We start from the raw sequence: 57,671 nt of genomic DNA, 5'->3' as shown, positions 1-57,671 counted from the left end.
GCGAAAGCGTTTACCGACGACGTACGTGCCTACTGGATGGAGCAGCACGGCGTCTCGCTGCTCCTCTCGGCGAAGATCGTGCACGCCATCGAAGCCCTCGATGCAGGTTGGCTTGAAGTGCGCTTCATTCCTGGACGAACGCGCCTGCATGCGAAGATTTACGTGGGCGACGCGGCAGCCACCGTGGGCTCCAGCAACTTCACGCATGCAGGCCTCAGCTCACAGTTCGAAGCCAACGTGCGGTACGAGCGGACAACTGACCGGGACGGTTACGAACGCGCCCGCCTGGCGGCCGAGAACTTCTGGGCCGTGGGCGACAACTGGGCCGACGAGCTCCGAGCGTTGCTGCGGGACATGCTCCAGTTCGTGTCTTGGCAAGAGGCACTCGCTCGAGCGTGCGCGGACCTGCTCGAGGGTCAGTGGGCCGCCGGCTACCTGGGCTCCACATCGGGCATCTCCCGGTTGTGGCCCAGCCAGGTCGCCGGAATCGCTGAGGCGTTGTGGGTGGTCGACAACGTGGGCAGCGTCCTGGTCGCGGACGCGACAGGGTCAGGTAAGACGCGAATGGGCGCCCACCTCGCCAGAGCCGTACGGGACCGGCTGTGGAGCACCGGGCGGGTCCGCGGGGATCTGACCGTCCTGGTGTGCCCTCCGGCAGTCGAAGAGCAATGGCGGCGCGAGGCGGTGTCCTGCGGTTTGACTGTTAACACGGTGTCGCATGGCCTGCTGAGCCGCGGGTCCAAACAGGGACCGCGTGTCGAAGAAGACGCGGTCGCCGCCGCTCAGATCCTCGCGATCGACGAAGCGCACAACTTCTTAGCCCTTGGTTCCAACCGCACTCATCACGTGCGGGGATCTTCGGCCGATCACGTCCTGATGTTCACAGCAACCCCGATAAACCGCAGCGCGCAAGACCTGCTGTCCCTTGTGGACCAGCTTGGAGCCGACAACTTCGCCGACGAAACCCTGACCATTCTGGATCGGCTGCATCGGTCCGCGACGGACTGGAGCCTCACGGAGGAGGAACGTTCCCAGCTCCGTGCCGAGATTCAGCGCTTCACCGTGCGTCGCACCAAGAGCATGCTCAACCACCTCGTCGACGCTGAACCCCAGGCGTACAGGCACCAGGCCACAGGGAGAATATGCCGCTACCCAGAGCATGTCAGCGCCTCCTATGCCACCGGCGAGGGCGAGGATGAATGCGCTTTCGCTGAGCAGATCAGCGAGGTGGCCGCCAGCCTCACCGGCGTTGCACGCATCGGTAGGATGATCAGCCTGCCGGACGGGCTGCGCAGGACATACACCGAAACGCAGTGGCTCGATAGCCGGGTCGGAGCGGCTCGAGGGCTGGCTGCGTACCAGGTACGCGCGGCGATGCGCTCATCCCAAGCAGCCCTCCTAGAGCACATCGTCGGGACTGAGCAGGCTGTCACGCGCCTGAGGATCGTCGGGCTGGTCAAGCCACAACCCACGGGCAACATGCTCGCCAAAGTGATGACAGCCATGGACGCCGGGCCGCCCTCGATCGAGCTCAGTTGCCCCATCCCGGACTGGCTCACCGACCTTCAGGCGTGGCGGGCAGCCTGCAAGGAAGAGCTTGAGCGCTACCGCGAGCTCGAACGACTCGCCCAGGAGCTCGGCAGCCGACGGGAGAAGGCGAAGGCCGACTTCGTGGCGGACCTCGCAGACCGCCACGAAAGAGTTCTCGCATTCGACCACCACCCGATCACGCTGGCCGTGATCCGGGAACACATCGGAGACGTCGAGGCACAGGTCGTCGTCGCCACGGGTGGCGCTACCGGCGAACGCAACGCGGTCCGACGCATCTTCGCCGCCGACTCCACGGCGCGCGGAATCGCCTTGTGCTCCGACGCGATGAACGAGGGCATCAACCTTCAGGGCGGGTCCGCTGTCGTGCAGTTCGACATGCCAACGACCCTGCGAGTAGCAGAGCAGCGGGTCGGCCGCGTCGACCGCATGGACAGCCCCCACGACCGCATCGAGGTGTTTTGGCCTGCAGACTCGCCCGCGTTCGCCACGCGCGCTGATGACCTCCTAGCGGCGCGCAACCAAGAGAGCGCCTCCCTCCTGGGTTCGAACTTGCCCATCCCCGCAGCACCGGGAGCGCTCGTCAGCCCCATGGACTTCGCCGCCATGGCGGAAGCCAACCGCGATCGATGGGATGGGCTTCAAGATGCGCTCGAGCCCGTGCGGGCACTGGTGACGGGTCCAACGGCGCTCATCGACGATCGCACCTACGCGGCGCACCGGGACACTCGCGAGCGGGTGCTCGCGCGGATCAGTCCGGTACGCACACGCACCGCATGGACGTTCCTCGCAATCCGCGGGGGATCCACCGGCGCCCCGAAATGGCTGCTCCTTGAAGACGGACGCTCAGAGCCCGTCGTGGGGCTGAACCGCGTCTCGGACCGCCTTAGGGAACTCCTAGCCGACAACCCACGTGGTGCCGAATTCGACGACCGCTGCGAGGACCTGCTTAGCCGCCTTCTCGCACGAGCCGAGCGAGCGGAGGTGGGACTCCTCCCTCGCAGGCACCAACGCGCTCTCAACCAGATGGACCGGATGACTCGACTCTGGGCTGGGCTCGCGCGTGCGCAAGGCCAAGCCGACGAAGCAGAACGCTGGGAGCATCTGGCGACGCTGGCTGCGGGCGAATCTGAGGCAGGTCGTGTGGATCTTCACCAGGCCGCCGACCTGTGGCTGAACTTCGTCAAGCCCTTCATCATGGCAACGAGGAATTCTCGCAGACGCAGCCCGTATAGCCGCCTGAAGGACATCGAACCAGCACTCGAACGCGCGCCTCTGCAGTTAGCCGTCGTCGAAGATGGCATGACGCGCCTGTCCGTCGTCGAGCCGCTGGCCCAGCGAGTGGCCGCCTGCATCCTCGGCGTACCTAAATAGCAGCAGCAGACCGACCTGACCTGCCCCCTTCTCACTAGCCTCCACAAACGGATGCGCGGCGGAAGGACGCACCTTCGTCGATGCGGCTGCCCCATGAAGGCAGGGCCCAACTAGGCGACACCATCTGCGTCACTGCCTTCCCTGCAGCGTGGTCTTGACGCACGTCGGGTCCCGCTCGGGTGCCATCCACAGTCGGCGCCATGTGCTTGGCCTAATGTGTACGCGCAACCAGCAGCACCTGACGTTCGGGGCCATCTAGGACACGCCCTCCCGGATCGTCGTGAAGCAGTGGAGCGAGATGATCTCTGCGGCCGAGCACCGGATGAAGGCCGTTCAGAACTCGCTCCAGCACGAGACAACCCACGACTCTGGCCTCGCGTCCCTTTGCAAGAAGTACGCGCGAATCCTGCCGAAGAAGCCCTGGAGACCGCTGATCCTGACCTTGCCTGAGTGACCCGATCCAGTCGAGTCAGCACGCGACTGTAGGGCTTCAAGTTGTTCCTGCGGTGTACCAGGGGGCCTTGACGAGCCGTCATGCAGTGGTGCATGCTCGTCCTCGGTACACCACGGGAACAACGAGTCGAGGTCGTCATGAAGTTCTACACCGCGAGCAAGAGCCGTAATCAGGGCAGGGAGTCCTGGTCGGTCATCTTCCGTCACCCGGCGCGCATGGACTTGGCCACTGGCAAGACTGGGCGCCGCGTCCGGCGGGGGTTGGGGACCAGTGATGAGGCAGAGGCCTCGTTGCTCGTCGACCAGCTCAACCAAGTGCTGAGTGCCCCGGAGTTGTGGGAAGTCACAGCGAAGCCGGCGGCGGTGGGCCGTTTCGACTCGCGGATCGTCGAGATCTTCTACGACGGCATGGAGGTCAGCGAGGTCGACTTCGCCAATCTCAGGGAGGAGGTTCTGCCGCTCCCGAGTGAGGACGACTACCGGATGGTTCTTCTTCTCGGGACGACGGGTGCCGGCAAGACGACCGTCGTGCGCCAGATCCTCGGCACCGATCCCGACACTGAGCGCTTCCCGTCAACCTCGACCGCGAAGACCACTGTGGCGGACACCGAGCTGATCACTACCGGGGACGGCACCTACCGGGCTGTGGTGACGTTCGTGCCGAGGGATGAGGTGATCGACTACCTCACCGAGAACGTCTCAGAGGCGGCACTCGCTGCTCTCCGTGGTCGCTCCGACGACGAGATCCGGCGGAAGCTCCTGGACCACGTCAACCAGCGGTTCCGCTTCAGCTACGTGCTGGGAAGAGGCGTGGAGCAGCCCGACGACCTGGATCTTGCGGATGACGACGACGAGGAGTTCGACGACATCGATCCCGACGACTATGGCGTGGCTGATCTCGCGGCGACCAATGCCACCGTCGCCCAGGCGGTCGAAGCCGTAAAGACAGTGGTCGACCGGCATGCCAAGGAGATCTCTGAGGCGCTCAGTGACGACGACGAAGACGACGAGCGGGTCCTAGAGGAACTTATCGAGGAAAACCTCGACAGCGAACTGCGTCAGTCCGACGAGTTCCATGAGATCGTGGACTCGATCGTCGACGAGATCGAGAAGCGCTTCGGCACACTGGACGCGGGTGACTTGCGACGCAACCGCCAGGGATGGCCCACGACGTGGTCGTGGGAATCGGACGACCGTGCCGCCTTCATCAAGGTCGTGACGCGCTTTTCGAGCAACTTCTCTCCGCTCTTCGGGCGCCTCCTGACTCCGCTCGTCAATGGCATTCGGGTCAGTGGCCCGTTCCAGCCCGTCTGGGCATCCGAGCCAGTGCGCCTGGTGCTTGTCGATGGCGAGGGTCTTGGTCACACACCGAAGTCCGTCGCCACCCTATCGACTCACGTCGCCACCCAGCTGCAGCACGTTGACGCTGTGCTGCTCGTTGACAACGCGGCTCAGCCAATGCAGGCGGCGCCGGTGGCCGCTCTAAAGGGAATCGCAGTGAGCGGAAACGCCAGCAAGCTCCACGTGGTCTTCACCCACTTCGACCAAGTCAAGGGAGACAACCTGCCGACCTTCGGCGACCGCGAGCAGCACGTTCTGGCCTCAGTCGAGAACGTACTGAAGGCAATCGGCGACGAGCTCGGTCCGGCTGCTGAGCGTGTGCTCCGACGACGGATCGATGTAGCTCGATTCTTTGTGGGCGGGATTCACGAGCCGCTCAACTCGAAGAAGCGCACTGGTGCTCGCGCCATCGAGCAGCTGGAGGCCCTCCTGGACCTGCTCGCGCATCCTGAGCGCGCTGCCGATACCGGACCCAGCCGTCCGGTCTTCAACCGCATGAACCTGTCGCTGGCTGTCATGGAGGCCGCGAAGACCTTCCACACCAAGTGGCGCGGCTTGCTCGGACTCGACTACAACCCTGATGCCCCCAAGGAGCACTGGACCCGTGTGAAGGCACTCAGTCGTCGACTTGCCGAGGGCTGGAGCGACGAGTACGACAACCTCAAGCCGGTCGCAGACATGCGTTACCAGCTGCAGCTGCAGGTTTACCTGATGCTGCAGCGGCCGGAGCGATGGTCAGGCGGTGAGCCGAGCGACGACGAAAAGCTTGCCACCCTTGACGCTCTCTCCAACGCGGTCACCAACCGTCTGGTCGAGCTGACCAAGCGTCGCCTTCGTGATGAAGTGCGTGCGGGCTGGCAGGAGGCATATCTGCAGAAGGGCAAGGGTTCGACGTTCGACCGCGCGAAGATTATCGCGAACGAGGTCTATGACCGCGGCGCTCCTATCCCGACCGTCACCGCGTCACCCGACCAGAACCGCTTTATGAGGGATGTTGCCGGTGCGGTCGACGAGGTAGTCAGCGAGTTCGGCGGCGCTCTGGAATAGCCACATAGCCCCGCCCGCTTCCGAATGCTGCCATTCGGTTCCTGCCCATGCTGGAATGTCCTGGCATGTAGGGAGTCAGTCGTGGCTCAGAAGGTCCAGATCATATTGAAGGACGACCCCGATGGAGGCGAAGCGACGGAAACAGTTGACCTTCGGGCCGGGCGGCGGCACTTACCAGATCGACCTCAACGACAAGATCGCCGCGAATCTCGAGTAGTCGGTGGCGCAGGTCACCGAGGCGGGGCGAAAGGTCGGGAAGCGGGCCGTTGCTCGAGGGAAGAAGTCCTCGGGTGGCCCGAGCGCGGTCGAGGTGCGTGAGTGAGCCTTCGCCAAAGGACACGACCTACCGGCGCGCGGCAGCATCCCCGCTGGTCTGCGAAGCCTCGACGCAGTGCACGAAAGGCTGTGCAGGCAGGAGTGCCGGAGCGAACAACCAGGTTTTGGAAGGCGTCAGCGGGGATTCCCGGTGAGATTCATCCAGTTGGAGGGGCGCCATGCGCAGAGTCACCTACGGCAATCGAGGTCGTCCAAGGAGTGTCGCTCTCGACCTTGAGGAGCTAGTTCTGATCTTGCAGGGCGCCATCGAGTCTGTTGACGCCGAGCGGTTCGTCCTGGAACGCGACCAACGGGAAGCCCCACAGGAACTCAGCGAGTACGCGCGCGCGGGGAGTTACGAAGTTTCCGTCGTCGGTCGATTCCACACCCTTGCGCAGCGCTGGTTGGAGCGGCAAAAGTTGGCTGCGGTTTGGGAGCGCCCGGTGGCAAAGCGGACTAGCGGTTCAGGCAGGCACCCGACCATCGACATCTCACTCTTCGGCGAGGTCGCACCGGTCAACGACGGGGATCCGCCGACGAAGCGCGAAGTGCGACTGGAGTTTGGCTTCTTCGAGATCGCTAGTCCGAAGCGACCCTCGACCCGGCGCGTAGACCCATCTAAGCTTCGGGGCGACGCCGAGAAACTGTTCGACCTGCGCGCGGCGACATCGCCAGTGGCTGGGCCGATCGAAATCGAGAACTACATACTGCTATGGCGTATCGCCAACGAGAAGAACACTGGCGACAACCTCAAGTGGCATCATCGAGCGCTCACCACCTCCGCCAACGTAGCAACGACGGACTCGACCTTCCACGGTATTCAGATCGAGCACTTGTTGACGTCCTCCGTAGACCTGATCGCTGCCCGTACCAACGAGCATCGCGTGGCGTACGTCGGCGTGTTTAGTGTCGTAGGGCAACCTGCGCCTACCGCCGCGATGCCTTGAGAACACCGCCTTGGCGGGTCCACTCCTTGGCACTTGACCATAACGGCGCGGGTACGTGTCGACATTGACTTCTGATCCCTTGCGTCAGCGACACCCGCATCTGTCGGTGGCTGCATGCAGACTGCGAGGACCACCGATCTATAAGGGGGCAGCACAGTGGGCGCGCCGTACGTCTCGATCAAGCGTCTGGCCGACAACTCGCTCTCAGCGATGCTGTCGGCAGTGGAGGTCTACAACAAGCCGCAGATGACCTACCGCGACGAGGTCACCGTCATGCTCGTTGTAAACGCGTGGGAGTTGGCGCTCAAGGCGACGCTGCGCCAGAAGAACCGTTCGATCTTCTACCCGAAGCAGCGAGGCGAGCGCTACCGGTCGATCGGCATCGACGACGCGCTCGGGAGAGTCAGCGCCAACGGTCTTTGGCCGGCCGACATCGACGGTCCCGCAGCCACCGCGAACATCAAGGCGCTCACCGAGTACCGTGACCGTGCGATTCACCTGTACAACGCCCAAGGGCTTGGGGCGGTCATCTATCCGTTCCTACAGCAGAACGTCTTGAACTACCGCGACTTCATGTTGGCCAGGTTCAAGAAGGACCTGGCGGACTCCATGACGTGGCAGTTGCTCCCGCTTGGAGCGACGGCACCGGCGGACGCAGTGCAGTTCATGAAGGTTGATCGCAACGCGACGATGGTCGCTGAGGTTGAAGAGTTCATCAACGAACTGCGCCAACTCATGGACGTGGCGCAGGATTCCGGTGGCGATATGGCCAGAGTCGCCACGATGTACGACATCAACATGCAGTCGGTGAAGAAGATGTCGAGCGCGGACCTGGTGGTGGCAGTCTCCCCGACGGCCGACGGGCAGGTCGCCGTCCGCAAGACCGATCCGAACCAGACGCACCCGTACAGCGCCACGGAGCTGCTCCAGAAGGTCAATGTGAAGCGGAAGGGCCGGAAGCTGACCAGCTACGACGTCCAGGCCATTTGTTGGAAGGAGTCGCTGCGAGACAACGCCAAATACGCCTGGAAGCACAGCAACGGCGCATCGCACGTCTGGTCCGGCGACGCGCTCTCGTACTTGGCGTCACTCTCAGACGAGCGCTACGACACTCTTCGGTCCGAGTACGGCGCTCACCGTCGAACGATGGGGAATAAGTAGGGGAGGGCCGCCTGGATCGGCTACTCCTCGACCTCCAACCCAAGCCGTTCTCGCACCGCTTCGACGCGGCCGAACAGTCCGATTGCTTCCCAGGTCGACGCCATTAGTGGGTTGGGCCGTACGCCGGCGAGGTCGCTTCTCAGTCGCAGCTCGTTGCCGTCGAATACGTGCTCGTCGTCCAGAACGGTGTCACTCAGCTCATCCGCGCTAGCGTCACCAGCGATTCGAGCCCTCCGACCGCCATGACAGCAATCGGTAGCTCCCGCCGCGGGAGACGCTCGGCAACGATCCAGTTCTGATCCGCGTAGAAGGGCTCGAGAGTGACGACGATTCCAACCCGTGGCTTCGTCAGATGGATCGTCGGCTCGCGGTTAGCGATGGCTTGGATATCACGATGCGACCGATTGAGTTGCCTCGCCCTCCGCGAGCGTGATGGTCGCTGGGGCTTCCGTACGGCAACCGCGGTGCGATGCCGCCGTGGCAGTTCAGTTCACAGGTCTGCAGTGCAGACCACGTCGGCCGTCAGTTTCTGCCGCACGGTGGGTGGGAGTGCTCGCGCGGCCTGCGTGGCGGCTGCTTGGGCTTCCCAGAGGGCGCTTGGAAGGTCCGGAACGTCGCAGATCGTGGCGGTGACCATGCGTCCGGCGAGGGTGGCGGTCAGGCGTCGGGCGTCCGCGTTCGCGTGTCGCGCGTGGACGAAGAGAGCGTTGGAGTCGAGTAAACGGCTGGCCCATGGTGTGGCGGTGGGTGTCACACTCGCCAGGACGCTCGCGCCGCGCAGCAGAGATTGGTACGTGGCTTCGGCGTCTGGAGAGGCTTGATGAACCGGCCCGGTGATGGACGCCAGGCTCGAGTAGAGGTGACGTGACGCGTCGACGTAGTCGTGCGACGGTGGCGCGCCTGTGGTGGTCTGCGACCATGCGTCGGCCGCACCTTGGAGGGCCAGCGCTGACTGCCGGAGGCGTTCACGAACGTCTGACGTGGCAAAGGTCGGCGTCGTCGCCCTCAGGACGGCGTCCAGCGCGGCGTAGAGATGCACGCCCTGACTATTGACGTCTCTGAGTACTTCGACGCTCGGGACGCGAGCACGGAGCTCCGCGCGGATAGCCTGCGCCCACTGGTGGATCGCGAGATCGAGCCCCTGCGCGTCGGTGAGGAGCTCGCGGGCGTGGGAGGGGGCCGCGACGTTCTGCAGCCCACTCAAGGGTGCGCTGTTCGGCAGACGCTGGACCAGTGGCGACGCGTACCGCGCGATAGCCAGGGGCCGGTCGGCGATGGCAGGGTCGCACATGCTCAGGACTTGGGTTGCAGCAGCGCCGGCGACATCGAGGCACTCCTTCGCGATCGTCGCGGCTGACGCCGCCTGCAGCTCAGGAACGGCGGGGTCCATCCTGTTGAGGACGAGGAGGTCGGTGAGGGCGCCGACCGTACACGCGAGTCGCGCGAGTGGGTGGTCGTCGTCGCTCGGTGAGGGGTGGATGGGCCCGTTGAGCGTGAGCTCGCTTCTAGGGATGCGGTAGCCGGTGTCCGTGGGGGCTGCCAGCAGTGCGCCGGCCCGGATGCTCTTCCTCGCGGCGGCTTCGCTGATCCCCAGGAACCGCGCGGCCTCGCGCGGCGTGTAGTCGGGTTGGTCGCCTACGGGCTGGAGCGGCTGGGGATAGTCGCGGAACGCCCGGTGCAGCGCGACGGCGTGGGCGTCGGCGGGTGACCATCCGACGCGTGCGCTCACGAGCTCGTGCAGCAGCCTGTAGATGCTCTGGTCGAACGATTCCCACTGCTGTATGGACACTGGCTGACGGGATCGTTCGAGGTCGGCGAGTGTGAGACGGGATGTGCCGAGCAGGTCAGTGGCAGTCGTCGTCATCAGTGACGCGCCTTGTCGGTGCGGTGCGGTCGCGCGTCGAGGTCTCGTGCGTTCTCCGCGAGGTCGAGGACGTGGGCGCGCCAGAACGCGAGGTCGCTGGGCGACTCTTCGGCAGTCAGCCGGTCAAGCGCCTCGCATGCTGACGTCAGGTGGGCGTGCAGGTCCTTCACGGGAACGTTCGCAGTCGGTGGCATGGAGTCGAGGCCGGACGCGATGAGGCGGATCGTCCCGGCCATGGCTGACCACGGGTCGAGCGGATTCCCCTGAGCGCGGTCCGCGGCGAGGTCGGAGGCCGCTTGCAGCTCGGCGGCGGCGGTCTCGAGGAGTGTCATGGATGGCATGCGGTTCGACGCTCCCGGTTCAGATCAGGGATGGGGTGACGGGGATAAATGGCGTAGCCCGAACGGCTGTTGGCGGCCGGCGCATCGCGTCCTCGAGGGCTTTGGCGTAGGCGTCGCGCGGGTTCCAGCCGTGGCGGGTCATCTCTGACGTCGAGTCGCGCAGGAGCTGAGCGCGCTCGGTCGGTGGCAGCTGAGCAGCGAGCGCAGCGATCGTGTCCACGGCATCCCGGATGGGGTCGTCGACGCGATCGAGTAGCAGCTGGATCAGCTGTCGCCCAGGGACGACCGTGTGGGGGACTTCCGGATCGTGCGCGTTGCTGGGGCGTGCGAAGAGGTCGCCCAGTCCGTTCGGGCCTCGGGCGGCCAGCCAGTCGGCAGGATCGGCCCCAGACGGGAGTCGGCTGACCAGCACGGGGGCGCGCCGCTCGATGCAGGCGGCGTCGAGCCAACGAGTCGTGCCGTGCTGCCCGGCCGGGTCTCCGTCGAAGGCGATCCTCGGCGGCCTGTGGGTCATCGCCAGGACCTGGTCCACCTGGGTGGGCGACACCGCGACTCCGTTGGTGGAGCAGACCGCGACGCGCGACGAGGCCTCGACGGCCGCGGCAGCGGCGGCCACGGCGAGGGCGTCGAGCGCTCCTTCGACGACGAGCACCTGGGCGTCGGGGGAAAGGGCGTGCCGGGTCGGGCGGTAGAGGACCTGGGACTTGTCGAACACGGGCGTGTGCGTCGGGTTGCGGTACTTGGGGGCGGCGGGGTGGCCGCTGATGTCCCGTCCGATGAAGCCGCGGATCTGGTTGCGGTCGTTCGTGATCGGGATGATGAGTCGGTTGCGATAGGTGTCGATGAGGCGCGAGCCGCGGGTGCGCATGGCGAGGTCCATGCCGAGCAGCTCGTCGTCGTCGACGCCCTGTGAACGAAGGTGATCCGTCAGTGATGACCAGCCGTGCGTGGCGTGGCCGACGAAGATCTGTCCCCCGAAGGCGCGGGTGAGCGGTTCAAGGTCGATGCCGCGGCGGTGCTGCAGGTAGTGCGTGGCGAAGCCGGCGCCCACGGGCGTGGCGAAGTGTTCCCAGGCCAGCTGGTTGATCTCGAAAGCGCGGCTAGTGGCGATGTCGGCAATGGCCGACTGGGGGACGGCGCGCAGGTGGTGTCGAGGTCGGAGTACGGACAGCGACCGCTCCCGGTACCGGTCCCCGTCGAGCTCAGCCACAGCTTCGAGGAAGCCCAGGTTGCGGGTGCGGCAGACGAAGTCGATGACGTCGCCGCTGGCGCCGCACCCGAAGCAGTGGAACCGGTCTGGGACGCCGTCCACCGAGAACGATGGCGTCGCGTCGTCGTGGAAGGGGCAGCATCCGACGTAGCCGTGCCCGCGTTGGTGCAGCTCGATCCCGGCTGCCGCGACCACGTCCGCGAGTGGGTGCCGGGCGCGGACCTCCTCGACGTCGACGGAGCGTCGTTGGACGCTCACAGCTGCGCCTCGACGACGTGAACGGTGTCCCGGTCGGCGGAGTCGAGCGCGGCGCTGTAGCTTGCGACGAGCTGGGCGAAGGACTCGATGGACATGTGGATGTCGGTGTCCGTGGCGTGCGCGAAGGCGCGGTCGACGGCGGCGCGGGAGGCGCTCGGGGAGAGGACGGCATACTCCTGCCACGTCGGGTCGTAGGCGTAGAGCAGGCCGTGGCTGGCCGTGTCGCCGTCGAGCCGCAAGGAGATCCGCTGGTTGCTGCGCTGCCCCCAGCGCATGCCGTAGTCGCGGTCGACGCCGCGGATGTTGCGGTGCTGGGAGTCGAACGCCTTCGGCCCCGTCCATTCGATGGCCGGCTTCGGGGGTGACGCCGCAACCCCGTGGGCGTATGCCGCCGCGCGAAGGTCCGTGATCTCGCTGGTGCCGGCGTCGAGTGCGGTCGTGATGCGTTCGGCGATGGCGAACGGGTCGTGCCCGGCGACCGGGGCGAGTAGTTGCCCGACGGCGTGGGCGTAGGCGTTGCGCTGACCGAGGCGGTACCAGTAGTCGATCGGGTCGTGCTCCTCGACGTTGCGGCTCGCGTTGCGAGCCAGGGCCAGGAGCTGGTCGACGTCGGCGTCCGACGTGGGCTCGATCCTTGGCGTGGGGTGCGCGTTGGCTGACATGGCGGCCCTCCCGTGCGCGGGGCCTTCCCGCGCGTCTGGAGGGAGGACAGTCCGCGGGGGACACCATGTGTCCGGTCAATCGGACTGCGGCGCAGACGGTTTCCGCGCGGGCCATGGTGCGATGAGATCGTCGCGGTGGCCGGCGACGGAGCACTGGGTCTTGGCTACGTGCTCGGCCAGGATGATCTGCGCGTCGTGGAGGGCGCGGACGAAGTCCATGGCGGCGGTGGGGGAGGCGGTGTCGGCGTAGTCGGCGCGCTCGTGGTCGCGGAGCGCGGAGAGGATCTCGACGAGGGCGCCGTGCTGCGCCCAGCACGGAGGGATGATGCGAGGCTCGACAGCGAAGCGGCGCACGAGGTTTCGCACCCACTCGTCGAGGTCCTGCATCCGGTCGTGGGTTTCGTCCTCGGTGAGGGAGGGCCAGTGCACGGGTCCGCGGAGCTGGCCGAAGGTCCGCTGGAACGGATCCTCACCGAAGTCCAGCGCTTCGTCGGTCGTCACGGAGCGGGACTGTGCCGGTGAGGGGGGTTGTCGTCGGCGCGGGCGGCCAGGGCTTGCCGCAGGGCGGCGATGATCGCGGCCGTTGCCGTCCTGCGGTCTGAGCGCCTCCAGGTCGGGTGCGCGTCGATGAGGGCGTGCAGCCTCTGGTGGTCCCGACGGCACAGGGGCACCAGGTCCTCGACGGGCTCGATGCCCAGACGCGCGTAGGTGGCGTGGTGCAGGTGCCCGGCTTTCACGGTCCAGCGTCGCCCGCACACCAGGCACGAAGGCTCCACGCCGGCGACGGTTAGCCAAGCGGCATACCACTGCTTGCGCTTGTCGCTCCACGCGCGGGAGTTGAGGTACGCGTCGTAGGCAGCTCGACGGACCCGCCGGGTCTGGCGGGTCCGTCGGGCGTTGGGGTCAGGGACGGACGAGGCTCGCATCGCGAATCCTCTGCTCGAGGTCCTTGCGCGCAGCAGTGAGGCTCTTGGCATCGTTGCGCTTGGTCCACGGGCTCATGATCAGCGCGATCGGGCGCGCCGAGCGCATGAGCAGCACAGCCGACCCGAAGGGCAGAGTCCGCAGCTCGGCCGGCGTCAGGATCGGCACCTCGCTCGTGGAGGTCGACGTCGAGTGGCGGCCGTCATGACCGGTGCTGCGGCTCGTGACGTCCTTGGGTCGGGTGCCGATGAGCTTGGACAGGTCGTCGAGGTCGCGGGCGTTGGACCCGCCGCCGAGGATGAGCTTGACGATGGCGGCGTCCCAGATGGCCGACGCGGCGTGCTCGCCCCACACCGCTCGGGCTTGCGCAAGGGACTGGAGGACGACGGTCGTGGCGATGCCGGAGCCGCCGCCGTCGGACATGAGCGAGGCCAGCGAGGGGAGGGGGTAGTTGGCGGCCTCGTCGAGGATCATCGACAGGGGAGGGTCGAGGCGTGAGCCGGGGGAGCCGGCGGCCTTGCACCGGGCGACCTCGAGGACGTCCTCGAGGAACGCGCCGACCAGGCCCGATGTAGCGGCGGCGCCGGTCGAGGTGCCGAGCAGGTAGACGGTGCCGTTGTTGGCCAGGACGTTTGCTGGGTCGAGCTGCTCGCCCTCGGCGGGGGAGACGGCCTCAAGGACGCGAGGGTCGGCGAGCGCGGCGAAGGCGATCGAGACCATCGCCCAGACGGAGTCGCGCTGCCTCGGGTCGGCGCTGATGATGGAGTCGAGGCCTTGGTGCCACGCCGGCGCCGCTTTTGGGCTCGTGCTGAGGATCATGACCGCCTCGCGGGCGTGGACGGCGGACAGGGACCACCGGTAGAGGTCGGCCGCGTCGCACTCGCCAAGCGCTGCCGCGTGAAGAAGTGCGCGCACGGCCTGCTCGGCGGAGGACTGCCAGAAGTTCGCGTCTGTGGTGCCGGAAGCGGCGCCTTTGGTGAGCGCCTTGGCGCGGATCATCGCGACGTGCGGGTCCTCACAGCCGCGGATCGGTGACCATCGAGCTGTCGAAGGAATCCCGGGTGCGAGGCCTTGCGGATCGAACACGGCCACTGGGCCAGCAGATTGCCGGGCGCGCAGTGTCGCTGTGATGTTGTCGGGACGGGTGCTCGTCGTCACCACTGCCCCGGGTGCGTCGAGGATGGCCGGGATGACAAGATGCAGCCCCTTGCCGGAGCGAGGCGGCCCCAACACGACGGTGGAGTCCTCGACCGTGACAAAGCACGTGATGCCGCTGCTGAGCCCGACCGCATGCGCGACGTCATGGACGGATGCCGCGGCGGTCGTTGGCCGCAGTGTCTGGATGCGACCTTTGAGCCGACCTGCTCCCGCGGCACGAGCGATGTCCGAGCGCGTCGCCATACCGGTGCGGTGGTGCCACGCCACGCGCTGAGTTCGTGCCCGGCAGCCGCGATGGATGGCGTAGGCCGCGCCTCCAGCAGACAAACCGAGTCCGACCGCCAGGCACCAGAACTCAGGCGTGGAACCACCGCTATGACCCCACGCGGCGGCTGGTTGATCAGGGTGCAGCAGAACAGATATGACTCGACCGCCGGAGAACTTCGGAGCCGGGCTGCTGTGGATCCACGCTTGGAAGGTGGCGGCCAGCCACAGCAGCCCGCTCACACCAAGAGCCGTCGCCAGGGCGCCGAGCGCAGCGGAGTCGCTCGCCGGCAAGGGCCGTGATGCGTCGGTCATGAATCGCATATAGGCCACCGGGGGCACGATCGAAGGTGCGCCCTCGGCAGACGTCGTCGGCGAGCCGCTAGGCGCGGTCACACGCCTGTTGTCAGCCCGGGCGACTGACACCATCGCTGTCACGGATAGGACTTGGAAGGGCGACCTGTTGGCGTCACACGAATTGCGGCCGGGCGCCGGGCGGCATGGGGCAGGCTGGATGACATGCCTGGCGTGTCGCTGCGTTCACCAGTGGCGTTGGCCCGCCCCATAGATGACCTCACACCGCAGGGGGCTCAGAATCTGGTGTGGGAACCGAAGTGGGACGGCTATCGCGCGCTGGTAGGGGCAGGTCGCATCTATAGCCGCAACGGCACCAACCTCACGCCCCTGTTCCCGGACCTCGCGCCAGTCCTGGCCGCGCGACTGCCCCAGGACCTGGTCCTGGACGGAGAGGTGATCGCGTGGGACCCGGCTGCCGGTCGCCTGGACTTCGAGGGGCTCCAGGCTCGGATCACAGCCGGTCGGCGGATCCGCGCCGTCGCTGCCCGTCGGCCGGCCCAGCTGGTTGTCTTCGACGTCCTCGCTGCCGGCGGAGAGGACCTGCGCGGCCGTCCGTTGCAGGAGCGGCGTGCTGTGCTCGAACATGCGCTAGGCGCCATTGCCTCGCCCATCGTGCTGTGCCAGCAGACAGACGACCTGCTCCTGGCACGTGAATGGTTCGGCACACTGACCGCTGGTGGCATTGAAGGTCTCGTCATCAAGGACGTCCTCAGCACCTACCCGACCACGGCGGGTCAACGAGTCTGGTGGAAGGTCAAGGCCAGGCGGACGCTTGACATGCTCGCGATTGGGTTCACTGGCGAGGCGGCGTCACCCACGGCATTGGTACTGGCCTTCCCTGGCGTCGTCGACGACGAGGGCCAACCAGCCACGGCCGGGTCGACGACCACGCTGTCCAAAACCGTGGGCAGAGCCCTCATACCCTTGTTGCACCCCACTGGGGAGACGTTCCAGCGCACCTTCGCTTGGGGCTCAGCCGGACCCACAACAGTGACGATCGTCGAGCCATTCGTCGTCGAGGTAGAGGCCGACGTGTCCGCCGCCGCGGGCGTGCTCCGGCACGCGGTGCGACTCCACCGAGCTAGACCAGACGTTGATCCCGCAGAAGCGCTGTGACCAGGTAGGGTCTGCTGCACGGATAGGTGACAGTTTCGGTTAAGCCGCCTGGGTGGCGGTTGTCGTCATGATCAACTCGTATTCGACCGGGGTCAACCGCCCGAGGCGGGCTTGTCTCCGGCGGCGGTGGTAGGTGCGTTCGATCCAGGTGACGATCGCGATCCGCAGCTCCTCGCGGGTGGCCCACGCGCGACGGTTCAGGACGTTCTTCTGCAGCAGCGCGAAGAACGACTCCATGGCCGCGTTGTCGCCGGCCGCGCCGACGCGGCCCATCGACCCGACCATGCCGTGACGGTGGAGCTGGTGGACCAGCTTCCTGGACCGGAACTGCGACCCGCGGTCGGTGTGCAGGACGCAGCCGGCCACATCTGCGCCGTCAGCGTGGCGCCGGGCGACGGCGTTGTTTAGGGCCGCGACGGCGAGCGAGGACTTCATCCGTGAGTCGATGGAGTAGCCCACGATCCGGTTGGAGTACAGGTCCTTGACCGCGCACAGGTAGAGCTTGCCCTCGCCGGTCCAGTGCTCGGTGATGTCGGACAGCCACAGTCGGTTCGGGGCGGGCGCGGTGAAGTCGCGCTCGACCAGGTCGTCGTGGACCGGAGGGCCCGGCGTCTTGCCGTTGCGCCCGCGCTTCTTGCCGAAGGCGGACCACCACCCCAGCTGCGAGCAGATCTTCCACGCGGTCCGTTCCGCCATCGCCTCGCCGGCTTCGCGGGCCTCGTCGACCAGGAACCGGTACCCGAACTCCGGGTCGTCGCGGTGGGCGTCGAACAACGCGTTCGCCCGATAGGCCACAGTCAGCTCGGCAGCCGTGACCGGCCGGGCGAGCCAGCGGTAATAGGGCTGGCGGGCGATCTTCAGCACCCGGCACGTCACCGTGACGGGGATCCCGTCGCCGGCCAGCTCGCGGACGAGCGGGTACATCATTTTCCCGGCAGGTGCGCCTGCGAGAGGTACGCAGCCGCGCGACGCAGGACCTCGTTCTCCTGCTCGAGCAGCTTGATCCGCTTGTTCGCCTCCCGAAGCGCATCGGACTCGCTGGAGGCCCGGGCCGGGCTCGCCGCGCTGGCAGAGCGTCGCTCATCGATCGTCAGCCACCGCTTCAGACACGACGGCGAGATGCCGAAGTCCTTCGCGACCTGGGCTACGGAGGCATCCGACTCTTTAAAGACCCGGATCACGTCCTCACGGAACTCGTTGGGAAACGCCTTGGGCATGGTGCACATCCTTCCAGCGCCGACACACATCGGCGCAGATCAGATGTCACCTATCCGTGCAGCAGACCCGTAAGCAACGCAAACTTCATGAGCCGGCTCCCTGGGGCGGCCAGGTGTTCGCCCTAAACGCGCCAGGAAGGGGCGAGCGTATGCGCCTTCAATGCGGCAAATCCGGTAAACCTCCGGCACCCGCGTTTCTGTGACGCGAGGTGCCGGAGGTTCAGTTCTCCGTCACTTGGCCACGATGGTGGCTCGGTCGTCGGTGGTCGCCTTGATGGTGTCGTCGGTGGACAGGAGCACCTGCAGTTGGCCGTTGGCCGTTGGCCGTTCGGCTGGCGCTGATCGCGTGGGCAGGAGTGTCTAGTCGTGCCGCGCCGGTGTTCCAGGTCCGGCCCGTGTCTGTGCTGACCGCGACCGTGCCGTCGATGGTGATGCCGGCTGCGGTGGCCTCGTCCGCCCAGGCGAGCATGGTTAGCAGCGGGGCGCCCGGCGCCTTCGTCCAGGTCGTGCCGTGGGTGGAGGTAAAGACGCCCTTGCGGTGTGGCCGCCAGCACCGTGGACCCGTCCGGCGCCGCAGCGAGGCTGGCCACGTCGCCGGGCGTGGTGCCCTCGGTCCAGGAGGTGCCGTCCCTGCTGACGCGCACAGCGCCGTCGAAGCCGACGACCCCGGCGGGGGCTGCCGTCAGCGCGTGGAAGTCCGACTCGCCGCCACGGGACAGCACCTTCCAGCTGCGGCCGCCGTCGCGAGTCTCGATCAGCCCCACCGGCTGGGGCAGGTCCACTCCGTTGCCGGGGTGGCCCGAGGCGTAGTAGTGACGGGGCCCAGCCGCGGTGAACCCCATCCGGTCGATCTCGAGGCTGACCCGCGTCGACGTACCGCCCACGTAGCGGTAGAGGCCGGTGTGCGTGGCCAGGTAGATCTTCCCGGCGCTGGGCTCGCGGTAATGTCGTGCACTTGCAGCATGCCGGGCGCCGCACTCTGCTCGGAGCCGTGGCGTCGGTCAGGGCGGGCCTGCCCCGCTGGGTGCTGCAGGCCGAGACTACGGTCACGGCGAGCAGTAGCAGCAGTGCTGCGCGTGACCGTGCCCGGGCGGCACGTGGACGGCTCACTTCAAGGCTGACTTCAGGAGGGCCCGCATGGTGGCGATCTCCTTGGTACGGGCGTCGATGATCGCCTGGGCGAGCTGCTTGGCCTCGCCGTTGGACCCCTGCGACAGCTCGGTGCGGGCCACCGCGACCGCGCGTTCGTGGTGCTTGATCATCATCTGCATCCACATCCGGTCGAAGCTCGCACCGGTGGCGGTCACGAGCTGGGTCATCTCCTCCATGCTCATCAAGGACAGGCCATCGAACATCGACACACATCCGGGCCGACTCCCCCCGTCCACATTGTCATGAGGAATGTGGACACCCGTGAGGGCCCAGAGGGCCTCAAGTTGTTAGGCTCCGACCGGAAGCACGTACAGGGAGGCTACAAAGTGACGGAAACGTACGGTCAAGACAGTGAACCAGCGACAGACTCCGTTGCGTCCCTAGCCGCTCAGCTCGCTGACCCGACCCTGCGACGAGTTTTCGTAGAGGCACTCGCCATTCACTCCCTGCTCTCCGAGTGTGTGATCGACCGGTCATACACGATCCCAGACACCTTGGCAGCACCAGCACGGCTATCGCCATTCGGCAGAACCATGTTCGACGAAATTCGCGCGAAGAACCAACGCCTTAAGCCGAATGACGTCAAGTTTTCCATATTCATGGGTTTTGGATGCCCAGAAGGCATCCTGATCGACCCCTCCACCGACCTGGCTGCACTTCGGTCAGGTATCACGACCGAAATATCCAAGCAGCGTGTCTTGTTTCCCTACATTTTTGGTCGCGAATTACATGACCGCACAGCGGCACGGTTTCCCGAAAAACGCGAACTCAGTGCGAGCCAAACAATTGACCTGCTAAAGGAATTACCAGTCGGCGTTTTCCAAGCGGGCTACACCACGGTTGGACCTTTCGGGTGCATAGAGTCTCTGCAGGCTCGCACCCTAGAAGCGACACTCTCTGTCCCAGGGTATTACTGCTCTGATGAGACTTGTGAAGAGGTCCATCGCATCAAGCTAAACACGTCAGATACTCCACCGAGGCTTGCACCTGCAAATAAGACCGGAGACTATGTCACTGCGTACCTTGCAGATAAGTATGGGGGCTCCGAAGACCCGCACGCTCGCCTTATAAGCGAGGCGTTCCTCGCCGAGTACCAAGTGTACAATCTAGAGGCTTCTGAAGCGATTATTGAGACTGTCGTCGACGGTTTGAACCTCGACGAACTACGAGCCGTGGCAGAGGTCGCGCTGAAGGAGGGGCTAAAAGCTCACGGCGCGAAGTCCCTCTCTTTGCGGCTTGGCTCCGTTGTGAACAACCCAGCCGCCTTCGTAGCTGGACTCTCCACGCCTCACCTGATCCAGCTGCTCTTAATTTTCCCAGACGCCTTCATCATCCATGCTGTAGACGCCTGCGTAAGCGATGGCACAATCGCGATATCTGAGCATGAGGTTCGTGTCCGACGAATCGACAGATTCGGCGGCAATACCGCATGGGCGGAGATTGGTCGCCGCGGTATCCGCGTCACAGGTAAAGGGGACTTTGTAGCAAACCGACTCATGGAGATGCTCAGGTCAATCTACTATGACAAATCTTCAGCATCCTTGACACCGGAGGATTTGGCTTACCTTGTCGGCCCTTCGGCGTCCAATGTGGAGGAAGACTACATTCTTGACTATGCCGTTAGGGGTGGATCTCCCGAAGAGCTGCTCCGGAACCTGGTACTGGGAAGCCGGGCGGCCGTGCACAAAGCGGGTGACTACCTGCACGTCTCCCTTGAGGGGATGGAAAAGGACGAGATGCTAGAAACTCTTCTGTGGAAACTGGGCGCCTCCACAATTGCCCTTCAAGACGACTTGGGGCGCATGAAGAAGTACGAGGAAGCGCTGAGCGCGCGAATTAGCGAGGGCGCAAGTCAGGATGCCATTCGCGCTGAGATCTCTAATCTGTTTGCATCTCTTGAGGGAGCGCTCCGCGTCTCCTTGGAGTTTTGCACGTGGACCCTGACCAACGACCACTTCTTGGATGACCTGGCTTTCGTCTACGATCCACAGCCTCGACCTGGGGTCCTTGCCTTCATAGAAAAGTACTCCCCTGCAACCGACAATCGCTTTCAATTGGACCTAACCGGGAAGAACACCCTTTCGGCCTTGGGCGCTGGGTTTTCTCGCCTTGCTAAAGCCATCGACCGACTCGCTCCAGACGAATACCTGAGGCCGACGAGCCAGATTCCAGCAGTGTGCCGGGAAACAAATCACCCATTCGCATTTCCGCACACGATACCCTTCTTTGACCTGTCCACGGCTTCCAAGAGACTCGTTTTAGACTCCCTCAATAGCGTCTCCCGCCTCGTGCAAGACGAAGTGGTACTCAAGGTTCGCAACGCGACGATTCACGGAGACACCGAGTTTCCGTCAGTGGGAGAACTGGGCCTCGGACTAGAAAAACTTGCCGAGCTGAGGCACCTACTTTCAAGAAGCGGGTTCTATCCCACCCTGTTCAAGCGTGCCGAGACTGTTGTGGACGAATTAGGTCGGGCGGTCTATTCATTCCATGCGGCTGACACAACCATCGTCTTGAACAGGCCATCGTGGGCGATAGCTCCTAAAATGCCAAATACGAGCAGACGCATGATCGCCGTACCAGCTTGCGACACGATGGCCTCTGGTCCCCTGCGCTTTTCGCTGCACGGGCGCATGGGAGACGAACCCTACTGGAAGGGCTGGCCGAAGCGCTGGAGTGTAAAGCGTGAATACGGCAATTTGGCTCATGATGCACAAGGTCAAATGCCGAACGAGGCGGTCGGATAGCTGCTGGAGCGTGGCCCGTGATGGAGTTCCCTTTTCGGGGAAAGCCAACGGCCGTAGTGCTGCTTTGTCCGTACGAGATAGGTTCCGGTCAACTCTCGGCCGTTCAAAGAGAGCGGGCGGGTCTAGCGGGAGGGCGAATCTTGCAGACTTTTGCACCCCCCTACCCCGGGCGCGGTCGCGTCCGTGTACGCGAAAACCGCCCGCCCCAACCGCCCCGTAGAGGGCAATAAGGACGGGCGGTATTCGCTCCTGAACGCCTGGGTTTTCTATGCAGCCCACACAGGCAAAGGACTGAGAAAGGCGATTTGAAGGACTTGCATCGGCGCTCTACACCGCGACCCCCGTGGGTAGATTCCCACGGCCACCAACCTCAACGGTCACAATGCGCAACCTCCCGCCAGCATCCCCAATCGCGGGGGGACAGACAGGAAGTGCCGGCGTTTAGAGCCAGTCCGGGGACGAACCTGGGCCGCAGGAGCAAAGGTGAAGAGTGCCGAACTTGGGCCCTCTGCAGCCCAGCTTCTTCACGGTGGCTGGTCCGAATCCTCGCTGCGATCTCGCGTGTCTCTGCGAGGCGACGCTGCAGTACGTCGAGACGCTCTAACGCGTCCTGCACCATGAGCCTCTCGCCTGGCCACCTGTCGCCTCCAGCCAGCCCCGCCGCCTCGCCGCTCGAGCTAACGGCTCAGCAATGCGTCAGGGCGCAGTCAGAGGATGCGCGCTCATCGGCATTATGTGGGTGATCGGTGTCAAGAGGCTTCGGTGCTGTCGAGGCTGGTGATGAGGTTGTCGTAGATCTCGGTGCGTCGGGGCTGGCCTTTGGCGCAGGCGTCGGCGCGTTGGGCGAGCAGGGTGGGGCGGAACTCGATGGTGGTCTGGAAGAACGTGCAGGACTCGCAGATGTTCTCGTACTGGCAGTCCATCGTCTTGGGTCGGGTGCAGTAGCCGTTGCCGAGCATGCGGTGGTGTTCGCGGTTGAGGCGGGCCATGTTCGGGCCGAGGTCCTCGGCGGGTAGTTGGGCGTAGAGGGCTTCGATTTTCTCGGCGACGGTGAAGTACTCCTCGGCGACGGTGCGGTTGGCGATCTTGGCGTACACGAGGGTCATGTCGAGGGACTTGTGTCCGAGCATCGCGGCGATGGCCTCGATGGACATGCCGCGGTTGATGGCCTGTGTGGCCAGGGTGTGCCGCAGCTGGTGGGGGTGGATGTGCGCGAGCCCGGCTGCGGAGCCGGCTCGGTTGATCATCCGGGTCACGCCGTGCCGGTCTTGGGCTCGCCCGTTCTCCCTGGGCAGCAGCAGCGGATGCCCGGGCGGGACGTGCGCGGCGCGGTAGGTGTCGATGAGCGTCACGATGCGTGGGTGCAGCGGCAGGTAGCGGTCTTCGTGGAGCTTTCCGACCGGGACGTGGAGCGAGTGGGTGGCCGATCAGGACGACCGCGTCGGCGGTCAGGGCGGTGTACTCCCCGACGCGTAGCCCGGTGCCCAGGAGGAACTCGACGGTGACCCCGACGAGCATGCGCCGGTCGGCTTGCGCGGCGCGCAGCAGCTTCGCTGCGCTCGGGTCATCGAGCGCTTTGGGCAGGGCGTGGCGTTGGCGGGGCACGTCACCCAGGAACATCGGCACCCGCGGTGGGGCGTCGTCCCAGCCCCATTCGTCGATGCGGGTGAAGAACACTCGTAGGGTGCCGAGGCGGTGGGCGATGGTGGCCGGGGTGATGCGGGCCTGGTTCTGTCCGGGTCGGGCCGCGACCCACGTCTTGAAGCCCTCGATGTGCGGCCGGTCGATGTCCCGAACGTGTTGCAGCCCAGGGTGTTCGGTGGCGAGGTAGGTGGTGAAGGAGCGCAGCGCGAGGTCGGCGCCGGTGACGCTGCCGGGTCGTAGGACGCAGGCGACCTGGGCCAGGTAGGTGCGCATCGTGGCGACCACGTGCGGGTGGGTGGCCTCGAGCTGGTCCCAGGTCGGCAGCAGCAGCGGCCCACTCACCGCAGCCTCCGGAACCCCGGGACCGCGGCTCGGTCTTGACGGTCTGGATGGTCCCGAAGATGCGGCGGGACAGGCGGCACGGGCGACCCTGGTTGGCCGCGAAGACCTGGGCGTCGATGACTTCCGCGGCGCGGCGGTACTGGGAGGCGAGCCAGTCGTCGGCGAGGTGCAGATAGATCCGGGTCGACTCGATCGAGGCGTGCCCGGCCTGGGCCTGGACGGCCTCCAGCGGCATCCCGGCCTCCCGCAGCCGGGTCAGGCAGGTGTGGCGCAGCTCGTGACAGGACGCGTGCGCCAATCCGGCCCTGGCGCGGGCGCCTTCGAGGACCTCGTCGAGGCCGTACGCGCTCAGGGGCCGGCCCCGCCGGGGACGCTTCAACACGAGAAACACGACGTCGGTGTCGGCATCCGCGGGTCGTTCCTGCTGCAGGTAGGCGCCCAGGTGCTCGAAGAACCTCGAGGAGATCGGCACGAAGCGTTGGTGCCCGCCCTTGCCCTGAGCGATGAACAACCGACGCTCCGCGGCACGGACATCCTCCATCCGCAGCCCGAGGACCTCGCAGCGCCGCAGCCCGCCGAGCAGCATCGCGGCGACCATGGCCCGGTCCCGGTGCGTGCGCAACGCGGTGGTGAGGGCGTCGACCTCGACCGGGGTCAGGATCCGCGGCAGCGTCCGTCGCGGCGCCCGCACCAACGGCACACCCTGGGACGGCCGGTGCCGTTCGCGGCGAGTCGGCAGCCCGCGCGGGACCGGGTTGCTGGGCACGTCGCCTCGAGCGGTCAGGAACGCGTACAGCCCTGCGACCGTGGACAGTCGGCGACGCACGGTCCGCAGGGACACCCCGACCATGTCACCGCCGACCGGAGCGAGCAGCGGGTCCGGAAGGTGAGGGGCGCCGCTGCGTTGGGCGGTGATGAACCCCAGCACGTCCGTCGCCGTCACCGCCTCGACCGGCTTGGCCACCACCGTGAAGAACACCTTCAGGTCGAACCGTGCCGCCAGCACCGAGTTCGGCCGACAGCGCCCGGACAAGAACTCCAGGTAGGCACCCAGCAGCGGATCGCCGAACAGCTCCTGCCGAGGCTCAGCGGACGGAATCAGACACGACACAACGCTCGGCATACGGGGCCTCCTCGAGGAGAACGGACACCCCAACGTAGGAGCGCCGGCGACCCCGAAGGATCACCCACATATCAAGCAGATCCGGTAGATCACGAACGCCTGCGGTGAGTGCTGACGGGACTCAGATGGCCGACCTCGGGACCTCCATACGGGAGTTGGTGTCGAAGAGCGTCAGCTCCTCATCCGTCGCCACGTGCCGGACGACGAATGCTCTTTGGCCGACGCGCCACAGGCCTTCGCCGCGCTGCAGGTCGGGGAGCTGGGCGCGCTCGGCGGTCGACAAGCCCAGTTCGAGTGCGGTCTGAGGAGCCTCACTGACCTCCTGCTGGTAGACGATCTTCGTTGAGCAGTCGCCGAGCAGGCCTCGAGCCAGCGCACGTGACTCCGAGCCCGCGTTTCCTACGGCGTCAAGGTCGGACAGCCGGTGCACGATGAGGAGGTTCGCGATCCCCAGGCCGCGGGACAGCTTCCATTGGGACTGCATGCGGGCAAGCAGGGCCGGCTGGCGCATGAGCCGCCACGCCTCGTCGTAGATGACCCACCTCTGGCCCCCGTCAGGTGCCGACAGTGCCGCCTCCATCCATGCTGAGGCGCACGTCATCACCATCGCGATGAGCTGATCGGAGCCCTGAATCTGCGAAAGGTCCAGCGAGACCATCGGCAGAGCGGGGTCGAAGGTGAGGGTTGACGGCCCGTCGAACAGGCCGCCGAGGTCACCCGCAACCAAACGACGCATGGCATGGGCCAAGTCCCGCCCGTCGCGTGCAAGCTCAGCGGCGCTCGAGCCGGGGGGCGCAGACTGCGGCTCCAAGAGCAGGTCGACGAGCATCGGCAACGTTGGTTCGACCGCCGCAGCAGCACCGGCCAGCGAAACGTCCAGAGCGGTGTGCTCAACAGACATCAGAGGCCGCCCGAGTGCCGACTGAGCCAGTGACCCGACCAGGGCGCGTCGCCGGTTGGCGACCAGTAGCTGCCACTGGGAGTCAGGGATTGCCGGGTCGCGCGGTCCGGTGTCCAGTGGGTTCAGGCGGTTGCGTGAGCCGCCGCCGAGCTGGATGGCAGCCCCACCGACAGCCTTGGCGACGACGGACCATTCACCCTTCGGGTCGCCGGGCACGTAGACCCGCCGCCCGAAGGCGATCGACCGAGTCGCCAGCGACTTGGCGAGGCAGGACTTTCCCTTCCCGACGACCCCGGCGAGCAAGCAGTTCGGGTTCGTGATGATGCCCTGGCTATAGAGCACCCAGGGGTCGAAGCAGAAGCCACCTCCTGACCAGGCGTCCTGCCCGACGTAGACGCCTGCGCTCCCAAGACCACCCTCCGCAAGGAAGGGGTACGCGCCGGCGACCACGTCGGAAGTGGCGCGGTGTCCCGGCAGACGAAGCCTGCGATAGGACCGCCCGGCCTCAGGGCCGCTCTCTCCCTCCGCGGGAAGGAAGGTCGGCGGGTCACCGTCACCACCTTGCCTGTCCCGTGCCCCTTCACCCGAGCGAGCGGCCGGCGGCTTCTCATGCCGCCCGCGGCGACGCTTGGTGCCTTGCGGCGCGTAGAAGGTCCCTGTTGCCCCAGCGGTCGGCATCAGCTCACCTTCCGCGCGAGCGGAAGCGAGGCCGAGACAAATGCTCGCGCCTGCTGCCCGTAGAGCCGTCGCGTCTCGCATCCGCACTGGATGGCGGCGCGCGAGATCTCCGCGACCGATGCTTCGAGCTCATCCCGCGATGGCGCGGTGACGGAGATGAGGCCGGTGAACTTCACGTCCGCGTGGCCGCTGATGAGGGCGCGTTCGCGCTCGAGGACGTCGTCGCGCTCGGCGCTGTCCGAGAGGTCGGCGATGGCGCCGATCTTGGCCTTCTGCGCCGCCTCGGTGGCGTACTCCACCTTGGCCTTCCGGATGTCGCGCATCGCGGCGTCCGCGGGGATCGGCTGGATCGTCATCGAGAGGGTCTTGCGGATCCCCGGTTGGAAGACCAGTGAGTGGAGGAAGTACGGCGGCGCGCCGACGCGCGGCCACTCGCTGATCCAGAGCACGGCGGAATATGCCGTGTCGTGGCGGACGTGGTCCCACTCCTCGTCCATGGCCACCGGGCCAGCACTCGCCAGCTTCTGAGTCCCGGCGTCACCCGTCTCGTGCCCGGGCTCGAACGCTTCCCGCAGAGTCGCCGCGAGCTCGCTCTCGTTGAGCCACGTCGCCAGCGACAGGTCGGCGGCGCGGAGCCCCGCCTCGAGGGAGGTCATCTCCTGTCGCAGGAACGCGGCGGCCCCGCGGAGTCCCCGTCCCGCCTGCTTGATGTGTGCCCGGGCGCTGCGGAGGTCGAGCGAGAGCGCGAGAACCGTGCGGTGCGTCGACGCCGCGGGCGCCGCTGTCTTCATGAGCGACTCGTACTGCTGCACGGCCCACTGGCCCGGCTGCTTGACACCGTTGACCTCCCACCAACCAGTGATGCCGCGACCGGCGTCGGGTAGCGACACCTCGAGCACCTGCAGCCGGCAGCCAGTCCCGGACGCGGCCAGGCCGGCCAACGCCCGACCCCATCCGTGTACGCGTCTCGCCTGCTCGTCGCTGGACAGGAGCACGTATGCCGGGTGGCGCACGAGAGCGACCGCGGTAAGTGTGTGCCCGTGTGGGTCGTGCAGCATCGCTGCGCCGGACTCCTCGTCGATCAGGAAGCGCAGGGCAGCAGCGTCGCCGGGGAGGGCGAGCGTGCCGCCTGGTCGTGGCGCTGATGGGCGCGCTCGGAACTTGGTCTGACCGTTCAGCTTCCGCACGGCGTAGTGCCCTGCAGTGGGGAGTGACTCGACGGCGGGGCGACCATGCCAGCGCACAAAGGCGAGCGCGATGAGTCCGCCCCAGAGGGGGGCCGTCAGGCCGGCGCCGGTCGAGCTGCCGAGGAAGATCGCGGGCACGAAGACGAGCGCGGCGACGCACAGGCAGAGGATGCGTGATGACGAGAGCCCAAGGAGCAGGCCCCGCCGGGGGAGGCGTCCGAAACGGACTGTCATCGGGGTTGTCGTGGCGTCGGTCATGGTCAGCTCCTCGAGCCGTGGGTGAGTGGCTGCTTCATGGGCGCTTCCTGGACAGCGGCGCCAGGGCCCCCGCCGCCAGGCGAAGAGACCCCAGGTGGGTTGGTCGCGACGTCGCCGGCCTTCATGGCGACGCCCTTGGCGCCGAGAGCGACCCCGGCGACTCCGGCAGCCGGAGCAGCCAGCGAGGCGGCGGCTGCGGCGCCCCCTCCGCTGGCTGCTCCAGCTGGTCCTGTGGCACCGGCGGCAAGGCCGGATCCCGGCCCGGGCGGCGGTGGTCCCACTGGCCCGGAGGATCCCGGGCGCGGGGGAGGCGGCATACCGCCACTGCCCTTGCTCCCGCGGCTGTGGCCGGACGACCCGACGGAGGCGAGCGCTCGTCCTTGCGCCTGGATCGCGCTGACCTTCTGTGGTGCGCTGACCAGAGTCTGCGCGCCGACCGAGGCCTGCCGGGCCGTGGCATGCGCCGAATGAAGGGTGTCGCCCGCGAAGTGGAACATGCGGATCGCCACCCAGGGAGCCAGCCCGCCCAGCAACAGGATCAGGGACCCGCCGGCGAGCTGCGTGACGGTCTGACCCACGCCGGAGCCTGACTGTCCGGCGCCGTTGAGGACGGCGACGCCGATGCTCAGGATGATGACGAGGAGCAGCTTCGAGACGATCATGGCTGCGACGAACTCGATCCACCGGCGGACCCAGGCGCGGGTGAAGTCGGCCGTCGCGCCGGCAAAGGCCAACGGGGCGAGCACCGCGGCCACGATGAGCATCAGCTTGCGGATCATCATGGCTGCCCACACGACGACCGCCGCCACGATGATGACGACCGCCAGGAGGATCATGACGGCAGGGTTCTGCATCTGGGCCAGGCCGACAAAGGAGAGCTTGCCGCCGAGGGAGCCCATCTGTGTGCCCATCGTGTAGCGGACGACGCCGTCGCTGAGTGCGTCGACCGCTCCGAGCAAGACGCGCGTCGTCGCGAGGGCGAGCGCGGACCCGACGAAGCTGATGAGGAGCCCACTTAAGGCGCGGCCCAGAGCCACGGGGTGCCCCCGGAGAGCGGCGGAGGTGACCTGGATGATGAAGAGTCCGAGGCAGAGGGTGGCGGCGATCGCGCCGGTGATCGCCATCTCCCGCGCCAGAGCCGGCGAGGCCAGGTCCAGCGTGGTCGCCTCGCCGATCTGCTGCCACAGCCAGGTGGTGGCGTTCTGCGCTGCCAGCCCGAAGTAGCCGGCGATGCTGCTGAAGGCCCCATCGACGACGTTGGATGCCGCCCCGGCGGTGCCCGCTGCCGCTTGGCCGAGGAGACACATCGGGTTGGCGGCCATGATGCCGTCGCAGCTCATGACGCGCTCACCGCCAGAGACGAGTAGGTGACCGCGGTGACGAAGCCCCACGAGCCTCGGGTGGGAGGTCCCTCTATGTTGAGCGTCATGGCTACAGAAGACGTCGAGGTCACGGCCTTCCCCTGCTTGCTGTAGTGGAGGGTGACAGATGCGGCGACCTCACGACCGGTGATGCCCGGGTCGCTGATTCTCCCGCTCGAGACGGCGGTACTCCATGCCATCGGTTCAGTCACTCGTTCGATGCGGACGGTGGTGTACGCGTCCTGCAGTCCAAGGGCGGTCCACGCGTTCCGCACCGGGACAGCCGGGGTCTGACCCGCAGCGTCCGTCACCGAGTAGACGGCAAGGTGGTCGCGCAGTTCCTTGGGCACCAGTCCCACGACGAGGGGCTCGGAGGTCTGAGCGGCCTCCGACTGCACCCAAGCGATGTGCTCGGCCCTCGACGTCCGGTAGTCCTGCGTCAGGAGCCGGCGGACGAACTCCGCGGCATACAGGTCGGGCTGATGGGAGAAGTCGCCGGCGATGCGTCGCCCCGGCGGCCCCGGTGCGACTCGTGCCGCCGCACGGAGGCGGTCGATCTCGGTCGCCACCGGGTCCTTGGTCGGCCCGGGCGACTGAGTGGTCGACGACTCCGTCGTCGGTGCGGCATCTGGCGTCGGCGAGCCCGAGACCTGAGGCGAGCCCCCGACTGGCGCATCGGATTGAGACAGCGCAACGACTCCAGCCACGAAGAGCAGGACGACGACGCTCGCAGCAGTCAGGTACGGGCGGAGAGCTCTCCAGTCCATGTCACTGGACCGCAGAGCCCGCGGCGCTGAAGAAGGTCACGAGTGTGTTCGCCGCGCCGATGAGCATCGCCGCCCCCGCAGAGACGAGGACGCCGGTCTTGCCGCGGCCGGCCACGTGGGGGTTTGACGAGTGCGAACCGATGGCCCACGCGATCGCCGAGATGGCGATGCCGGCCACGGACGCGATGAGACCGAACGTGAGAAGGGCGCCGACGATCTTCTCGATAGCGGCGATGCCGGGCAGGCCATTCTGGTTGGGCGGGACGTCGACAGAGGGGATCATCCAAGTCTTCATCGTGGTGCCTTTCGCAGCTCGCGCGGACCGGTTCCGCACATGGCTGCGATAGAGGACCGGTAGGGGCACTATTCGTCGGCCGTCGCAGATAGGGCCCAGATCGTTCCGTCAGGAGATGTGGCGAAGCCCCGAAACGCCCTGCGACACAAAGGACTTGTAGGAGACAACCCGGACGACGTCGCCCGTTCGAGGAGCGTTGACGACGAGTCCGCGTCCGATGTACATGCCGACGTGGCCCGGCGAGGCGAGCGTCCCCGATGATCCCGGGATCATCACGAGGTCTCCCGGGGCAAGGGTGCTCGAGGTTGTCGCCGTGCCGTCACGCAGCTGCTGGCTGACCACACGTCCGATGGGGATCCCCGCTCGGCGCCACGCCTGTTGGGTCAGCCCCGAGCAGTCGAAGGCACCAGGCCCGTTGCCGCCCCAAACGTACGGCTTCCCGAGCTGGGCGAGCGCAAAGGCCACTGCCGTACGCGCCTCGGGAGACGTGTTGGGCGGCAGCCCGAATCCTGCGGGGAGCCCGTGAGTGCCGGATCCACCCGGCGCGAGGGTATCCGGCGGCGCACCGCCGCAGTCGAGGTTCGCAGTGTCGTGTGCGATGAAGGCGAGGACCGCTGATGCGTGTGCGGTCTGTCGCTGGTAGTTGCCTCCGACGACGCTCGAGCCACCGTTCGCACTGCTGGGGCGCCCGGTGAAGGCTGACCGCTGGACCATCTGTGCGGCATACCAAGGCGTCATGGACTGCCAGTCCTGGAGCCGGAGGAGCGCGTCGACGAAGAGGTGAGTCGACTCGGTCGCGTCCATGCGTTTGGCCGCACTGCCCCACCCCGGACGCTGCTGGAAGAGGCCCAAGGAGTCGTGGTCGAAGCCCACGCCCTGGCTCGGGAACGCTGAGCCCGTCGGGTCATTCGGGTTGGAGAGGACACGCAGGTCCGACTCGGCCAGAGCAACGATGAGAGCGATGAGGGCACCGGCCCTGCCAGCTCTCTGTTCGGCAGCCGCAACGATCGTGCGGGCGTTCTGCGCCTGGATCGGCGAGAGTCCTGGCACCGGGCCGCTCGACACGCAAGCGAGAGGGCGGGACGGGAGTGCACCGCTCTGGGTGGCGGCGATCGTCACGACTCCCAGGCCACCGAGCACTGCGACTCCGCCCGCGGCAACGACGGCGGCTGCACGGGTGAGCGACATGGTGCGCGAACCGCGGGCTCGGGGCACTACCGGAACGCCGTGCGCCGATGGTGCCCCTCGGCGGCAAGTTGTCCTCGCCGAGGAGGTACGCCGTATGAACCGACTGAGGTCACTGCCACGTCGCGCTCACGTGATGTCCGACGAGTGGACGGACGCTCGACAGCTTGCGCTCGAGCTGGCTGGGCTGGCGCCGCCGCTGAATGTCGATGTCATGTCCATGGGGCTCGTCCTGGAGCCCGGCGAACGCGCGCTGCGCCAGGTTCCGGTCGAGGTGCGTCACGCTGACCGGGCCCGATGGACGGGGGAGTCGCGAGGTGTGGGTCTGCTGACTAGCCGTCGCGTTCTGCTCAATCTCGAGGCAGGACAGTCGGTTTCGTTCTGGTGGGGATCCTTGGTCGGGTTCCGGCCGTGCGTCGAAGACGGCTACGCGGTATTCGACTACAGCGACGGAGTCGCTCGGCTCATGTCGAGTCGGGCCATGGCATCGATCGCCGTGGCCGGCATCGCTGCGCTCTACGGCAACGCCGGACTCGTCGAGCACCCGGCGCTGGCCACGCTGCGAGGCGCGACGTGATTGCGCAGCGTCTGCACCTGACGGCGCGCGTACTGGCGCTGCCCAACGGTGAGGTCTTGCGACACCGCATACAGCCGGAGCAGTCCGGGCCACCCCGAAGGGGAGCCGGCGAGGAGCCGGTGGACGGCGCGCCGCTGGGCGGCGGTGAAGCCGAGCTGCTCGAGCATCCGCTTGGTGCATGCGCGCGAGTTCCCGCCGGCGCGCTTGGTCGTGATCGTGGTCAGTGGGTCTGCTGCGCCACGTCGTCTGGCTTCCTCGATCCTGGAGATGAAGAGGTCGAAGACGGGGGTCAGGTTGATGTCGGCGAGCTCCTCCGCCGAGAGGTGGAGCTGAGCCGCCGTCCAGTCGTTGAAGCTGGTCCGCATGGTGGTCACGCCACTTCCGACATCTCGAGGTCGGCGAACACGACCGGTTCACCCGGGCTCACGTGGGTCATCCCGTGAAGCGCGTCGGCCTGCGCGGCGCGTGCCGAACCGAGCGCGCCGCGCGTGGCGACGCCGCGGAGCATGATGAAGAGCTCTCGAGGCGCCATCGCTCTCGCGTGAGCCTCGTGGGCGACGAGCCACTCCATGGCCGCGAGGAGCTCGTCGGTGGAGTGCTCCGGCGTCACCGACACCGGCGAGGTGGACCCCATGGGCACGATGTGACACGTGCTGCGGGTGCAGACGACGTCTTGAACCGTGAGCCACAGCTCGTCTCTTCCATCAGATTCCCGGGCCAATGGCCCGCACTGGCGCAGGCTCTCAGCGAGCTGCTCGGCCTTGACATCGCGAGTGGTCATGCCCTGCTCCTTCGTGAGATCAGCGGGGCATCGGCAGCAGCCCGCTCCTTACCATTTGTCCCGCTTGTTGCCATCCGGCGCTGGCTCGGTCTCACCCAGTTGTGGACAAGTCTCAGGACGCGACACGTTGTCCACACGGGCTTCGCGGTCGAGTTGCGGTCCGGCGAGACCGGCGCACAATGCAGGCGCCGAGGGAGGTGGATCGCCTGGACGTTGGCCGACGAAGGGCCTGCTTGTGGTGAGGACTTCATGCGATCCAGTCAGCCAGCGCGGGTCGCGTCGCCCCATGACCCGCTGATGCACCCGCGATGCACTCAGGTGCACAGCCGAGTGCCGCGCTGCCTGGCGGGTCGGTCATGAGCTCCGTCGTGGTGCCGACCTGGCGGCCCGCTGACGCGGTCAGTCTTCAGCAGGCCTTGAGGCTGACGAACGAAGCCTTTGCCGAGACTCTGGGTTCAGCCGCTCGCACGGTCGCGAAGTGGCATGCGAATCCGGCTATGAAGCTCACGACGGAGATGCAAGCCGCGCTGGACACGCTCCTCAGCCGAGCCACCGAGGACGCGCGAGAACGCTTCGCCGAGCTTCGTTTCTGTGGGGCTGCCGACTCGTCGCAGGCGGCTGAGTCCGCGACTGCGTTACAGGGTGCGACGCACCTCCACTCGGCCCTGGAGTTCCTCGCCGAGCTGCGAGCCAGCGCTCCTGGCGCTTCGCATGCAGCAGTTGCCAACGGGGCCGCCGCGTTGCATCGCGACGAACCGATCGCTCACGTCGACAGACGGGCCGTCGCTGACCGGCTCCTGGACTTCTACAGCACCGAGAGCGGCCTCGCGGGAGCGGTGCGCATTCAGTCCAGCGAGGGCGACATGACGACAACTCTGGTCACCCCGCACGGGAGCCTCGCCCCTCGGAACACGGGAGTGCCGTCCTTCGGATTCGCTCGACGGGCAGCGGCTCCGCCCCTACTGGCTTCACCAGCCCTGCTCGCGGCCGCGGAATCGCGTCTGGCGCGCTGCCTGACTGGTGACACACGCTTCTCGGATCAACCGACCTACCGTCTTGTGGACGTCGAGGACGAGTCGGGTGGCATACGTGCTCAGTTCGCCATGACCACGTTCGCGCGCTACGCGCTCACGTGGGATCTGCTCGAGGCTGAGGTCCTCACGGCGCTCGCTGCTGGTACGTCGGTGCTTCCGCTCCGAGAGCAGCTGTTGCCCACCGCACGTGCGGTGCTCACTCCGAGCGCCCGAGAGTGTGTCGGGGGAGCGCTCGCCCTGTCGGCCTTCGCTCGTCCGGCATCGGGCAACCGGCCGGCTGACTACGTCCTGCTCATCCAGCAGCGCAGCAGCAGGGTTCTCAACGGAGCTGGACGCATCGCCGTAATCCCCAAGTGCTTCCACCAGCCGACCAACGAGGCGACTGCTGAGGTGGACGTGCGACTCACTCTCCTGCGGGAGATGGAGGAGGAGCTGCTCGGGCGGGCGGAGACGGACAACAGTCTCGGGCCGTCATCGGTGGCCGACCTCCTGCACCCGAGCCGCATGACGCCGGCCATGCGGTGGCTGACGGAGTCCTCGGCTCTCGAGGTTCACCTCAACGGCTTCGCGTACAACCTCGTGGCTGGCAGCTTCGAGTTCCCCGCCCTGCTCGCCGTGCACGACGAGACCTTCTGGCAGCTCTTTGGTGGCGACATCGAGGCGAACTGGGAGGTCTCTGGCCTGCTGCGCTACTCGAGCGCCGATGCTGACGGACTCGAAGGGCTGCTGCACGACCCGCAATGGACGGATGAAGGGCTCGTCGCATGTGCCCTAGGTTTGAAGCGGCTCGCCCAGCTCAATCCGGAGCGAGTCAGCGTGCCGGCCTTCCAGATTGGAGTCTCGTGAGCATCGCTACTGGCAACGCGTTCGATGACGGCCCTGCGCACCGTGGGTGGCTCGTCGGGAACTTCATCGCGCCTCCCGACAGCGTGGCGAACACGAGCGACGTGGAGATCAAGTGGGGCACGCATGCCGCGGGGGAGGAGCGAGCCGACTGGACCACGGGTGAGTCCCGCACCTCGATGATGGTGCTCATCTCCGGGCGCTTCGTCCAGCGTCTGCCTGACCGTGAGGTCGAGCTGAGCCGTCAAGGCGACTACGTGATGTGGGGCCCTGGCGTCGTGCACGCCTGGCGCGCCATCGAGGACTCGGTGATGTTGACCGTGCGTTGGCCGTCGGTCTGAGCGGCTCGCCTCTCAGGCGGTAGTCGGCGTGTCCGAGGTGTCGACCTGATCGGCACGTCGCAGGTCGCGCCGTAGCGTCGCCTCGTCAGTGCCGAGCAGCAGTGCGGCGCGAGTGACGCCGGACGTATGCACGAGGCTGCGCTGCGCCTCGAGCAACTTGGCATCCGCCGCCGCAAGGCGGTCTCGGGCCCGAGCACAGCCCTTGCCAGCCGTCTCGACCTTCCGCAGCGCCTCGGTCTCTGCGCGCTGCGCCTCAAGGAGGCGCTGGCGTGCTCCCGCGTCCACTGGGTGTCGCATGGGCAATCCTTCCGTTCGCTTCGATGTAGGTGCATGACGGAGCGATTGGGTCACCGTCGGGGCGACACTGTCGGGGTGAGCAGCTTGGCCGGCAGCCACTGCTGCACGACTGCGGCGTCGGCCTCGATGACATAGGTGACGAACGCCCACCACCCGTCGTTGCGACGGGACCACTCAACGATCAGCCCTGGATGGGGTCCCCGCGACGACTCCGGACCGGTGACCCAGCAGTGCCGGCGAGCTGGAGGCGGCACCGGGATGGGGTGCTCATGCCCTCGTCCCGAACCACCAGCCATTCACCCAGTATCCCGCACTGTCGAATATCTGTTCGAACGTGCTGGACCTGATTCCAGGTGGGACGAAGGTTTGAGAAGCCGACGCCCGCACAGGGGGAGCGAACGCCGGCTTCACCAGCATAGGGTCCGGGACGGCGTCGCACGTGCGCAGGCTCTCGTCGGCGCCCCACTGCGCGCGTGATGATCGTCGGTCGCCGGACGTCGGCGACGGCCGAGCCGGCGCCAAATTCGCACCATGCACAGGTGCCTGCTCTCGGCGCGCACCAACCGGCCCCGCTGATGCCCCACGCTGTCGCCAGCACCCGAGCGCCTCTTCGTCCCTGACCTCGGCCCAACTCCGCTTCGTCCTCCGATGTCGCCCAGTGCTGCGATCGCCAACGTCGCATCTCGGCTCGACCGCCTCTTTACTCGCTCCACACGTCTGGCACCAAGGTGGTCGCGGGGCCCGCGGGTGCCCCTTTGGCGGGGTTCGCGGGAAGTGACCATGTCGATCCGCCGGATGACGCTGGGCTCCGGTTACCGCTACCTGATGTCGTCAGTGGCGCGCATGGACCAATCCGGCCCCGCGACTGGTCTGCAGACGTACTACGCCGTTAAAGGCACCCCGCCGGGCCGCTTCCTCGGCGCCGGCCTCGCCGCCCTCAACAACGGCCAAGGCATCCAGCAGGGCTCGATCGTGACGGAAGAGCACCTGTGGCGGATGCTGGGCATGCTGCAAGACCCCGTAACGGGCCAGCAGCTCGGACAGCCACCTTCGGCTCCCCGCACCCGAGGCGTCAACCACCTTGGCAGACCCAGAAAAGCTCCTCAGGCCGTTGCAGGGTTCGACCTGACATTCTCTGCGCCGAAGTCCGTCTCCGTCGCCTGGGCGCTTGCCGACGACCCCGCTCGGTCCCGGATCTATGCCGCCCACCGGCGTGCGCTCGAGGCGGTCGTCGCACACGGCGAAAGTCAGGTCTTCGCCACCCGAATGGGCAAGGGAGGCATCGTCCAAGAGGACATCCGAGGCATCCTCGCGACCGCCTTCGATCACTGGGACTCCCGCGCCGGCGACCCACAGCTGCACACTCACGTCGTCGTCCTCAACCGCGTCCAAGCCGTCACTGACGGTGCATGGCGCACGCTTGATTCGAAGGCGCTCTACCGGGCCGCAGTCGGCATGTCCGAGTTATACAACGGGATCCTTGCCGACGAGTTGACGGCTGAGTTGGGGTGGGACTGGACGCCTGAGCAGCGCCGACGGTCGGCCGAACCGAAGTGGGAGGTCCACGGCGTCCCACTAGAGCTGCGGGAGCACTTCTCCCAGCGGTCGAGCGCGATCGAGAGCGCCAAGGACGACCTCGTGGCGGCATTCGCCGCATCCCACGGTCGCCAGCCCACTGCCCGCGAAGTCATCAGAATGCGGCAGCAGGCCACTCTGGAAACTAGAGAGGACAAGCACGTCCGACCCCTGCGGGAGCTGATCACCGAGTGGAAGGACCGCGCGCGCCCTTTCGTGGGCGCCCACGCTGACACCTGGGTCGGAAACCTCACCAAGCGCACCCCGCCACGCCTGCTCGCCGCAGCCGATCTCAACGACGGGATGCTGCGCGACCTCGCGAGCGTCGTCCTGACCAAGGTCGGCGACAAGCGCGCCACCTTCACCCGTGCCAACTTGCTGGCGGAAACCCTCCGTGAGCTGCACGGTGTCCGTTTCACATCTCCCTATGACCGGATCACGGTGGCCGAGACGACTGCGACATATGCCGCCGGCATGTCGGTCAGGCTGACCCCACCAGAGTTCGGGCTGATCCCTGAAGGGCTGCAGCGCACGGACGGGTCAAGCAAGTTCCGCGCCCGCAATAGCGAGCTCTACTCCACCAAGCAACTCCTCGACGCCGAAGCCCGACTCCTCGACGCAGCGGCCGCGAGCGACGCCCCAACGGCACCCATGCCGGCAGAGCCCGACCTGGCCGAACCGCTCCAGACTGGGCTGAGGGTGCTTTCGGCGGAGCAGGCCGCCGCGGTGTTCGCGGTCGTCACCTCCGGTCGGCGGCTCGACCTCATCGTCGGCGCCGCTGGCACCGGCAAGTCGACCACTATGGCCGGCGTCCGTGCCGCCTGGGAAGCTGCCCATGGACTCGGCTCTGTCATGGGGCTGGCTCCGTCTGCCACGGCAGCGGAGGTCCTCGCCGAGGCCGTCGGCGTCCCTACAGAGAACACCGCCAAGTGGATCACCGAGCATCGTCGCCTCCCCGAACTGCGCAAAGAGATCGAGTCGTATGCCGCTCGGCTGGCTCGCGCGTACCCCTCCCGAGGCACCCGTGAACTGGAGAAGCAAGCGGCCTCGCGCCGGTCGGCATACGCCCGGTTCAACCTTCGGCCGAGGCAGTTGGTGATCGTCGACGAGGCGTCCATGGCCTCCACCTTGGACCTGGACTACATCACCGCCGCGGCTGCGCGGGTTGGCGCGAAGGTGCTGCTGGTGGGGGACTGGGCGCAACTGTCGCCGGTGCAGGCCGGGGGCGCGTTCAAGTTGCTCGCTGACACGCGTCAGGACGCGCCCGCCCTGCATGACATACGCCGGTTCCAACACGACTGGGAGAGGGCAGCGTCGCTCAAACTCCGTGCTGGCAGACCGTCGGTCGCCGCTGTATACATGGACCGCGGGCGGGTCGAGTCCGGCAACCGCGAGGACATGATCGACCTCATTTTCGACGGCTGGCTGGCCGACGCAACAAGCGGGCGAACATCCATGATGATGGCCGCTGATGCCCAGACCGTCGCAGACCTGAACGCTCGAGCCAGGGACCACCGGGTCGCTATGGGCGAGGTCGAGTCCACGGGGGTCCTACTCGCGGACGGCGTCACGATCGGCGTGGGTGATGTTGTGGTCACCCGGCACAACCAGCGGGCCCTCGTGACCGGTCGGGGTTGGGTCAAGAACGGCGACGACTGGGTCGTGCAGTCAATCGACGACGACGGGTCGGCCCGGGTCCAGCGGACGAGCGGGGGAGCCGTCGCCCATCTACCCGCCAGCTACGTTCGCGAGCATCTGGAATTGGGCTACGCATCCACCGCACATCGTGCGCAAGGCCGGACGGTGGACACGGCGCACATGTATGTCAACGCCGCGACAGCTCGCGAGCCGCTCTACGTGATGGCCACCCGGGGCCGCGAGTCAAACCGTCTCTATGTAGACACCCGTTTCGATCCTGATGCGTCTACCCGCCACGATGACATGACCGAGGCCGATCCCGTTGAACTGCTTGAGGGTGTGATCATGACCAGCTTCGCAGACCTGTCCGCGACGACCACCCGAGAGGCCGAGGAGGACGCTGCACAGGCTGAGTGGCGTCTGCTGGCCGAAGGAGCGGCTGCGGTGGCCCAGCGGCGCCGTACCGTCCCGTTGCTCTCCGCTTCCAAATACTCGCCCGAGATGGGCAACGAGCCAGTGTCTTGATGGGCGTGGTTCGCCAGTTGAGGTCAACGGTGATTGATCACCCTCCGCTTGGACGAGCTGGACGTCTGCTCGGCTCGCCTGACATGGAATTTGCTGGGTTGCCCTCCTAAGAATCAAGGCGGCGCTTCGGGCCGGGGCTCCCTGCGGGCGGCGCTGTCGCGCCGTCCTCGGGGCCCGCATGGACATGCGCTCACAGGAACTCGGCGCATGCGCCTCGCAGCCCCTAGCATCTAGTCAACCCTGAGCCGAGTCACGAGCACACGTGGGCTCCGCCAGTCCACATGTGAACTTGAACCAGTCTGGAGCACCGCAGATCGTGACGCGCTACGTAGACCAAGCAACCTTGCGCACGGCCATCAGGAAACTTGCCGGCACGGCTGGACCCATGTTCCCTATTTGGCTGGTCCTGAAGCAGATGGGCCTAGGGGGCCCAACACCCGTCATCGTTGACACAACCAACTCATTGGATGCGGTAACACGGCTCTTCGGATGCGGACATCCCGACGGCGACCTCTTCTTCCCCTTTGCGCACACCAAACGCTTCCTTTGGCGGAAATCTGACATGTCGCGGGCGGTGGTGCAGACCAACCTGAAGCAGTTTCTTGACGGGTCAGGGACCGTCCACCCCGCGTTCCTAGACATCAGACAGCGCGAGGATGACCAAAAGTTAGAGATCACCCCTCAACGTACGTATCCGATCGGGCTGGGCGTCGACGCGGACGGATTCGCGTCTGCTGATGGCAAGCGGGTCAGCCTTCCTGAACTGGCGTGGAGCATCTGGTATGGCCGGCGTTCTGCGATTCCTGATGACGTAGATGCCACCGCGTGGCTGCTCGAGGACATGAGGCACTCGCTTGGTATCACTCCTGCGGAAGCAACGTGTGTCCTTACACAAGGCGACCCCATCCAGCTCAACACTCAGGCTACGCCACTCTCGGATGACGACATCTATCAGACGTGCTCTGACGCTGGCGACGACGGGAACCTGTGGACATCCACCGAGACGTATGACACGGCCGAGCTAAATCGGCAGAGAGTAGCGCTGACCCAAACCTTGAGCTCAGGCCCTACCTGGCTCTCCCTAGAGCCGTCCGCTCAACTTAAGGCACTCCTGGCGGAAGGACAAAAGGCAATACTGCTTACCGGACCGCCGCGCACCGGCAAGACACGCGCGGTTAGAGAGATTATCGGCAAGCAAGACGTCGCCTACATCCAAATCCACGACGGATGGACATACGACAACCTCGTCATCGGACAAGAGATCTCAAACGGGTCGTATGCTTGGGTTGAGGGCGAACTTCTTACGGCCCTACGAGCGAAAACTCCTTACATAGTCCTCGAAGAAGCGAATCGCACTCGCCTGTCTCAGGCAATGGGCGAGGTATTCTCTTTGATCGAAGAAGAATATCGCGGACAAGAAAATTCCATCACCCTGCCTGACGGATCTGACATATGGGTGCCAGAGGAGACCGTCTTCTTTTTTACGATTAATAACGTGGATAAGTCGACCGAAGACCTTGATGACGCCCTGTTTGGCCGCCTCCGAGCTATCGATTTCCCGCCGCGCATCGAAGCCTTAACAGGCATTCTGACGGCCGGAGGCATTAACACCTCGACCCAACTCGGCCTAGGCCTCCTCACCTTCTTTCAAAGATTGCAGGCTCACTATCCCCTCGGGCACGGATACTTTGCGGGTTTGACGGCTTCATCCGATATGCCGCTTTACTATATGACCGCAATCAGGCCGCTCCTAGCGAACCACTTTGCGGCATACCAGCCGACAACCCTGAACGAGATTGACACACTGTTCGACGAGTGTGTCGTCCGACTCTTGCCATGACTCGGGTATGGCACGCCCGAGAAAGGGCAACCACCTGGCTGGGCGACTTCGACCCACACTGGCTGCCCCAGGAGCTAGCAAGCCGCGTTCGCACCGTTGTTCGTCGCGGCGGTGAGGTTGGCATCGAGGTCGACGGCTGGGTCGGGACCGTTGGTCTCACAAACGGCCATACCTTACATCTCCACTCCAAGTTCGGAGATGTGAACTTCCTTCGGATGCTCTTCACGGTCGAGGGCATCGATGACAAGGCTATGGGAGACGCGCTCTATGGCAGCGATCTCGAGGAGACTCCCCGGCAGTACATTCTTAATCAGTTCATTCTGAGCCTGAGCCAGGTTCAGTCTCGCGGTTTAGCCTTCGCGTGGTCAAGCGTGCCGGCTAGTGGAGCGGCAAAGCCGACAAGAGTGGATCTCAAGCGCACTGCCCACCGCATTCTCTTACAAAAACGCGAGCCGTTTGTCGGCACCAATCTCCGGCGGACCCTCCGGACACCGGAGCACCGCATCCTCAGCTGCGCAGCGGAACAACTACTTCGAGAACCTTCCGCTGGCTCCCTCCCAAGCGAACAACGACAGCTCCTCATTCGATGGCAGCGCCATGGGTGGTTGACACGCACGCTAATGCAAGATCTCCGGCACGTCCGCAGCGGACTCGTGGGGAGAGGTTACCAAGGCTCCCGAGGCTACTATGAACCCGCTCTACGCATCGCTCTAATCGCCTTAGGCTTGAGCGGGATATCGATGAGGGGCGAGCCAAACGTCAAAGCAAAGGGCTTTCTGGTAAATAGTGACGCACTTTTTGAAGAGTGGGTTAGATTCAAGTTGGCCGAGAAATATAATCATCTCGGCATATCTGTCGAGAAAGAAAGACCTCACCGAGAGCGCCTCTTCACTGACGGTGCAGTGGAACTTGAGCCCGACCTCGTGCTCAAGCGAGGTATTCGACTCCTGGCGCTCGGTGACGTCAAGCACAAGACCCCAACGGCCAGCGACTACTACCAAATGATGACCTACATCGGCCATTACGGCCTGGACAGCGGATTCCTGCTATGCGCGACTGACAGGGAGGCCGCACATCAGTCCCATGTTGTGGTCCGAGGCAATGCGCAGGTTGTCGAGATTCCGCTGCCTATCGCTAACCTCCGACGCGTGGAGGAAATACTAGGGGAACTCGATTCAGTTGTCGACTTCTTGAATTGAGGACAGAAGAGCCTGCTGATTGAGCCGGCCCTCAGCGTAAGCCGCATACGTTTCGGAAACGTCGAACCCCAACCATTTTCGGTTGAGCGCCTCGGCTGCTAGAGCGGTTGTACCGCTGCCCATGAACGGGTCCAGAACCATGTCGCCAGGCGATGAAGACAGCGCAATGCACCTCCCCGGCAAGGCGAGGGGGAACTGCGCGCCGTGTCCACCCCGGCCCGAACTTGTTGGCAGGATCCACGAGTCGGAAAGTTTTCCCGTCTCCCAGCTGGTCCGTCCGCCTAACTCTGGGGCCAGTTCATGATAAATATCGCGATGGAATTCGGGTGTCCTCTGGAGACTTAAATGCATAATCGTCTCAATGTTTCGGCTCACCCGAGACTGCTGAGGCTCGGGCAGCGAGGCGGTCTTCACCCAGGCAATCATTGACTTTACATAGTAGCCAATGCGGGACGCGCGCTCAGCTATACGCGACGGTATGAGGCTCTGCTCGCCATCTTTCAGGTAAGAATGGCCAGCCGAGTATCGTCGGCAGGCATGGTCGCGCCAGCCCTTTGAATCCTTACCCTGCATGGCCCGGAGAGCTTCCGCTGCATTGCTTCTAATCTGCGTCCTAGTTGAGTAAGTGTCCCCCAGATTCCACCAGACCGATCCCGTTTCCCTCATCGCGGGCCGCAGGTTGTGAAGCATCTCCACCGAGTGCCGGATGAAGCCTTCAGGAGTTTGTTCCATGCCGTACGCACAAAACTCGCCGTCAGCCCACCGGGACGGAATCATGTCGTCGTAGATCCGCATCGCCCAGTACGGCGTGGAGGTCACGACTGTCTGAATCGACATTGGTGACAGTCGGGGAAGCAGATCCAGTGCACTTCCAACGACGTAGCCGGAGGGTGTGATCAACGGTTCGGGGGGCGCATCGAGTGTCACTCGATCGAGATACTCGAGCACCTTGCTTCGAGGCACGAAGGTCTCCGCGAAGGCGTCCTGCTCCAGTAGGACGCGGACATGGGCCTCTGACAGCAACTGCACCGGTCCAAGAACCCGCTTGACGAAGGAGGTCGCCATTCCCACCACTGGCGCCACCACCCCGACGGGATATCGAGCGTGATCGAGTCGCCTCCGGGATGGCGCAGCAAGCGACGCCACCGGGGTGTACGGCTTGACGTCCGCAGGTTGGTACGACATCGCTCACTCTCCAATCAATCGGGGTTGATTCTCTCATCACCGGCGCATGACCAAGCGCCACGGGCCGCGTGTCGCCTCACCCTCCACTCCACCGTTGCCTCGTAGTCCACCACCAGGCGGTGACGGCCCCAGCACGTTGGCCGTTCACCATGCACGACGAGTCACCCTCGTGCCGCGGGGTCAGCCACGAGATGCTGGGCACTCTGGCGATGCGTCCAGCGCGGGGTACAGCAGCGGAGTACCGCAGCGGTACCACCCATGACCGGAGTTGAGCGATGTCGGCGTCGGGTGAAAACTGACCCCTGATCGACGGGTGAAAACGGACCCCTCTCCGTGAGCCTGTGGAGGGTGATCAGCGTGGAGGACTGGGCAGAGATTCGCCGGTTGCATCGGGCCGAGCAGATGCCGATCAAGGCGATCGCGCGTCGGTTGCGGATCTCCCGGAACGCGGTGCGGCGGGCGTTGGCCAAGGACAGCCCGCCCCGGTACGAGCGGCCGGGGAAGGGCTCGTGCGTGGATGCGGTGGAGCCGGCGATCATCGAGCTGTTGCGCTCGTGTCCGACGATGCCGGCCACGGTGATCGCGCAGCGGGTCGGCTGGCAGCGGTCGTTGACGGTGCTCAAGGACCGGGTGCGTGAGCTGTGGCCGTTGTTCCTGCCGCCGGACCCGGCCAGCCGCACCGCGTATGTCGCTGGGGAGCGGGTGCAGTGCGACTTGTGGTTCCTGCCGGTCGACATCCCGCTCGGGTTCGGGCAGGTCGGGCGGCCGCCGGTGCTGGTGATGGCTGCGGGCCACTCGCGGATGCTGTTCGCGGTGATGGTCGCCTCCCGTGCGGCGCCGGACTTGGTCGCGGGGCACTGGCTGTTGTTGAGCGAGCGCCTGCGCGCGGTGCCGCGGCAGCTGGTGTGGGACAACGAGTCGGCGGTCGGGTCCTGGCGGGCTGGCAGGCCCCGGCTGACCGAGGAGTTCGAGGCCTTCACGCGGGGGTTCTCCTCGAGGTATGCGTCGCAGCACTCGCGCAGAGTCCGTCGCCCGAGTCGCACGTCCGGCTGCCAGTGCCTCGCTCGACCTCCTGCTGCATCCGGTCCAGGAACCGCCCCGCGTCCGCCTCGGTCCGGTACGTCTCGGGCGCGTTGTGACGCTGCCCGTCGGGCGTCTTGTAGCTGGCCTGGAAGCGGCCCGACGGGAGCTTGCGAACGTACCCGGACCGCCGACGGACCATCAGCCCGAACCCGCAGGGTAGAGACGCAGCCGCTCCACCGTGCCCTCATCGATGAACCCCTGGAGCTCGGACTCCGGGATCCGGACGTGCCGGCCCACGCGCACGAACCGGATGCGCCTCTCCGCGATGAGGCGCCGCGGAAACCTCGCAGTGGTCCGGCTTGGACTCGGCCAGCAGCATGCGGAGGCGTTCCTTGACGGCATGCGTGGCGCCGACCTCATGGTCGGGTCCTCCGCGGCGGGGCCCGCGTTGAACCGGGCCCGCTGCCTGGGCTGAGAGGTGCTCGAGCCCGGTCAGCAGCCGCTGCCGAGAGGCCCACACCTTGTCAGTGCCGAGCCCGCGCCGGCCGTGCAGCTGACGGGTGATCCGCTGCCTCACCTGCGTGACCGCCAGGTTGGCGAGGGTGACAGACCCACTTGTGGACCGCGACCCGGGCGGTTGGGAGGGCGGTGCGGATCCCGGCCGCGTACGGCGGCCGCCGTATATTTGTAATTGGCTCCAAACGAGCAAAGACCTCAAAGCAAGGTGGCACGTCATGGCACGAGGTATTTCGCTGCACATCGGTTTGAACCGGGTCGACCCCGCGCACTACCAGGGCTGGGACGGCGCGCTCGCGGCGTGTGAGTTTGACGCGAACGACATGCGTGCGATCGCCGCAAGTCAAGGGTTCGAGTCGCGGTCGCTGCTAACCAAGGAGGCGACGTCCGGGGCCGTGCTCTCGGCCATCGAGGCGACCGCCGGGGAGCTCGACGCGGGTGACCTTTTCCTCTGCACGTACTCCGGGCATGGCGGCCAGGTGCCGGACCGTAACGGGGAGGGCGAGGAGGACCAATCTGACGAGACCTGGGTGGCCTACGACCGCCAGATCGTTGACGACGAACTATACGAACTGTGGAGCAAGTTCACGCCCGGGGTGCGTATCTGCGTGCTGTCTGACAGTTGCCACAGCGGGACGGTCACCAAGGGCATCGAGGCCGACGTTCCCGACCTCGTCTCGACCAGGGAGAAGGCGGCCGGCGAGTCGCCCCGATACCGGGCTATGCCCAGGGACGTGATCATCTCGACTTACCGCGCCCACGCCGATCTGTACGACGCGATCCAGCAGCGCGTTGGCGGGGCAGAGCGGGCCGACCCTGCCGCCACAGTGCTGTTGATTTCCGGCTGTCGCGACGACCAACTCTCGCTGGACGGTTTCAGCAACGGGCTGTTCACCGAGAATTTGCGGGAGGTCTGGGACGAGGGGGCGTGGGGCGGCGGGTACGCGGAGTTCCACGAGGCGATCCAGACCCGCATGCCGGCAAAGCAGCAGCCCAACTACTTGCGCGTCGGGGCTGACAACCCCGGGTTTGAACGGCAGAAGCCCTTCACGATCGGCTAGAAGTGTGATCAGCATCCCGCTAGTCGGCTCGGGCACACAGTCCGCTGGGACCAATATCGGTGCCGAACGGATCAATCAACTCGTGGTCTATCCGAGTCGCTGCCGCAGGTGCCGGCCCGGTGCCGGTTGACCACCCGGCTCCACGAGCAGGTCGGTGCCGCGTCGCGGACGGCTACGCCCGCGTCACCTCCGCCGCGCGGGCGCACCAGGTGTCGTGGCCGGTCGCGCACGACGCGTTCATCGCTCACGTCACCCCGACCCTCGAGCAGGATCAGCCGCAGGTCGCGGTGCACGCGANCCCGCCGCGGCAAGCCGATCTGGGCACAGGACCCGGCCAGCGGGCAGTGGCGGGTCAAGCACGACCGGTGGCACACCGCCATCGTCGACGCGGCCGGCACCGCCGGGCTGCTCGCGCACATCGACGGACGGACCGCCAAGAGCGTGACAGACTGGCTGGCGACCCAGCCCGATTCGTGGCGCGCCGGGGTCACGTATGTGAGCATCGACCTGTCCGCCTCGTGCGCGAAGGCGGTGCGTGACGCGCTTCCGCACGCGGTCGTCGTCGCCGACAAGTTCCACCTCGCTGCCCTGAGCAACCAGATGCTCACCGAGGTACGCCAACACGCCACCCGTGAGGTCCGCGGCCGCCGAGGCCGGAAGAAGGACCCCGAGAGCGCGCCGGCGCCTGCTCCTCGGCTACGAGCGGCACACCAGCGCGTCGTTCACACGGAACGCCCTGATCGACGCCGGTGAGCCCGGCCTGGCGGTGCTGCACGCCTACATCGTCAAGGAACAGCTCCATGCCCTACTCTCACTGCCGACGACCGCGGACCGCGAGCCGATCAACCACCGGCTCTGGAAGTTCTACGCGCAGGCCGCAGCCGTGACAGACAACCCGGACGACCACGTCGTATGCTTCACCTGCGAAGTGCCTTCCGAAACGAAGAGCTGACCCTAGACAAGTCCAGTATCCCGTTACGCGACAGGCACTTCGCGCGTCCAAGCCCCGTTTGAGATCACGACACGCGAACGATCCCGGCTAGAGGCTCATATCGATGGCAGGGTGTAGTTTAAGCCACTGCGGACGGAGGCGGATTGGGGCCGCGACACCAGCAGTCGACGTGCGATCAGCGTCTGGGTTGCGGTGCGATCAGTCAGGGAAGTCGGAATAAGCAACTGGATGAGTTTCGCACGTTCGACCCGAAGCAGTCCCGGATGAGTTAGCACGCGGGCGCTCAGGAACGTCGCAAGAAGGCGAACGAGGTCATCGTCGGGCACATTGACACGTGTGTCTGCGGGGAGATCCTCGTCAGGTCCGACCTCGAGCTGGCGGTTGACGCGGAGAAGGCCGTCGAGGGGACGCTCGTAGAGCCGTGCGATGTCCCGCAAGGTCGATGCCTCGAGCGCCCACTCATGGAAAGGCAAATGAAACGGTGGTGGCTGGCGACCTTTGTACCGTTCGCCGACAACGTGGATAGCGGTGAACTCCGGAGCCTGCGGCTCCTTTCTGAATTGATGAACCAGACTTGCAATATCGAGCTCCTGAACGACCATGGCGTCTGTCTGCCACCAACGCAGCGCTAGCGCGTTGAAGCGGGCGGTCGTCCTAGCGCAGAAGGCCGGATCCTGACAGCAGTGAGCCGATACGCCAGCCAGTTCGATCGCAGCACGCGTGCTGGCACGGTCACCGGGACGCACGATGTGCGCGGTCTCCGCTAGAGTGAGGCAGGCAGGCGACTCGAACCCGGCAAAGGCTGGGGGCAATGCGAGCGCGAGATCGACCATGGACCCCGCCCGGTCGGGGTCCCTAAACAGCAGTGCAACCGTCTCCGCAAGCGCGCACATGCGCCTCTTGTGGCGCGCCCACCGATCACCGGCGCCTTGAGCCATTTCGTGGCGAGAAGGCTGATCCGCAAGAAGGGATTCTGCTAAACTCTCGGCGCGAGCCGCGAACGCATTCCATGGCTCGGCGTCGTCAGTGCTACCGCCCGCAAGATCCAGCGCCGCCGCAGCGATTGGAACTTGCTCGTCGAAATTGACGGGACTCGGTGCCAGAGCGGACTCCACAAGCCGGCGCATAAAGTGGCGAACCCAGGCTGTGTCGGGGTGAGCCATAATGCTGGGTATGAGTGCCCATAGCGATCGTGAGCGATAGAACGCGTAGCTGTTGCGCGATTGTAGAGCTAGATACTCGTCTAGGTACCGGCTGCCATTATTGTCGAAAGCGGCAAAGGCAACAAGATAAGGCCCGTCAACGGCGCCAAGATAAGCGGAGCCATCGTGCTCCATTCCTTCCCTTCCGATAACGATTCCCCTGGCAAAGTTGGCTAAATAGGACGGGTTCTCAACCTCAGAGAGAAGTACTTCCTCGTGTCCGCCCGTTCCAGCCATACGGCTAAGGATCTCTTGGACCGTATGTTCCGACACTGGCGGAAGCCTTGGCACAGGGGGCCTTGGGGAAAGCCCAATTTCGTGCTCCACCATTTGGCGAACATCCGAGATCAGAGGGTCGTCGACGTCCTCGGCAGTCACGCGCATCAGTAACGCTCTGCCTTCCCATGGCGCGACGCTTAGGGCCAACCAGCTGATGAGCAGCCTCGCCAATTGGTCCCATCGACGTTCGAGGCAGAACCAGACAATGTGGCGTTCGGCGGCGGCTACGTCCCCTTGCTCGGCGAGAGTGAAAGCTTTTGCTGGATCGAACTGGGCGGCCTGGAACCGTTCTGCCTGGGCAACCGCGTCCAGCAACCGGCGGAGGGCCTGATCACCCTGGCCTTCGCAAGCACGCTGTACCGCCATTTCGAAGTCGCCCTTAAGTGCCACGGGGTCGTTGAGGCGGGCTTGGTGAGCATCTTCAAAAGTGTGATCCGCAAGGAGCGAGAGTAACTCGTCGACGTATTGATCCCTGAGGTAGGAGTTGCCGGACGTGGCGGCATGGGCGAGATGTGTCGCTGAATAGCGCAGCCCGTAGTCGTCGTCGCATGCATCCCAATTGCCGCGATAAGTATTGGCGTAACGTTGCGCGGTGAGGGCATGTGCTTCGTGCGGGTCGACGGAATAGTTAATGTTCTTCGCGCCGTTGAAAAGAAACTCTCGAAAACTATGGTGGTAGAGGTCGAACGGTCCCCTAGGACGTTGTCCGTCAAGATAGGGCTGGCACCGCCTAAGTGAGTCCTGAAGTATGTTCGAGCTTTCTTCAAGAATGAATTGCAGTTGCGGGCTGACCAAAGGCTCCTGCGCGACTCCCAAGGCGCCCAAGAGGGGTCTGACTTTGTCCCCCCATCTGGGCGAACCCTGGTACTCGCGCTGCAAGAACGCGGCGTAGATGCCGTCTAGCTCGTGAGGCAAGGGAAGATCTGTCGGAGAATTCAGTTCTGAAGCCCGAGGCAACCAGAAATCGAGTACTGTTTTGGCATAAAGAAAATTCCCAAAGCTGGATTGAATTATCTTATCAATAACGGGGTGATCGGACCTGATGCCCTCCATTCGAGCCCTCACGAGGATGTAGTCGGCGACGTCGCCCCCATCTTTGGGTGCATCGTTGACGATATCCCATACGGCATCGGGAGAAAAGCGAGCCAGTACCTGCTCAACTGGCCGGGAACTCACTAGGAACCGCACGCCTGCGGGAAACTCAACGCTATCAGCGACCAGTTGCCCGATTGTTGATACTGAGGGCGCCAACTCGGCCTCATCGAGAGCGTCGACGAGAATCACGAATTGGCGCTTTGGGTCAGCTTCACAGATCGATCGGAGCGGCACGCAGGCCTTATAGTATAGAGAAACAGGGTCCCCGATACTTATATTCTCGATTTTGACTCCGACCATCTCGCCGTAGTTGACGCCCGCCCTTACATCCCCCGATATCTTCACGTCAAGCGCCTCAAGAAGTAGCCGGGCATAATCGGCATTTGACGCCGCGAACTGTCTTGCCAAGTTTCGACCGAATTCATAGGGACTTTGAGAGGCGGACGCGCCTCCACTCGCGGCCATACAGAAGTGAACTGCATCCAGAGCATCGATAACCCGATGACGGAGAGCGACGTCAACCGGGTTGACGGGCTCAGAACCAGCACCGGCCAGCCAGGCCATGAGCGCTGACTTACCTGAACCAGGTCCGCCCACCAGCACAAGAAAGCGGTGACCGTCAGGGGGGCCCTCTAACCAGGAAACGACCCTATTCAACGTGGAACGCCGCCCAACGAAGCGTTGGGCACGATCAGCTATAGGGCGAGGAACATTGAGTGCGCGCATTGCGAATGCCTTGAATCACTAGGGTAGGAACCTTGTGCCCACATTAACCGAATCATCTTTAAGTCGAACTCTGCGTGGTCGCCCACTCATTCAGCCAAGCCGGTAGTTACATGGAACACCCCTGAGGGTGGATTGGCAAGCGCAGCGCCGACGGTGGTCGATGCCGCTTCCACGACGGAGGCGCTCACGCTCCCCCCGGGGCGGTTCTGGACGTCGTTCCCCGCACCGGGCTCGGGCTCAAGACCCTAGAGAGACGCAGACCTGAGGTGAACCGGCTCGCGCAAAATGCGCGTGGTGACGTCGTTGACACAGTTTCTGCCTGAGCCCACGAACGGGCCTGTGGCCTGACGATTCGTGGGGTTGGACACGAGTCGAGAGTGGCCGCAGGTGCAGGAAGAGGGTAGCGCGGCGCGGCCGAGGAGTGACCAAGGTCGCCAGCAGCTGGTCATCGACCACAACCTTGCGAAGAACCGGCGAACAGCCCGCGGGGCGAGGACCCCCTACGTTGCCTATTGAGACGATGATAGCTGGTTGGTCGGCGACTCGCTCGTGGTGGCGGCAGAAGTATTGGACGGAGAACCTCGGACAGCGGTGATCTCTGCGCGGGTTGTCGTCGGAAACGAAAGGTTGAGGACCCCACCTGCAATGTGATGGCTGCCGGCCCACTAGCTAGCCGGGATCGTTCGCGTGTCTGATCTGAAACGGGGCTTGGACGCGCGAAGTGCCTGTCGCGTTACGGGATACTGGACTTGTCTAGGGTCAGCTCTTCGTTACGGAAGGCACTTCGCAGGTAATGCATACGACGTGGTCGTCCGGGTTGTCTGTCACGGCTGACGCGTCATGGGTGATGGCCCACGCGGGGACTGTCGCCACGCGCCTGTTGGCGCACCGGGTGGGGCTGACCGAAACGTTGTCGAGGCGACGGCGCGGGCCTCGTTCCTCCGGTCCATGACCGCGGGCGGGTGCTGGTCGATGTCGCGGGTGCTGCTGGCTGACGGCGGTGAAGCCATCGCCGCCATCGACGTGCTGCGCCACCAAGCCGGGGTGCTGGGGCCGGTCGCGTCGGCGCCGACGGTGTGGCGGTCGCTGGACTAGCTGACCCCGGCCGCGCGGCGCCGGATCGAACAGGCCCGGGCGCGGGTCCGCCGGCATGTGGGTCCCGGCTCGACGCCGCGGGCGGGGTCCCCGCCTCGAGGGTCGCCGGCACCGACCTGGGCGATGTCATCGTGCTCGACGTGGACGCGACGCTGGTCACCGCGCACAGCGAGAAAGACGCGGCTGGGGCGACGTTCAAGGGCGGCTTCGGCTACCACCCGCTCGGGGTCTGGTGCGACAACACGAGGGAGATGCTCGCCGCGGTGCTGCGCCCCGGCAACGCCGGGTCGAACACTTCGACAGACCACATCGAGGTCCTCACCGCGGCGATCAGGCAGGTCCCGGCGGCGCACCGGCGTAGGGTATTGGTCCGCGAGGACGGCGCCGGCGCCTCCCCCGGGGCTGCTCGACTGGCTCACCCTGCAGGACGCCAAACGCGGTGCCCATGTGGAGTAATCGGTCGGGTTCGCCATCACCGCGGCGGTCCGCGAGGCGATCACGCACGTGCCGAAGAACGCATGGCAGGCCGCGATCGACGCCGACGGCGACGTCCGTGAGGGCGGCACGTCATCGAGCTCACCGGGATGCTCGACCCGACCAGGTGGCCTCGCGACCAACCCGACCGGCGGGCAGCTAGCGTTCCTCGGCCCGGTACCGGGCCCACGCCCGGGTCGAGGACCGGATCCGGCACGCGAAGGACTCCAGCCTAGGTGTTCTGACCACGGACGTTAGGCACGGCGAGTTGGCTGGACGATGACGAAGACCTCCGGGTGAGGTGTGAAGCGACCAAGCATTCGCATCTCACTGACCGGAGGTCTTCGTGGTCCACGCTAACGCGACTCTGACTCCCACCGGCCGGCTGCGTCTGGCGAAGCTGATCGTCGACCAGGGCTGGACCTATGCCCGGGCGGCGGAGCGGTTCTCGGTCGGGCTCGGCACCGCCCGCAGGTGGGCCGGCCGCTACCGGGAGCTCGGCGCGGCCGGCATGATCGACCGGTCATCTCGGCCACAGCACTGCCCGGCCCGACTCCCACAGCGCACCGAGCGGCGCATCGTGAACCTGCGGGTGACCAGGCGATGGGGGCCAGCCCGCATCGCCTATCACCTCGGCCTGAACCCCTCCACCGTCCACAAGGTCCTCCAACGCTACGGGTGCCCGCGCCTGAAGTGGACAGACCCAGCCACCGGGCTACGGATCAAGACCTCTCTGGCGGACAAACGCCGCTATGAGCATCCCGCCCCGGGTGACCTAGTTCATGTCGATGTCAAGAAGCTCGGCCGCATCCCCGACGGAGGAGGCTGGAGGTTCCGCGGCCACCCGGCCGGGCGTCAGAACAAGACCCGTAAGCCAGCCGGATACGCCTTCTTGCACCACGCGGTCGATGACCACTCACGCCTTGCCTACTCCGAGATCCTCACTGACGAGAAGCAGGAGACCGCCGCCGCGTTCTGGCTGCGCGCCGAGGCCTACTTCGCCGGCTGCGGCATCACCGTCAAGGCCGTGCTGACCGACAACGGCAACGCCTACCGGTCCCAGCTGTGGGGCACAACCCTCGGGACACGGATCAAACATCGACGCACCCGGCCCTACCGGCCCCAGACCAACGGCAAGGTCTGTGAAGACTTGGATCGGGCGCGGCACTGGGAAGACTGGGTGTGGCGCGGCACCGAGTACTTCTGTGAAACCGACCGCGCAGCCGCCTACCCCGAATGGCTCCATTACTACAATCACCACCGCGGCCACACCGCCCTCGAAGGCAAGTCACCAGCCCAACGGGTGCCCAACCTGTCCGGGCAGAACACCTAGGACGGTTTCCGTCACGGGAGTTCGCGATCAACCAAGCCTGGACGATGCTCACCAGCATCGTGGCCGACCTGATCGCCTGGCTACGGCGGCTCGCCCTGCCCGACACGCTCCGCTCGTGCGAGCCCAAGGCGTTGCGCGACCGGGTCCTGCACGTGCCCGCCCGGATCACTCGCGGCGGGCGACGAGGACGGCTGCGGATCCCACAGACGTCGCCCTGGGCCGAACACATCGCGTCCACGTGCGATCGGATCGCTGCGATCCCGGCGCCGACCTGACCGGGTCGACCTCACCCCACTGCCCACGAGAGCAGTCCCGGGAGACCCGCACCGCAGCACCACGCGGGAATCCGTCACGCCATCACGCTCGGTGACAACCGGGTTGAAGGGCAGGCGACAGCACACGAAGACCGACCACCTCGACGCTCGGCACCTGGCCGAGCAAGACATATTCGAAGCCTGCCCACCACCCTTATCCGTCATACCCAAGTAGAGTAAGGTGGCTCACCTCTCCAGATCCCGAAAGCACTACAACACCCATTTCATTCCCCTTCAACCATGTTGTAACCATGCTGCCTCCGTCAGCCCAGGCAAAGCACGACTTCGACGAATTCACCGACCACAACGCCATGAGTCCATCGTCATGCAGCACTGCGACAATGGTGTCATCGCTGTCGACCCACTCGGCGTCGACTATGGGTCCCAAGAATTGTGCTTTGGGCTCATCCCCAACTGTAGAAGAGCTCATACCGCCACGCCACGTATCTGCACCCAAAGCGTAGCTATTCTCACGGTCATCGGCCCGCACGACAAAGAAGTTGGCCCACTGGAACACGCCCAACACCTGACCTGTTCGTCCAATGGTGACGCTAGGCATCATTCCCGTTGCGTCCTCTCCCACTTCCCAGGAAACAGTAGGCTCATCGGATAGGTCGTAGACGCGCGCACCAAGCTGAGTAGTTTGGCAGAGCCAGCGCCCATCTCTAGAAAAACTACATTTCGTGTCTCCCAGGTAGAGCACCATATGACGCCCCGGACACCAAAGCGCCTGCAGACTTCGGTCCTCTGGAACGACGAGGACACTATCTAGCTCATCCGTAACTCGAACCGTTCCCAACTCGGGAACTTGGCTAAGCCTGTTGCGAATATTGAGATCGTCCAGTTCCAGAATCAAGAGGGCATCATCGGACTCAACCAAGAGACGCACGCCATCTGACGATATTCCCCACAACTGCTTGCCGGCTATCGCCCCCAAGTGGACCTGCTTCGACGCGCCTGGCTCCGTGGGATCCCACACCTCGATCAGAACGCCACCGATCTCGTTGGGAATCTTCAGGGCCCTGGCGGCCCGGCGAAGGGAAGGCGAAGCAACAGCATTCAAAGCGAGTTCACCGACCTCTGCGCCAGACTCGCACTCAATCAGCACCTTACGGTCATTGCACGTTATGAGCATCAACCCACCATCTGACGACAGGCGAACTTCTTTCGCGGCTCTGTCCACAGCAAGTGTGTTCGAACCGCGTACCGCGTCAAGACGCCAGGACCGAATACGACCATCTTGACATCCCACGGCAATTAGAGACCCATCGCCGCAGGCAGCCACCGAACTTGCCGGAGACGAGGGGAGCAGCGTGGAGAGCTCGCGCCCAGACGGAATATCGAACTCGCGGACGATCCCACCCTGAGCAATGAAGCAGCTGGACGTTTGGTCGGATAACCACATTTCGTAGATAGGATGATGCGCCACGTCTATGGTGGCGACGCACTCCATTGACCCCAAGTCCCAAATCCTAATCGTCCCGTCGCTCTCCTTTCCCCTTTTGACGGCGACCCTTCCGTTGCCTGTGGCGCTGACCCCATAACGGCCGTCCGCTGTAACGGATACGACGCCCACGCATGCCGTGTGCCCGCGCAGCGTTCCCGTACATTCCCCAGAAAGAAGGCTCCACACCTTTACCGTTTCATCGAACGACCCGCTGATGGCGATGGGCGCGTTCCTCGCGACGGCCACCGACGAGACATACTTCTTATGTTTCTTCTTAGTCTTCATCGGCGTCAATTGACTGTCCAGTAACACCACGTGCCCCTTCTTCGTTCCAGCTACAAGCACGCCGCTTGGCTGATTCCATTCCATGCAGACTACAGGGCCTAGTCCGATGCTTGCCTCAAGTGGCAACTGTAAGGAAGCCGCGAGACCGTACTTTGCGATGTTCCCGTTGGCCAAACCGACACAGATTGAATCATTGCCGACGAACGCCAAGGCGGCGGGTAGATAGCCGGTGTTAGCTTCTTGGATGTGAATCAGGACGTCGCCAGTCGTTGCGTCCACAAGAAAGACGTCACCAGACCCCGTCGCTACGAACCTGCCGTCAGGAGACACCGCAATGGCCGCAACTCCATCAGGTTCCTCGATGAAAGTGCGGAGGCCGTATTCGCGCTCCTCCAGACTCCAGGACGACAAGGCTCTTCCAGCCGCCACCCATACCCGATTTGCCGACGGATCAGGGACTGCCCGCACATCTAGAGTGGCGCCGAAGGATGGCGACACACGCAGAGGCCGCACTGGGGTCGCATAGCTCCAATTCCAGCGCAGATACGGCTTGCCACTTCGGGCAAGGAGCGCATCCAATTCAGCAACCAGGTCATTGTTGCCGGTGCGCGCGGCGACGTTTCTAATCTGCTGAAGTATGAATACGTCGCCTAGCGCGCCATCCATGCCCATCTGCAGCGACGAACCCTCGCTGAGCAGTAGTTCGGCTACGATCGAACAGCGAGCAAGCTCAGAATCGCACGACAACGCCTCGAGTTCGTTTAGCAAGTCCACGAACGCTGAAATTCTTAGCTTGGAGACGATGTAATTCCAGGTCGACCCAATGGCACTCGCCCGCGCCAAAAGATCCGCGTCTTTGCTGCTGATGGCGTGCGCCAAACCCCAGCGTAGGGCATACCAGCATCGGGAGCTGGAAAGATCGGTCGATTCGGCAATCCCAATGAACGCCTCGGCCAGCCGTGCTTGCGCCTCGCTTGGGTACACGTAATAATACCCCGGCGAAAGCAGAAACTCCGAGAAGGACAGATGCCAAATCGACCATCTCTCGTTCGTGAGGACGAGGTACTGGCTGCAACGCTTCAACCGATCGTCCACCTTGGACGGGGTGATTCGAGCACTGAGTGCAATCTCCTCGGCAGTTAGTCCGGGCGCGTGTGCTAAGGAGAGGGCCGCGAGGATGGGCCGAAAGTCGTCTTCCCATGCTTCGTCTGAACGGCCGAGTTCTCGGGTCAAAAAGTCAGCGTACAATGACTGCAAGTCGGCAGGAAGCTTCCAGGACTCGAGATGGTGCCTCAAGGATTCTTCGGTCATGGCACCAAGCTCTTGGACGACGTAGTACGCGTACAGGAAGATTCCTTTCGCTGCGCTGGATATCGCCTTGGCCAAGTCCTTCTTCTGCGTCGAGGTCAGTGAGTCTGGGAGAAATGATTCGCTGTACATTTCGATGTCGCGACCCTGGGTGGCGTCGTCGTGGACGAGGTCGACGTCCCCGCTGCCTAGTCTACGGATGAGTCGTTGATCGTTTCTGTAAGTTAGTATGAAGCGACAGCCTGTAGGAGGCTTGCCCAGAGTGAACGTAGATATCCAGTTGACTATTTGGTCACCTGTTGGAAGTGCCAAGATCTCATCGAGGCCATCTAGCACAATCACGATTTCACCCAATTGTCCGGAGCTATACAGATGCTCGATCGGATATCTAAGGGCCCGATCGAACGAGTCATGAGGGTCGATTGCGCCGAGGGACAGCTGCTGAATAAGTACTGCGGTCACCTCCGCATTACCAGAGACTGCTCCGGTGTGCACATCTGNCGGTGATTGCGCCGCTAATTGGCGACTAAGCGACGCCACAATGCGTTGTGGGAGTAATGTGGTATCGTCGTTCGCTTTGCAGAAGTGATACAGGACGGCGGATTCCTCTCCTTGTCTGAGGGTGTCTCGAGCGACTAGCTGCCATGCTATGGCGCTCTTACCAGAGCCGGGGGGTCCGACGAGTCTGTATATCTGTGATTCAGTCTTCAGCCATTCTTGTATCTTTTCAATGAGCCAGCCTCTTCCTACAAACTCTCGATTCGGTTCGAATATATTCGCCGGGCTGGGCATTCCGGTCCGTCACCACCTTCTTCAAGTCAAACTTACAAGAATTGATCGGTATCACGATTGTATGATAGTCGGCTCCGGCACTCCTCTCGGTGCGCTGCTACCTGTCCCGGTTTGGTATCGCGAATGGATGCTGTCGGGTGCAAACGATGGTCGCGCGGTCTCGAGGCAATTGGTCGATGGCTGTCGCTTGGTATCTCGAGTCGAAACTTCACATCCCCCTTTGAGAATTCATGGTCGGGCGGCAGTTCCGGCCTCAGCCCGCTAGCACCGCTTTCCTAGTCTTCCGCGGGTCGTCCGACGTGCCTGGTCTGAGCATCGATGGCATCGGCAGGGTCATCGGTCTCGCCGTAAAGATCGCGAAGGGCCGCACTCAGGCTGCCCACGCGTAGCCCGGTGAGGCTCCCGCCGGGTCCGACGGTCTCAGCTTCGGCACGGACGTTGGCCGATCCACCGTGGAGCCGGTCTACCTTCATGCCGACGACTTCTCCGAGGACGGTGCCGGTGACCGTCACGTTGACGGCGAGCCGTCCGCTGAGCATGCGGCTGACCTCGGCGCCCGTCACGACGCCGCCGGTCTGTACATTGTTGACGCGGACGTTGACGTCGGCTTCGGCGCTCTCGCGGGCCCGGTCACGGGCGCTCTTGTCTGCGGCGCCTTCGAAGAGTTGCCCGTTCGCGGCTCGCATGTAGAGGACCGGCACGCCCCAGTCTCGGCCTTCCTTGTCCTTGTTGAACGC

At 65.1% G+C, this 57,671-nt stretch carries 43 protein-coding genes and 2 pseudogenes (1 of these 45 running past the window's edge); 20 read left to right on the top strand and 25 right to left on the bottom strand.

Annotated features, from left to right (window positions below; translation table 11 throughout):
• The 4 genes from ASG96_RS21055 to ASG96_RS21040 form a co-directional block, all read left to right on the top strand.
• Positions 1-2,922: the 3' portion of an SNF2-related protein gene (locus ASG96_RS21055; protein ID WP_162262066.1), read on the top strand. 300 nt of this gene lie to the left of the window's left edge; the window shows 2,922 of its 3,222 coding nt (coding positions 301-3,222); the start codon falls outside the window, past its left edge; its stop codon occupies positions 2,920-2,922.
• A gap of 591 nt (positions 2,923-3,513) precedes the next feature.
• The gene (locus ASG96_RS21050) at positions 3,514-5,763 is read left to right on the top strand and encodes a hypothetical protein (protein WP_057589452.1); all 2,250 of its coding nucleotides are present in this window, start codon (positions 3,514-3,516) and stop codon (positions 5,761-5,763) included.
• A gap of 494 nt (positions 5,764-6,257) precedes the next feature.
• Entirely contained in the window at positions 6,258-7,025 is a 768-nt protein-coding gene (locus ASG96_RS21045) for a hypothetical protein (RefSeq protein WP_157611103.1), read from the top strand.
• 156 nt (positions 7,026-7,181) lie between these two features.
• On the top strand, positions 7,182-8,186 hold the full coding sequence (locus ASG96_RS21040; RefSeq protein ID WP_057589294.1) for a DUF3644 domain-containing protein: 1,005 nt from the start codon (positions 7,182-7,184) through the stop codon (positions 8,184-8,186).
• A gap of 490 nt (positions 8,187-8,676) precedes the next feature.
• Here ASG96_RS21040 and ASG96_RS21035 read toward each other — a convergent pair whose 3' ends face one another.
• From ASG96_RS21035 to ASG96_RS21005, 7 genes are all read right to left on the bottom strand, one after another.
• The gene (locus ASG96_RS21035; protein ID WP_157611102.1) at positions 8,677-10,050 is read right to left on the bottom strand and encodes a helix-turn-helix domain-containing protein; all 1,374 of its coding nucleotides are present in this window, start codon (positions 10,048-10,050) and stop codon (positions 8,677-8,679) included.
• Positions 10,050-10,382: a hypothetical protein gene (locus ASG96_RS21030; protein ID WP_057589292.1), complete on the bottom strand. Its 333-nt coding sequence runs from the start codon at positions 10,380-10,382 to the stop codon at positions 10,050-10,052. The genes ASG96_RS21035 and ASG96_RS21030 overlap by 1 nt, the downstream gene beginning before the upstream one ends.
• 28 nt (positions 10,383-10,410) lie before the next feature.
• Positions 10,411-11,859: a CHC2 zinc finger domain-containing protein gene (locus ASG96_RS23485; protein ID WP_057589291.1), complete on the bottom strand. Its 1,449-nt coding sequence runs from the start codon at positions 11,857-11,859 to the stop codon at positions 10,411-10,413.
• Positions 11,856-12,521 (bottom strand): hypothetical protein, encoded by a 666-nt coding sequence (locus tag ASG96_RS23480; RefSeq protein WP_057589290.1) that lies wholly within the window; start codon positions 12,519-12,521, stop codon positions 11,856-11,858. The genes ASG96_RS23485 and ASG96_RS23480 overlap by 4 nt, the downstream gene beginning before the upstream one ends.
• Before the next feature lie 75 nt (positions 12,522-12,596).
• A complete protein-coding gene (locus tag ASG96_RS21015) occupies positions 12,597-13,022 on the bottom strand; it encodes a hypothetical protein (protein ID WP_057589289.1) in 426 nt (141 codons plus the stop codon).
• Positions 13,019-13,447, bottom strand: coding sequence for a hypothetical protein (locus tag ASG96_RS21010; protein ID WP_057589288.1), 429 nt, complete (start codon positions 13,445-13,447; stop codon positions 13,019-13,021). Before ASG96_RS21010 ends, ASG96_RS21015 begins: the two co-directional genes overlap by 4 nt.
• Complete coding sequence (locus tag ASG96_RS21005; RefSeq protein WP_235509258.1) at positions 13,425-14,846, bottom strand: type IV secretory system conjugative DNA transfer family protein; 1,422 nt, start codon at positions 14,844-14,846, stop codon at positions 13,425-13,427. Before ASG96_RS21005 ends, ASG96_RS21010 begins: the two co-directional genes overlap by 23 nt.
• A gap of 540 nt (positions 14,847-15,386) precedes the next feature.
• Here ASG96_RS21005 and ASG96_RS21000 point away from each other — a divergent pair.
• The gene (locus tag ASG96_RS21000) at positions 15,387-16,340 is read left to right on the top strand and encodes a hypothetical protein (RefSeq protein WP_057589286.1); all 954 of its coding nucleotides are present in this window, start codon (positions 15,387-15,389) and stop codon (positions 16,338-16,340) included.
• A 39-nt stretch (positions 16,341-16,379) separates the two neighbouring features.
• Here ASG96_RS21000 and ASG96_RS20995 read toward each other — a convergent pair.
• Positions 16,380-17,557 (bottom strand): IS3 family transposase gene (locus tag ASG96_RS20995; protein WP_157611101.1). Its coding sequence is split into 2 segments (ribosomal slippage): positions 16,380-17,270 and positions 17,273-17,557, totalling 1,176 coding nucleotides; the frame shifts between segments, so codons are not numbered across the junction.
• 1,106 nt (positions 17,558-18,663) lie between these two features.
• The gene (locus ASG96_RS20980; RefSeq protein ID WP_235509257.1) at positions 18,664-18,891 is read right to left on the bottom strand and encodes a DUF305 domain-containing protein; all 228 of its coding nucleotides are present in this window, start codon (positions 18,889-18,891) and stop codon (positions 18,664-18,666) included.
• A gap of 60 nt (positions 18,892-18,951) precedes the next feature.
• On the opposite strand from ASG96_RS20980, the gene ASG96_RS23475 reads away from it, so the two are divergent.
• On the top strand, positions 18,952-21,456 hold the full coding sequence (locus ASG96_RS23475; RefSeq protein ID WP_162262065.1) for a hypothetical protein: 2,505 nt from the start codon (positions 18,952-18,954) through the stop codon (positions 21,454-21,456).
• Positions 21,457-22,205: 749 nt separating this feature from the next.
• On the opposite strand, the pseudogene ASG96_RS22940 reads toward ASG96_RS23475, so the two are convergent.
• The 8 genes and pseudogenes from ASG96_RS22940 to ASG96_RS20940 all read right to left on the bottom strand — a co-directional run.
• Positions 22,206-22,856, bottom strand: a pseudogene (locus tag ASG96_RS22940) (tyrosine-type recombinase/integrase); the annotation flags it as partial.
• A gap of 206 nt (positions 22,857-23,062) precedes the next feature.
• A complete protein-coding gene (locus tag ASG96_RS20970) occupies positions 23,063-24,565 on the bottom strand; it encodes a tyrosine-type recombinase/integrase (RefSeq protein ID WP_082591944.1) in 1,503 nt (500 codons plus the stop codon).
• A 121-nt stretch (positions 24,566-24,686) separates the two neighbouring features.
• Entirely contained in the window at positions 24,687-25,916 is a 1,230-nt protein-coding gene (locus ASG96_RS20965; RefSeq protein ID WP_057589281.1) for an ATP-binding protein, read from the bottom strand.
• A gap of 227 nt (positions 25,917-26,143) precedes the next feature.
• Positions 26,144-27,589 carry an SCO6880 family protein gene (locus tag ASG96_RS20960; protein ID WP_057589280.1) on the bottom strand — a complete coding sequence of 482 codons (1,446 nt, stop codon included), beginning with the start codon at positions 27,587-27,589 and terminating at the stop codon, positions 26,144-26,146.
• A 2-nt stretch (positions 27,590-27,591) separates the two neighbouring features.
• Positions 27,592-28,929 carry a type IV secretion system protein gene (locus ASG96_RS23470; protein ID WP_057589279.1) on the bottom strand — a complete coding sequence of 446 codons (1,338 nt, stop codon included), beginning with the start codon at positions 28,927-28,929 and terminating at the stop codon, positions 27,592-27,594.
• Entirely contained in the window at positions 28,926-29,519 is a 594-nt protein-coding gene (locus ASG96_RS20950; protein WP_057589278.1) for a hypothetical protein, read from the bottom strand. Before ASG96_RS20950 ends, ASG96_RS23470 begins: the two co-directional genes overlap by 4 nt.
• 199 nt (positions 29,520-29,718) lie before the next feature.
• Entirely contained in the window at positions 29,719-30,012 is a 294-nt protein-coding gene (locus tag ASG96_RS20945; protein ID WP_231372357.1) for a DUF6112 family protein, read from the bottom strand.
• 108 nt (positions 30,013-30,120) lie between these two features.
• Positions 30,121-31,200 (bottom strand): C40 family peptidase, encoded by a 1,080-nt coding sequence (locus ASG96_RS20940; RefSeq protein WP_057589277.1) that lies wholly within the window; start codon positions 31,198-31,200, stop codon positions 30,121-30,123.
• Positions 31,201-31,333: 133 nt separating this feature from the next.
• On the opposite strand from ASG96_RS20940, the gene ASG96_RS23465 reads away from it, so the two are divergent.
• Complete coding sequence (locus ASG96_RS23465; protein ID WP_157611099.1) at positions 31,334-31,774, top strand: hypothetical protein; 441 nt, start codon at positions 31,334-31,336, stop codon at positions 31,772-31,774.
• On the opposite strand, the gene ASG96_RS20935 is transcribed toward ASG96_RS23465, so the two are convergent.
• Positions 31,714-32,139, bottom strand: a complete 426-nt coding sequence (locus ASG96_RS20935) for a hypothetical protein (protein ID WP_235509255.1) — start codon at positions 32,137-32,139, stop codon at positions 31,714-31,716. The two genes, ASG96_RS23465 and ASG96_RS20935, sit on opposite strands and share 61 nt — an antisense overlap.
• Positions 32,140-32,144: 5 nt before the next feature.
• Positions 32,145-32,555, bottom strand: a complete 411-nt coding sequence (locus tag ASG96_RS20930) for a hypothetical protein (RefSeq protein WP_020145911.1) — start codon at positions 32,553-32,555, stop codon at positions 32,145-32,147.
• Between the two features lie 356 nt (positions 32,556-32,911).
• Between ASG96_RS20930 and ASG96_RS20925 the strand changes: the two genes are divergently transcribed.
• Together ASG96_RS20925 and ASG96_RS20920 are read left to right on the top strand one after the other, a co-directional pair.
• A complete protein-coding gene (locus ASG96_RS20925) occupies positions 32,912-34,435 on the top strand; it encodes a hypothetical protein (protein WP_057589275.1) in 1,524 nt (507 codons plus the stop codon).
• Complete coding sequence (locus ASG96_RS20920) at positions 34,432-34,773, top strand: hypothetical protein (protein ID WP_057589274.1); 342 nt, start codon at positions 34,432-34,434, stop codon at positions 34,771-34,773. The genes ASG96_RS20925 and ASG96_RS20920 overlap by 4 nt, the downstream gene beginning before the upstream one ends.
• 12 nt (positions 34,774-34,785) lie before the next feature.
• Here ASG96_RS20920 and ASG96_RS20915 read toward each other — a convergent pair whose 3' ends face one another.
• Complete coding sequence (locus ASG96_RS20915) at positions 34,786-35,070, bottom strand: hypothetical protein (RefSeq protein WP_157611098.1); 285 nt, start codon at positions 35,068-35,070, stop codon at positions 34,786-34,788.
• 780 nt (positions 35,071-35,850) lie between these two features.
• Between ASG96_RS20915 and mobF the strand changes: the two genes are divergently transcribed.
• The 3 genes from mobF to ASG96_RS22920 all read left to right on the top strand — a co-directional run bounded on the left by mobF (position 35,851) and on the right by ASG96_RS22920 (position 41,847).
• The gene (gene mobF / locus ASG96_RS20905; protein ID WP_235509276.1) at positions 35,851-38,808 is read left to right on the top strand and encodes a MobF family relaxase; all 2,958 of its coding nucleotides are present in this window, start codon (positions 35,851-35,853) and stop codon (positions 38,806-38,808) included.
• Positions 38,809-39,070: 262 nt separating this feature from the next.
• Positions 39,071-40,648 (top strand): AAA family ATPase, encoded by a 1,578-nt coding sequence (locus ASG96_RS22925; protein ID WP_235509254.1) that lies wholly within the window; start codon positions 39,071-39,073, stop codon positions 40,646-40,648.
• Positions 40,645-41,847, top strand: coding sequence for a hypothetical protein (locus tag ASG96_RS22920; RefSeq protein WP_082591939.1), 1,203 nt, complete (start codon positions 40,645-40,647; stop codon positions 41,845-41,847). Before ASG96_RS22925 ends, ASG96_RS22920 begins: the two co-directional genes overlap by 4 nt.
• Here ASG96_RS22920 and ASG96_RS22915 read toward each other — a convergent pair.
• Positions 41,824-42,912 (bottom strand): site-specific DNA-methyltransferase, encoded by a 1,089-nt coding sequence (locus tag ASG96_RS22915; protein ID WP_235509253.1) that lies wholly within the window; start codon positions 42,910-42,912, stop codon positions 41,824-41,826. The two genes, ASG96_RS22920 and ASG96_RS22915, sit on opposite strands and share 24 nt — an antisense overlap.
• A 468-nt stretch (positions 42,913-43,380) precedes the next feature.
• On the opposite strand from ASG96_RS22915, the pseudogene ASG96_RS24385 reads away from it, so the two are divergent.
• Positions 43,381-44,010 (top strand): annotated as a pseudogene (locus ASG96_RS24385) (helix-turn-helix domain-containing protein); the annotation flags it as partial.
• A 243-nt stretch (positions 44,011-44,253) separates the two neighbouring features.
• Here ASG96_RS24385 and ASG96_RS22905 read toward each other — a convergent pair.
• Positions 44,254-44,457 (bottom strand): excisionase family DNA-binding protein, encoded by a 204-nt coding sequence (locus tag ASG96_RS22905; RefSeq protein ID WP_082591937.1) that lies wholly within the window; start codon positions 44,455-44,457, stop codon positions 44,254-44,256.
• A gap of 332 nt (positions 44,458-44,789) precedes the next feature.
• On the opposite strand from ASG96_RS22905, the gene ASG96_RS20880 reads away from it, so the two are divergent.
• The 3 genes from ASG96_RS20880 to ASG96_RS23690 all read left to right on the top strand — a co-directional run bounded on the left by ASG96_RS20880 (position 44,790) and on the right by ASG96_RS23690 (position 46,584).
• A complete protein-coding gene (locus tag ASG96_RS20880) occupies positions 44,790-45,632 on the top strand; it encodes a caspase family protein (RefSeq protein ID WP_057589268.1) in 843 nt (280 codons plus the stop codon).
• Positions 45,633-45,947: 315 nt separating this feature from the next.
• Positions 45,948-46,385 carry a transposase gene (locus ASG96_RS24750; RefSeq protein WP_369813656.1) on the top strand — a complete coding sequence of 146 codons (438 nt, stop codon included), beginning with the start codon at positions 45,948-45,950 and terminating at the stop codon, positions 46,383-46,385.
• Between the two features lie 13 nt (positions 46,386-46,398).
• Positions 46,399-46,584 (top strand): hypothetical protein, encoded by a 186-nt coding sequence (locus ASG96_RS23690; protein ID WP_057589266.1) that lies wholly within the window; start codon positions 46,399-46,401, stop codon positions 46,582-46,584.
• Positions 46,585-46,679: 95 nt separating this feature from the next.
• Here the strand turns inward: ASG96_RS23690 and ASG96_RS23455 are convergent, their stop codons facing one another.
• Positions 46,680-49,724, bottom strand: a complete 3,045-nt coding sequence (locus ASG96_RS23455) for a hypothetical protein (protein ID WP_157611096.1) — start codon at positions 49,722-49,724, stop codon at positions 46,680-46,682.
• Positions 49,725-50,834: 1,110 nt separating this feature from the next.
• On the opposite strand from ASG96_RS23455, the gene ASG96_RS24380 reads away from it, so the two are divergent.
• From ASG96_RS24380 to ASG96_RS24505, 4 genes are all read left to right on the top strand, one after another.
• Positions 50,835-50,981, top strand: coding sequence for a hypothetical protein (locus ASG96_RS24380; protein ID WP_235509252.1), 147 nt, complete (start codon positions 50,835-50,837; stop codon positions 50,979-50,981).
• Entirely contained in the window at positions 50,963-51,538 is a 576-nt protein-coding gene (locus tag ASG96_RS24745; protein ID WP_082591935.1) for a transposase, read from the top strand. Before ASG96_RS24380 ends, ASG96_RS24745 begins: the two co-directional genes overlap by 19 nt.
• 263 nt (positions 51,539-51,801) lie before the next feature.
• Positions 51,802-52,788: an IS481 family transposase gene (locus tag ASG96_RS20855; RefSeq protein WP_057589263.1), complete on the top strand. Its 987-nt coding sequence runs from the start codon at positions 51,802-51,804 to the stop codon at positions 52,786-52,788.
• Positions 52,692-53,063, top strand: a complete 372-nt coding sequence (locus ASG96_RS24505) for a transposase (RefSeq protein ID WP_082591934.1) — start codon at positions 52,692-52,694, stop codon at positions 53,061-53,063. Before ASG96_RS20855 ends, ASG96_RS24505 begins: the two co-directional genes overlap by 97 nt.
• Before the next feature lie 193 nt (positions 53,064-53,256).
• Here ASG96_RS24505 and ASG96_RS22890 read toward each other — a convergent pair whose 3' ends face one another.
• Both ASG96_RS22890 and ASG96_RS23685 read right to left on the bottom strand, forming a co-directional pair.
• On the bottom strand, positions 53,257-56,604 hold the full coding sequence (locus ASG96_RS22890; protein WP_235509251.1) for a hypothetical protein: 3,348 nt from the start codon (positions 56,602-56,604) through the stop codon (positions 53,257-53,259).
• Positions 56,605-57,209: 605 nt separating this feature from the next.
• The coding region (locus tag ASG96_RS23685; RefSeq protein WP_057589261.1) for a hypothetical protein at positions 57,210-57,671 on the bottom strand (462 nt) is incomplete at its 5' end.

Origin of the sequence: Terrabacter sp. Soil810 (genome assembly GCF_001429645.1) — a bacterium.
Taxonomy (GTDB): Bacteria; Actinomycetota; Actinomycetes; order Actinomycetales; family Dermatophilaceae; genus Terrabacter.
This window is presented reverse-complemented; position numbering and strand designations above follow the sequence as displayed.

Bases quoted from the DNA above. Each gene is read 5' to 3' on its own strand.
- ASG96_RS24505 (WP_082591934.1), top strand. From the start codon at position 52,692: ATGGCTCCATTACTACAATCACCACCGCGGCCACACCGCCCTCGAAGG.
- ASG96_RS23465 (WP_157611099.1), top strand. From the start codon at position 31,334: ATGTCCGACGAGTGGACGGACGCTCGACAGCTTGCGCTCGAGCTGGCT.
- ASG96_RS23470 (WP_057589279.1), bottom strand. From the start codon at position 28,929: ATGAGCTGCGACGGCATCATGGCCGCCAACCCGATGTGTCTCCTCGGC.
- ASG96_RS20935 (WP_235509255.1), bottom strand. From the start codon at position 32,139: ATGCGGACCAGCTTCAACGACTGGACGGCGGCTCAGCTCCACCTCTCG.
- ASG96_RS22905 (WP_082591937.1), bottom strand. From the start codon at position 44,457: ATGCCGTCAAGGAACGCCTCCGCATGCTGCTGGCCGAGTCCAAGCCGG.
- ASG96_RS24380 (WP_235509252.1), top strand. From the start codon at position 50,835: ATGACCGCGGGCGGGTGCTGGTCGATGTCGCGGGTGCTGCTGGCTGAC.
- ASG96_RS20880 (WP_057589268.1), top strand. From the start codon at position 44,790: ATGGCACGAGGTATTTCGCTGCACATCGGTTTGAACCGGGTCGACCCC.
- ASG96_RS20940 (WP_057589277.1), bottom strand. From the start codon at position 31,200: ATGTCGCTCACCCGTGCAGCCGCCGTCGTTGCCGCGGGCGGAGTCGCA.
- ASG96_RS20970 (WP_082591944.1), bottom strand. From the start codon at position 24,565: ATGCCGAGCGTTGTGTCGTGTCTGATTCCGTCCGCTGAGCCTCGGCAG.
- ASG96_RS22915 (WP_235509253.1), bottom strand. From the start codon at position 42,912: ATGGCGACCTCCTTCGTCAAGCGGGTTCTTGGACCGGTGCAGTTGCTG.
- ASG96_RS21030 (WP_057589292.1), bottom strand. From the start codon at position 10,382: ATGACACTCCTCGAGACCGCCGCCGCCGAGCTGCAAGCGGCCTCCGAC.
- mobF (WP_235509276.1), top strand. From the start codon at position 35,851: ATGTCGATCCGCCGGATGACGCTGGGCTCCGGTTACCGCTACCTGATG.
- ASG96_RS23455 (WP_157611096.1), bottom strand. From the start codon at position 49,724: ATGGCCTGGCTGGCCGGTGCTGGTTCTGAGCCCGTCAACCCGGTTGAC.
- ASG96_RS21050 (WP_057589452.1), top strand. From the start codon at position 3,514: ATGAAGTTCTACACCGCGAGCAAGAGCCGTAATCAGGGCAGGGAGTCC.
- ASG96_RS21000 (WP_057589286.1), top strand. From the start codon at position 15,387: ATGCCTGGCGTGTCGCTGCGTTCACCAGTGGCGTTGGCCCGCCCCATA.
- ASG96_RS21005 (WP_235509258.1), bottom strand. From the start codon at position 14,846: ATGGCGACGCGCTCGGACATCGCTCGTGCCGCGGGAGCAGGTCGGCTC.
- ASG96_RS23475 (WP_162262065.1), top strand. From the start codon at position 18,952: ATGAGGAATGTGGACACCCGTGAGGGCCCAGAGGGCCTCAAGTTGTTA.
- ASG96_RS20915 (WP_157611098.1), bottom strand. From the start codon at position 35,070: ATGCGACACCCAGTGGACGCGGGAGCACGCCAGCGCCTCCTTGAGGCG.
- ASG96_RS23480 (WP_057589290.1), bottom strand. From the start codon at position 12,521: ATGTCAGCCAACGCGCACCCCACGCCAAGGATCGAGCCCACGTCGGAC.
- ASG96_RS21045 (WP_157611103.1), top strand. From the start codon at position 6,258: ATGCGCAGAGTCACCTACGGCAATCGAGGTCGTCCAAGGAGTGTCGCT.
- ASG96_RS20980 (WP_235509257.1), bottom strand. From the start codon at position 18,891: ATGAGCATGGAGGAGATGACCCAGCTCGTGACCGCCACCGGTGCGAGC.
- ASG96_RS20945 (WP_231372357.1), bottom strand. From the start codon at position 30,012: ATGAAGACTTGGATGATCCCCTCTGTCGACGTCCCGCCCAACCAGAAT.
- ASG96_RS20930 (WP_020145911.1), bottom strand. From the start codon at position 32,555: ATGACCACTCGCGATGTCAAGGCCGAGCAGCTCGCTGAGAGCCTGCGC.
- ASG96_RS21010 (WP_057589288.1), bottom strand. From the start codon at position 13,447: ATGCGAGCCTCGTCCGTCCCTGACCCCAACGCCCGACGGACCCGCCAG.
- ASG96_RS21035 (WP_157611102.1), bottom strand. From the start codon at position 10,050: ATGACGACGACTGCCACTGACCTGCTCGGCACATCCCGTCTCACACTC.
- ASG96_RS20925 (WP_057589275.1), top strand. From the start codon at position 32,912: ATGAGCTCCGTCGTGGTGCCGACCTGGCGGCCCGCTGACGCGGTCAGT.
- ASG96_RS20960 (WP_057589280.1), bottom strand. From the start codon at position 27,589: ATGACCGACGCCACGACAACCCCGATGACAGTCCGTTTCGGACGCCTC.
- ASG96_RS22920 (WP_082591939.1), top strand. From the start codon at position 40,645: ATGACTCGGGTATGGCACGCCCGAGAAAGGGCAACCACCTGGCTGGGC.